The organism is Streptomyces cinerochromogenes (genome assembly GCF_014648635.1).
Taxonomy (GTDB): Bacteria; Actinomycetota; Actinomycetes; order Streptomycetales; family Streptomycetaceae; genus Streptomyces; species Streptomyces cinerochromogenes.
In genome coordinates, this window is the sequence record NZ_BMRM01000004.1 from 54,899 (window position 1) to 111,567 (window position 56,669).

Sequence of the window (56,669 nt, forward strand, 5' to 3'; positions counted from 1 at the left end):
GGCTCGATGTCGACCTCGATCGCGGTCTGCTCCGACATGACCGAGGGCATCATCAACCGCTTCCGGACCATGAACATCACCCGGTCGTCGTTCATGACGGGGCATGTCATCGGCAGCGTCGTCCAGACGATGGTGTGCATGGTCCCGGTCGTGGGCGTCGCGCTCGCCGTCGGCTTCCGCTCCGGGGCGACCCCGCTGGAGTGGCTGGCCGCGGCAGGCCTCCTCGCGGCCATCGCCTTCGCGGTGACCTGGCTGTCGGTGGCGCTCGGCCTGATCTCCAAGACCGTCGAGTCCGCGAGCAACAAGCCGCTGCTGATCCAGTTCCTGCCGTTCCTCGGCTCGGCGTTCGTCCCGGCCGGCTCCATGTCCCCGGGCCTGCGCTGGTTCGCCGAGAACCAGCCCTTCACGCCGATGACCGAGACACTGCGCGGCCTGCTCTCCGGCTCGGCGATCGGGAACAACGGCTGGATCTCCCTGGCCTGGTGCGCCGGCATCACCGTGGTCGGCTACGTCTGGTCGCGCTCGCTGTTCAACAGCACCACCAAGCGCTGAGCATCCCTTCCGCCCGCCGGGGCGCCGGGTGAACTCCTGGCGCCGCCGGCCGGGTGATCGTAGGCTCGCCCCGTGACCCAGCGCCCCGGACGCAGGCTCGGCACCTGGTGTGCCGGGCTGCTGCTCGCCGGGGTGAGCGTGGTCGTCGGCTGCCGGGTCGCCGACACCGACGGCATCACCCCCGTGCCCCAGCTCCTCGCCTTCCTCCCCTGGCTGCTCGCGCCGGCCGGCCTCGCCCTGCTGTGCGCGCTGCTCACCCGCTGGTGGACGGGCCTGGTCTGGGGCGTCGCCGTGCTCGGGCTGCTCGCCTGGTACGTGGAGCCGTACGGCACGATCCGCGAGCCCGACGGCCCGCAGCTCGCCCGGCTCCGCGTCCTGACCGCCAACGTCGAGTCCGGACGCGGCACCCCCGCCCTGGTCCCGGTCATCCGCGACCGGCACCCCGACGTGGTCTTCGTGCAGGAGTGCGGCTCCCGCTGCCGGGCCGTCCTGGAAGGCGACTTCGCGACCGACTACCCGCACCGCCGGGCCGTCGAGGAGAACGGCTCCAAGGGCTCGCTCATCCTCAGCCGCCACCCCCTCGCCCCGGCCCCGGGCGTCCCCGGCACGATGGGCATGCCCGGCGCCGTCGCCGACGTCGGGGGCACCTCCCGCGCGAGTTCGTCGGAGCCTGGGGGAGGCCACGCCGTACGCCTCCAGCTCGCCCACCCCATGCCCCCGCTGCCGGGCCAGGTGGCCCTCTGGCGCCGCGAACTCGCACGCCTGCGGGCCTTCGCCGCCACCCGTGCCCGGACCCCCACGATCCTCGCCGGCGACTTCAACGCCTCCCAGGACCACGCCGCCTTCCGGCACATCCTCGACACCGGCCTGACCGACGCGGCCCGCCTCGCCGGCCACGACCGCACCCCGAGCTGGCCGTCGCGCACCGCCTCCGTCATCGGCGCCCAGATCGACCACGTGCTGGTCTCCGGGGACTTCACCGCGACCGGCGCCCGCTTCCTGCGCGTGGCCGGCAGCGACCACCGGGCCCTGATCGTGGACCTCACCCTGCACGGACGGACCTGACCGGCACACGGACGGACCTGACCGGCACACGGGCGGACCTGAACAGTGCACCGGCGGACGCACACCGTGCACCGACGGCCATGACCCGAATTCATCCGAACAATCCATAATGGCCGCATGCCACGAGAGTTCCCCATCGGCCTCACCCCTCCCGACTGGCTGGTCCGGAACCTCAAACCCCAGCAGGCGCCCGTCAACTGGGCCGCCGTCACCCGCGCCGCCCTCGCCATGGCCCTCCCCCTGGCGCTCGGTCTCGCCGCCGGGCGCCCGGCCTACGGCGCCGTCGCCTCCATGGGCGCCCTGTCCGGCGTCATCGGCGACACCGCCGACGCCTACCGCATGCGCATCCTCAACATCGCCGTACCGCAGCTCTTCGGCGCGGTCGGCGTGACCCTGGGCACGCTGGCGTACGGCCACGGCTGGTACGCCGTCGCCGCCGTCACCGGCGTCGCCCTGCTCTCCGGGATGATCTCGACGATCGGCGCGGTCGCCTCTGTCTCCGGCCTGCTGCTCCTGCTGAACTGCGTGGTGGGCGCGGGCCTCCCGCTCCCCTCCCCCTGGTGGCTGGCCCCCGCCCTGATGACCGGCGGCGGCCTCCTGGTGCTGCTGCTGGCCCTGCTGTCCTGGCCGCTGCGCGCCGGCGTCCCCGAACGGACGGCGGTCGCCGCGACCTACCGCACGGTCGCCGCCCTCCTCGCCGTCGCCGGCACCGACCGCACCGAGCAGTACGAGGAGGCCCGCCGCGCCGTCACCCAGTCCCTCAACGAGTCCTACGACCTGATCCTGGCCCGGCGCGCCCGCCACCACGGCCGCAGCCGCGAACTCACCCGCCTGCTGGCCCAGTTGAACGCGATCACCCCGGTGATCGAGGCGGCCCCCGCGGCCCACCTGGCGGCCCGGCCGCTCCCCGCGCGCGTCCCGGAGGCCGTCCGCCTGCTGGCGAGGTCGGTGGAGGGGAACGGAACCCCGCTCCCGCCCCTGCGCCTCCCCCTCCCCACCACGGAGACGGGTCGGGCGGTGGACCACGCCCTGCGGCACACGGCCGAGGTCGTCACCGCCCCCGACGTGGACCCCCGGGGCATCGACGACCGGCTGGGCCGGCCGGCCGCGCTCGGCATCCGCACGGCCCGCGCCGCCCGCAACGTCGTCCTGTCCGCCAACTCCTGGCGCTACGGCGTCCGCCTGGCGGTCTGCATCGGCATCGCCCAGGCCCTGGTCTCGCTGATCCCCGTCCCGCGTTCCTACTGGGTCGCCCTGACCATCACCTTCGTCCTCAAGCCCGACTTCGGTTCCGTCTTCTCCCGCGCCCTGCTGCGCGCGCTCGGCACGGTGGCCGGACTGGTGGTCGCGGCGGTGGTCCTGGCCGAGGTCCCCCCGGGCTGGTGGGACGTTGCGGCCCTCTTCCTCCTGGCCCCCCTGATCCCGGCGCTGACCCCCCGCGGCTACGGCTACCAGACGATGGCGATCACCCCGGTGATCCTCCTCCTCTCCGACATCCTCAACCACCAGGGCACGGCACTCCTGCTCCCCCGGCTGACCGACTCCCTGCTGGGCTGCGCGATCGCCCTGATCGCCGGCTACCTCCTGTGGCCGGAGAGCTGGCACACCCGGGTCGGCGACCGCCTGGCCGACGCGGTCGCCGACACCGCGGCCTACGTGGAGGCGGCCTTCGGCCCCGCCACGGAACCGGCGGCCCGGGCCCGCATGCGCCGCCGCCTCTACCGCGACCTGTCCGTCATCCGCACGGAGTTCCAGCGGGCCCTGACCGAACCACCCCCGACCGGCCGGCGCGCCGCGGCCTGGTGGCCGCTGGTCGTCGCCGTGGAACGCATCGTGGACGCCACGACGGCGGCCCGCGTCCGCGTCCGCCACGGGGCGGCGCCGCCGTCCGCGGGCGAGGTCTCCCAAGTGGCGCTGCAACTGCGCGAGCTGTCCGAGGGCGTACGACGGGCGGAGTCGCTCACGGCCGTCCGTACCGACCTCACGGGCCCCTCCGGCAGCGTCCTGGAACCCCTCCGCCAGGAGGTCGCCGCCGCCCGGGCCCTCACATCCCCGCACTGACGCGGCCCGGCGACGCGGGGCCGCTAACCTTACGTGTCCGTCCTGGCCAGCGATTGACGGGTTACAACCTCATGCGAAGGGTTGCGCACATGGGCATTCTCACTCTCCTGCGAAACGCATTCGGCCGCTCACGCAAACCCCGAGCCACCGAGCCGGAGGGTGCGCCCCAGACCCCCGAACCGCCGACCCCCACCACCCCGGTACCCGAACCCCGCCAGTCCTCCGCCTCCTCCGAACACGAACTGGTGACGGCGGCTTTCGCCAACATCCAGATCCCCGACCCCAACCCGGACGACACCGCTCCGGCCAAGGCCCGGGGTGAGGGTGAGACGGGCAAGACGGCCGAGGGGACAACCGCGGCCGAGACCGAGCCCGAGGAGATCACCGCGGCCAAGGCCGAGGACGAAGGTACGGCCGAGCCGGAGGAGAAGACCGAGGACCCCGCCGCGGTGACGGCCGAGCCGGAGCCGAAGGCCGAGGAACCCGCCGCGGTGACGGCCGAGCCGAAGACGGAGGAGGAGCCCGAGCCGTCGTCCCACGAGGCGGGGGAGGCCACGAAGACAACGATTCCGTCCGAGACCGAGGAAGCGGAGCCCCCGGCCCAGACCGGCGAGCAGCCCGCAACAGAACCGACGACGGACACGGAGCCGACCGGGGCGACCAGCACGGAGCCGACCGAGACGACCGGGGCGACCGACGCGGAACCGGCCGAGGCCGCGACGGCTCCCGAGCCGGTGAACGCGGAGGCGGCCGAGCCGGTGAACGCGGAGGCGGCCGCGGCCGTGGCGCCGGAACCGGTCGGTACCGAGGCAGCCGGACCGGCCGTGGAAGCGCAGGAGCCGGCGACCGAGCCTGCCCCGCCGACAGAAACGGCCTCGAAGCCCACCGAGCCGACGGCAGTCACCGAGGAGCCCGCTCCAGCCGCCGCCGAGCAGCCCGCACCCACCGATCAGCCCGCCGCCCCCACCGCCGAACCCACGGCCCCGCAGGCCGCCGACGGCGAGGACGCCCCACAGGTGGCACCCGCACCCGACGACGCAACCCGCACGGGTGGTGCGGGTGGGAACACGGACGCCGACGGCGAAGCCGAGGCGGCCGAGGCCACCGCCACCGACGCCGACGCCGACGCCGTCAAGGCCAAGCCCGCGACCACCCTCGCCAAGGTCAAGGCCCGCACCCCCGCCCTCACCACCGCCTACAAGGCCGCCGCGGCCACGCTGAAGAAGACGAACCTCACCGGCACCCGAGCGAAGCTCTACCTCGTCCTGGACCGCTCCGCGAGCATGCGCCCGTACTACAAGGACGGCTCCGCCCAGGCCCTCGCCGACCAGACCCTCGCCCTCGCCGCCCACCTCGACCCCGAGGCCACGGTCCACGTCGTCTTCTTCTCCACGGAGGTCGACGGCACCACCGACCTCACCCTCACCGCGGACCACGAGACCAAGATCGACGACGTGCACGCCGGCCTCGGCCGCATGGGCCGTACCAGCTACCACGCCGCCGTGGAGGCCGTACTCGCCCACCACCGGAAGACGGCCGACCCCGGCACCCCCGCCCTCGTCGTCTTCCAGACCGACGGCGCCCCGGACGCGAAGACCCCCGCCACCCAGGCCCTGACCGAGGCCGCGGAGAACCACCCGTCCGTGTTCTTCTCCTTCGTCGCCTTCGGTGAGCACGACAACAAGGCCTTCGACTACCTCCGCAAGCTGAAGACCGGCAACACGTCCTTCTTCCACGCGGGCCCCACCCCGCGCGAGCTGACGGACACCGAGCTGTACGACGGCGTTCTGGCGACCTGGCGCCCGTGATCCCGCGCCGCCCGCTTCTCACCCCGTAAAACGGGAAGCGGGCGGCATACACACGTCGGCTACGATTTCAAGGTTCGTACACGTAGCGACCTGGGAGCAGCCCCCGATGGCTCGACACCTCATCACCAGCGCCCTTCCCTACATCAACGGGATCAAGCACCTGGGCAACATGGTGGGGTCCATGCTCCCGGCGGACGTGTACTCCCGGTACCTCCGCCAGCGCGGCCACGACGTGCTGTACATCTGCGCGACCGACGAGCACGGCACCCCCGCCGAGCTGGCCGCCAAGGAGCAGGGCCTCCCGGTCGCCGAGTTCTGCGCGCAGGCGCACGACGCCCAGAAGGCGGTCTACGACGGCTTCGCGCTGGCCTTCGACTACTTCGGCCGCAGCTCCAGCCCGGAGAACCGCGAGATCACCCAGCACTTCGCCCGCAAGCTGAACGAGAACGGCTTCATCGAAGAGCGCGCGATCCGCCAGGTCTACTCGCCCGCCGACGGCCGCTTCCTGCCGGACCGCTACGTCGAGGGCACCTGCCCCCACTGCGGCTACGACAAGGCCCGCGGCGACCAGTGCGAGAACTGCACCCGCGTCCTGGACCCGACCGACCTGATCAACCCGCGCTCGGCGATCTCCGGCTCCACCGACCTGGAGGTCCGCGAGACCAAGCACCTCTTCCTGCTCCAGTCCAAGCTGCAGCACGAGGTCGAGGCCTGGGTCGCCCGGCACGAGGCGGACTGGCCGCAGCTGGCCTCCTCCATCGCCCGCAAGTGGCTGAACGAGGGCCTGCACGACCGGGCGATCACCCGTGACCTGGACTGGGGCGTCCCGGTCCCGGCGGACACCTGGCCGGAGCTGGCGGCCGAGGGCAAGGTCTTCTACGTCTGGTTCGACGCCCCGATCGAGTACATCGGCGCGACGAAGGAGTGGGCGGACCAGGACCCGGAGAACCGCGACTGGAAGTCGTGGTGGTACGACGCGGACACCGAGGTCCGGTACACGGAGTTCATGGCCAAGGACAACGTCCCCTTCCACACGGTGATGTTCCCGGCCACCGAGCTGGGCGTGCGCGAGCCGTGGAAGAAGGTCGACTACGTCAAGGCGTTCAACTGGCTGACGTACTACGGCGGCAAGTTCTCCACCTCGCAGAAGCGGGGCGTCTTCACCGACCAGGCGCTGGACATCCTGCCCGCCGACTACTGGCGCTACTTCCTGATCGCCAACGCCCCCGAGTCGGACGACTCGTCCTTCACCTGGGAGCACTTCACCGCGACGGTCAACAAGGACCTGGCCGACACCCTCGGCAACTTCGTCAACCGCGTGCTGTCCTTCTCCAAGAAGCGCTTCGGCGAGGAGGTCCCCGCGGGCGGCGAGCCGGGTGAGGCGGAGGCGCGGCTCGGCGAGCAGATCGCCGAACTCCTCGCGGAGTACGAGTCGCAGATGGAGGCCCTCCAGTTCCGCAAGGCCGCCGCGGCCCTGCGCGCCCTGTGGTCGGCCGGCAACTCCTACCTGGAGGAGAAGGCCCCCTGGCTGGAGATCAAGACCGACAAGGAGGGCGCGGCCCTCACCCTGCGTACGGCGATGAACCTGATCCACCTGTACGCGGTGGTCTCCGAGCCCTTCATCCCGGCGACGGCGAAGACGATGCGCGAGGCGTTCTCCCTCGCCGGCGACACCGCCGCCTGGGTGAGCCGGGACGAGGCGAAGGCCCTGGCGTCCGTGCCGGCCGGCACCCCGTTCACGGTCCCGCCGGTGCTGTTCGCCAAGCTGACGGACGAGGACCTGGAGACGTACAAGGAGCGCTTCGGCGGCGAGGAAGGCTGACCGGGGCCCGACGGGCCTGATCCGCGCCGAAGGGCGCCGAGCCGGATGGCTCGGCGCCCTCTCGCATGCGGCCCGGGCTACTTGAGCACGCCCGCGCCGGTCGTGTCCGCCAGCTCCGCCGGCAGGTTCTTCGCCGACGTCTCCAGGCCCGCGGTGAGCGTCGGCGTCCAGTTCACGGTCGTCTGGATCTTCTTCGAGCTCGCGGCGTTGTACGCGGCGACCAGGTCGGTGACCGTGCCGTTGACCAGGTTGCCGCTGCCCGCGACGGAGCCGGTGCCGTCACCGCTGAGCAGCTTGGCTACCTTGCCGCCGGAGGGCACCGTCCAGTAGTTGGCCTGCGCGACGACCTGGGCCTTGGCGCGGGAGTTGATGCTGTACTGGGGCGCGTAGCCGTCGAGGGGCGTCGTGTCGTACAGGTTGTTGTAGAGATGCACCTGGCCGATGCGGGTCAGCGGGGCCCGCTGGACGATGCCCTTCCACACGTTGTGGTGGAGGGAGACCCGGAGCTTGCCGGTGCTGTCGGTGTCGCTGGAGCCGATCAGCATCGTCTTGTCGTGGTCGGTGAACCGGTTCCGCTCGACGGTCACCAGGTCGGAGCCCTTGGTGATGTCCAGGGCGCCGTCGTGGATCTGGTACTCGCGGCCGAAGTACTTCGGGTTCGCCTTGTCGAAGTGGGGCGCGTCGGTGAACGTGTTGTGGTCCGCCCAGACGTGGGTCGCACCGCGCAGGGTGACCGAGTCGTAGTCCGAGTTCCAGTTGCCGTCGTCGCCGTCGGTGGGGTCCCACTGCGGGAAGCAGTCCTCGGTGGCGGAGAAGGCCAGGTTGCGGACGATGACGTTGTCCACGTTCTGGATCTGGAGCATGCCGCCGGTGATCCCCGCGTTGGTGCCGGGCACGCCCACGATCGAGGTGTTGGCCGGCACCTTGAAGACGATGTTCTTCGCCTGCCTGGCCTGGGCGGCGGCGCGGGCCTTCTCCTGGGTGCCGGAGGGCAGCTTGGAGCGGCCGTAGGTGGCGGGGTCGTAGGCCTTGAGGTAGGCCGACAGCGAGTAGCCGGTGCCGGAGGCGTAGTCGGCGCAGGTCAGCTTCTTGCCGCTGTCGTCGGTGTTGGCGTCGATGGTGCCCTTGACCTTGATGATCCGGGGCGTGGTGTCGGACGCCGAGCCCAGCGCCTTCACCAGCTGGGCCCGGGTGGAGACGGTGAAGGTGTGCGCGGAGTCGGCCTTCGCCCCGCCGGTGGTCCCCGTGCCGGAGGCGGCCCAGCCGTCCTTGGCGGCGAGGGTCTGGTGGTAGAGGTCGACGGCGTCGGCGTTGGCGTTCATCACGAACACCCCGGCGCCGACACCCGCGGCCACGACGGCGGCGGACACGGCGAGGGTGCGCCGCTTGCGGAGGGACCGGCGGTGGGAGGGAGCTGCCACGGAGGAGTCCTTAGGAGTCTGTCGAACATGCCTTACGACTCCTCAGTGGCCGCCGCCCGCAAGGACGTTGCCGCCGCCGCGGGAAATTTCCCGTCCGGCCCGGTCAGGCGGCGCGCATGCGGGGCGGGAAGCCGGAAAAATCCTCCCGTGGACATCCCCGAACCCCATCACCGGCTCCTCGCGGACGTCGTCCCGGCGGGCGGCCCGTACGGTCTGGTACTGGCCGGCGGCTACGCCCTCGAAGCGCACGGACTGCTCCGCCGGCCGCACGCCGACCTGGACCTCGCCACCGAGAGCGGCGAGCCGATGGAGCACATCGCCGGTGGCGTCGCCGCGGCCCTGGAGGCGCGAGGGCGGCGGGTGCGGACCGGTGCGGTGACCGCGCTCACCGCACAGCTGACGGTCACGGACCCGCCGAGCGGCGAGGAGTGCGCGCTGGCGCTGCACAAGGAGGCGTTCTGGCAGCCCCCGGAGCTCACCGCGTACGGCCCGGCGCTCTCCCTGGCGGACGCCGTCGGTACGAAGATCCGGGCCCTGTACGACCGGGGCGCGGCCGTCGACCTCATCGACGCGCAGGCCTGCGCGGCCCGGTTCTCCCTGCCCGACCTGGAGGAACTGGGCCGCCGGCACGCCCACGACCCGTTCGACCTGCCCACCCTCCAGTCCCGCCTGACCGGCACGGACTTCTACGCCGACCGGGACTTCCTGCGCCACGGACTGGACGAGGCCGCCGTCGCCGCCCTACGCGCCTGGGCCCAGCACTGGTCCGACGACATCGCCGAACGCCTCCTGGAGGAGGGCGCCTCCCCGGACACCGAGCCGGATGAACAGGAGGAGCAGGGCGGGCAGGGCGGCTGATCGGGGTCAGCGGCCGTCGTGCGTCTCGTCCGGGGCCACGCCCAGGGTGAGGTGCGCCCGGACGCCGCGCGCGATGTGCCTGCGGTCGTACGTCAGGTACAGCAGACCGCCCGCGTGCCCGTTGCCCGGGTAGAGGGTGTCCTCGTCGAGCGTGGTGCGGGTGGTGGTGTTGGTGGAGTACGGCGCGACGTCCTCCGTCAGCAGCACGGCCTGCTCGGCGAAGAACAGCTGCCCGGTGTGGCAGGTGTGTCCGCCCTCGTACCCGGCGTCCGTCCAGGTGCCGTCGACGTGCACCTTGACGTGGATGTGCACGCAGCGGCCCTGGTACCAGCCGGGGAAGACGGTCCGGAAGGTGACGTACCCGTGTGTGTCGGTGCGCCAGGTGCCGCGCAGGTAGCGGCTGTCGTCGGTGGGCTCCTGGTGACCGCCGCCACCGCCGCCGGGACCGCCGGAGGGCGGCGCGCCGGTGGGCGTACCGGTCGGGGCTCCGGTGGGGGCGTCCGTCGGGGCGGGGCCGCCTCCGCCGCCCCCGCCGCTGCCCGAAGCCTCGTACCCGGAGTAGACGCCCACCGCGTTGCAGTGCCAGATGTCGACGGCCGCGTCCTTCAGCGGCTTGCAGGTCTCCGCGTCGATCACCTTCAGGGTGAGCGTCAGCGGGATGCCGTCCTGGTCCTCGGTGACGTCCCGCCGGATCTTGTCGGCGTCGATGTAGTAGGGGCCCTCCACGGTCTCGGAGGTCAGCGTGTAGCAGAGGTCCGCGGCTGTGTCGTCGTCGGCGGACGCGTCGACGGCCAGGGCGCCGCCCAGGCCCACGGCCACGGCGGTGGCACCGCCCGCCATGAGCACCGTACGACGGGACAGCTCGCGGTCTCTGCGACCGGATTCGGGGGTCTCGTTCATGAGCCGGGACCGTAGGGACGCAACCTGTCACCGAGCCCGGAGACGGCTGTGCGCGCCGATCGTCAAGAGCCAGTCAGGACAGATCGGCGCGCACAGGCGGTGCTCGTCGCGGTGCCGTGTTACTTCGGCTGCGGCTTCCTGATGCTCAGGTGCAGCTCGCGCAGGCGGGACTCGTCCAGCTCGGTCGGGGCGCCCATCATCAGGTCCTGGGCGTTGCCGTTGAGCGGGAAGGCGATCGTCTCGCGGATGTTGGGCTCGTCCGCGAGGAGCATGACGATGCGGTCCACGCCCGGGGCGATGCCGCCGTGCGGCGGGGCGCCGAAGCGGAACGCGCGGAGCATGCCCGCGAACTTCTCCTCGACGGTCTCCCGGTCGTAGCCCGCGATCTCGAAGGCCTTGAGCATGATCTCCGGGTCGTGGTTCCGGATCGCGCCGGAGGACAGCTCGACGCCGTTGCAGACGATGTCGTACTGCCAGCCCAGGATGTCCAGCGGGTCCTGGGTCTCAAGGGCCTCCAGGCCACCCTGCGGCATCGAGAAGGGGTTGTGGGAGAAGTCGATCCCGCCGGTCTCCTCGTCCTTCTCGTACATCGGGAAGTCGACGATCCAGCAGAAGCGGAAGACGCCCTCCTCGAAGTGGCCGGCGCGCTTGGCCGCCTCCACGCGGACCGCGCCCATGATCTTCGAGACCTCGTCGTACTCGCCCGCGCCGAAGAAGACGGCGTGGCCGGGGGCCAGGGAGAGGCGCTTGGTCAGCTCCGCGACGTTCGCCTCGGTGAGGAACTTCGCGATCGGGCCGGACAGCGAGCCGTCCTCGCCGACGCGCACCCAGGCCAGGCCCTTGGCGCCCTGCTCGACGGCGTACTCACCGAGCTGGTCGAAGAACTTGCGGGGCTGCCCGGAGACGTCCGGCACCGGCAGCGCGCGCACGTGCTTGCCCGCGAAGGCCTTGAACTCCGAGCCCTCGAAGACGTCGGTGATGTCCACCAGCTCCAGCTTGGCGCGCAGGTCCGGCTTGTCGGAGCCGTACTTCGCCATCGCCTCGCGGAACGGGATGCGCGGGAAGGGGGAGGTGACGTGGCGGCCGCCGCCGAACTCCTCGAACAGCTCGGTCATGAGCTTCTCGATCGGCTGGAAGACGTCCTCCTGCTCGACGAAGCTCATCTCGACGTCGAGCTGGTAGAACTCGCCCGGCGAGCGGTCGGCGCGGGCGTCCTCGTCGCGGAAGCAGGGCGCGATCTGGAAGTAGCGGTCGAAGCCGGAGATCATCAGCAGCTGCTTGAACTGCTGCGGGGCCTGCGGCAGGGCGTAGAACTTGCCGGGGTGCACCCGGGAGGGCACCACGTAGTCGCGCGCGCCCTCGGGGGAGGTGGCGGACAGGATCGGCGTCGCCATCTCGTTGAAGCCCATCGCCGCCATCTTCTGGCGCATCGCGGAGATCACGGCCGTGCGCAGCATGATGTTGCGGTGCATGCGCTCGCGGCGCAGGTCCAGGAAGCGGTACTCCAGGCGCCGCTCCTCGTTGACCCCGTCCTCGGTGTTGATGGTGAAGGGCAGGGGCTGGGCCGCGCCGAGCAGCTCGACCTCGGCGACCTCGACCTCGACCTCGCCGGTGGGCAGGTCGGGGTTCACGTTCTCGGTTCCACGTGAAACGACCTGGCCGTCGACGCGGACCGTGGACTCCTTGGAGAGCTTGTCCAGGGCCTCGTACGCGGGCGTGCCGGGACGGGCGACCAGCTGCGTGATGCCGTAGTGGTCGCGCAGATCGATGAAGAGGATGCCGCCCAGGTCGCGCCGATTGTGCAGCCAGCCACTCAGCCGGACGTCGGTGCCGACGTCAGAGGCGCGGAGCTGGCCGCAGGTGTGGGACCTGTACCGATGCATCGTCGTTCATCGTCCTTCGTGGTGGGGTTTCTCCTGCCGGCTCTGCGGACCGGCGGGAACGGGCACGGGGCCCGGACCCATCAAGGGTACCGGGCACCCCCAGCTCGGCTCCCCACCATTACCGCGTGCCCGCCTACGGTGGCAGGCACCAGCCATATCTTCCTAAAGTGGGGCAATGCGCACCAGCGAGCCCCTTCCGTCCACCGAGGACGTCCTCGCCGCCCTCGCGACCGGGCTCTGGCACTGGGACACGGCCACCGGACTGGTGACCGTGGACGCGGAGGCGGCGCGGCTGCTCGGCCTGCCCGCGGAGCCGGCCACCCTCACCGAGGCCCAGACCCGGGCCCGGTTCCACCCGGTCGACTGGAACGAGATCACCGGTGTGGTGCGGCTGGCGGTCGCCGAGGGCACCCTCGCCGAGGTGCGCATCCGGATCATGAACGCCGACGGCGAGATCCTGCGGGTGGTCCGCAGCCGCTCCAAGCCGTCGTTCGACCCCGAGCGGCACGCGTACGAACTGATCGGCACCCTCCAGGAGGTGACCGAGCCGACCCCGGGCACGGCGGCCGCCCGCAGCGCGGTCACCGGCGACTGGCGGCGCTCCCGGGAGGCGTTCCTGCTGGACGCCGGCCGGGCGCTGGCGGAGGCCCGGTCCACGGCCGAGGTGCTGCGGGTGGCCGGCGGCCTGTCGATGCCGGGGTTCTCCCCGGACGGGCTCGTGGTCTTCGGCGTCCAGGGCGACCGGCTGACCATCACCGGCCAGCACGGGCACCAGCCCGGCGACATGAACCCCTTCTCCGACATGCCGCTGGACACCGACTACCCGGCCGCCGAGGTCGTCCGCACCGGACGGGCCGTGTACCTGTCCTCCCCGGAGGAGTACAAGGAGCGCTACCCGGTGACCTGGCCGCTGGCCCGGGTCTTCGGCCGCCACTCGTGGGCCTTCCTGCCGCTGACGGCGGCCGGACGCACGATGGGCGCCTGGATGGCCGCCTTCACCTACCCGGTGGCCTTCACCCCGGACGAGCGGGCGGTGCTGACCACGGTCGCCCGGATGCTCGCCCAGGCGCTGTCCCGGGCCGGGGTCGCCGAGTCCGAGCGGGAGCTGACGGAAGGCCTGCAACGCTCCATGCTGCCCTCGCTGGGCCCGGAGATCCCGGGGATGCGGGTCACCGCCCGGTACATCCCGACCGGCGGCGGCCTCCAGGTCGGCGGCGACTGGTACGACCTGATCCCGCTGCCCTCCGGGCGGTTCGCGCTGGTCATCGGGGACGTCCAGGGGCACGACGTGCGCGCGGCCGGCCTCATGGGCCAGCTGCGGATCGCGCTGCGCGCCTACGCCGCCGAGGGGCACCGCCCGGACGCCGTCCTCTCCCGCGCCTCCCGTTTCCTGCACGGCATCACGCAGGCCTCCGGTGACGACCCGCACCCCGACCCGCGCTTCGCGACCTGCCTGTACGCGGAGGCCGACCCGCCGACCGGCCGGCTGGAGATCGCCCGCGCCGGGCACCCGCACCCGGTGATCCGGATGGCGGACGGCACAGTGATGATGCGGCCGACGGTGGGCGGGCTGCCGCTGGGCATCGACCCGGACGCCGACTACCCGACGACCCGGTTCACCCTGGAACCCGGCGAGACGCTGATGCTGTGCACCGACGGCCTGATCGAGACCGGCGGGCACGACATGGAGAGCGGCTGGCGCAGGCTCCGCCAGACCCTGGAGGACCACCGGGGCGACCTGGAGTCCCTGGCGGACACGCTGGTGCAGGCCGTGCACGGGCCGTCCTCGCACCACACCACCGGCCCGCTGGCCGACCGCCGCGAGGACGACATCGCGTTGCTGCTGCTGTGCCGGCCGGGGGAGGGCTGCGGCTGCGGCGACACCGTCGCGGTACGGCCGCGGGTGCGGAGGACGCTGCTGTCGGTGGCGCAGGACGAGCCGGACCGGATCGCCGAGGCCCGCCAGCACCTGCGCGAGCTGCTGCACGACTGGGCGTCGGCCGACCAGCTGGACTCGGCGGTGCTGCTGGTCTCCGAGATGATCACCAACGTGCTGGTGCACACGGACGCCGACGCGCTGCTGCTCGCCGAGGTCATCGGCGAGGGGGCCGGCCGGCGGCTGCGGGTGGAGGTCTTCGACAGCGGCGACGACCTGCCGCACCGGCGCCGCCCCGGCGAGCTGGCCTCCTCCGGCCGCGGCCTGATGCTGATCGAACTCCTCGCGGACGCGTGGGGGGTGGACCCGCGGGGCGAGGGCAAGAGCATCTGGTTCGAGCTCTACGAGCCCGGGGGCCCGTCGGCCGGGGCGTCGGACGAGGTGGCGGAGGAGGTGGCGTAGCGCTCCCTCAGCTCCTCGACGACCCCGAAGGCCGCCGCGGTCAGCGGGACCGCGAGGAGCATGCCGAGGATGCCCGCGACGGAGGCGCCCGCGGTGATCGCCAGCATCACCACGGCCGGATGCATCTGCACGGTCCGGCTCTGGATCACCGGCTGCAGCACGTGCCCCTCCAGCACCTGCACCGCGAGCACCACCCCGAGCGCCCACAGCGCGATCACGAAACCCCGGTCGGCGAGGGCGACCAGCACGGCCACCGTGCCGGAGATGAACGCGCCGAGATAGGGGATGTAGGCGCCGACGAAGACGAGCGCGCCGAGGCCGACCGCGCCGGGCACCCGCAGGACCAGCAGGCCGACGGTGATGCACAGGGCGTCGATCAGGGCGATGAGGGTCGTCCCGCGCATGAACCCCTCCACCGCGGCGAAGGCCCGCCGGGCGATGGCCTCCAGGGTGTCGGCGGTGTCGCCGGGCGCGACCGAGCGCAGGGCGCCCACGGCCCGTTGGGAGTCGCGCAGGAAGAAGAAGACGAGCAGCAGCGCGAGCACGGCCATGGCGAGGGACTCGGCGACGACGCTGACCCCGCTGATGACGTTGGACACGGCCGTCCCGCCGAACTTGCGCAGCAGATCGCGCGCGTTGCCGGCCAGGTCGTCGAGGCTGGTCCCGGCGGCCCCGAAGTGCCGCGCGACCCCCTTGGCGGCCTCCCGCAGCGAGGAGACGATCTGGTCGCCGGTGTCGATGAGCGCGGCGACGACGACGTACACGGCGCCGCCCACCACGGTGAGGACGGCGACACAGGTGATCCCCGCCGCCACCGACGCCTGCACCCCCGCGCGCACCATCCGCCGGTACAACGGCCCGAGCAGCGCGGTCCCGAGCAGCGCGAGTAGCACCGGCGTGACGGCCGTGCGCAGCTCCCCGCACAGCCGTACCGCCACCCACCCCACGCCCGCGGCGAGCAGCAGCACGACACACCATGCGGCGAACCGCCGTACGGGAACCGGAAGGAACTGCACGCCACCAGCGCACCACGACCGCCCCCGGCTGTCCCGCGGCACGGGCCGGGCGGGTGAGGGCGGGGTCCGCCGGTGCGCTGTCTTGCGGGGCGACGGGGCCGCGGCGCACGCTGGAAGGACCCGATGGTCCGGCCACCGGCCAGAAGGCGAGGTTCACGATGAGCAGGCTGGAAGAGCACATCGACATCAACGCCCCCGCGCAGAAGGTCTGGGACCGGCTGCACGACGTCAAGGCGTACCCGGCGTTCATCGACGGTGTCCAGCGCGCCCGTCCGCAGGGCGCCGGCCGCGCCCGTCTCGACGTCCGCGCCGGCAGTGTGCAGCGGGAGTTCGCGGCCGTCCTCGACGACCGCGCGAGCGACCAGGTCATCTCCTGGCAGACGGAGGGCAGCCCGGAGCTGAAGGGAACCCTGTCGGTACGGCCGCTGGACCGCGACCACAGCCAGGTACAGATCCGTCTGGAGTACGAGCCGGGGGCCGTCCAGGACGCCTTCGGCGGCCCGAAGGGAATGGCCCAGGTCCACCGCGTCGAGAACACGGTCCGCGGGGACCTGCAGCAGCTGAAGAGTCTGCTGGAGGGATAGGCGCCCACACGGGCGAAGCCCCGCCCTCGATACGGACGGGGCTTCGCCGTGCGGGCGGCCGGCGAGGGCCTACAGCCCGCCCTCGGTCATCCCGTGCACCGCCGGGACCGTTCCGAGGCGGCCCTTCTGGAAGTCCTCGAAGGCCTGCATCAGCTCGGCCTTGGTGTTCATGACGAACGGGCCGTAGTGGGCCATCGGCTCCCGGATCGGCTGCCCGCCGAGGAGGACGACCTCCAGGTCCGGGGTGTGCGCGTCCTGCTTCTCGTCCGCGCGGACGGTCAGCGAGGAGCCGGCGCCGAAGACGGCCGTCTGGCCCTGGTGGACCGGGCGGCGCTGCGTCCCCACGCTGCCGCGGCCCGCGAGGACGTACGCCAGACCGTTGAAGTCCTCCCGCCACGGCAGGGTGATCTCCGCGCCCGGGGCGAGGGTCGCGTGGATCATCGTGATCGGCGTGTGCGTGATGCCCGGGCCCTGGTGGCCGTCCAGCTCACCGGCGATGACACGCAGCAGCGCGCCGCCGTCGGGGGAGGTGAGCAGCTGGACGTTGCCGCCGCGGATGTCCTGGTAGCGCGGGGCCATCATCTTGTCCTTGGCGGGGAGGTTCACCCACAGCTGGAGCCCGTGGAAGAGGCCGCCGGACATGACGAGCGACTCCGGCGGGGCCTCGATGTGCAGCAGGCCGGAGCCCGCCGTCATCCACTGGGTGTCGCCGTTGGTGATGGTCCCCCCACCGCCCTGGCTGTCCTGGTGGTCGAAGACGCCGTCGATTGCAGGCATGGTGGGTACCTCCTTGGTACGCCCACTTTAGTTGAGCGTTGAACTTCTTGCCAGCCAGAACAGAGAAAGCCCGGAGGACATTCCCTCCGGGCCCGGTCGTGCGAGATGTGCTGCGGGGTGTGCTGTGGAGTGCGTCGTCGGGCACGCCGCGAGCCGAGCGGCTCAGCCGCCGTACATACGGCGCATCGCGAAGTCGACCATCTGCTCGACCGCCTTCGCGTCGAACACCATCCGGTGCTCGCCCTCCATGTCCAGGACGAAGCCGTAGCCGGTCGGCAGCAGGTCGATCACCTCGGCACCGGTGATCACGAAGTACTTGGACTCCTTGCCCGCGTACCGGCGCAGCTCCTTCAGCGAGGTGAACATCGGGATCACCGGCTGCTGGGTGTTGTGCAGAGCGAGGAAGCCGGGGGTGTCGCCGCGCGGGCAGTACACCTTCGACGTGGCGAAGATCTGCTGGAAGTCCTCGGCGGACATCTGGCCGGTGGTGAAGGCGCGCACCGCGTCCGCGAGCGAGGGCGGGGACGGCTCGGGGTACAGCGGCGGCTGCTGCCCGTATCCGCCGGCCATCGGCTGCTGCGGCGGGGCGTACTGCTGCTGGGCAGCGCCCCCGTCCATGGACTGGCCGTATCCGTACATGAACGCAAGCGTACCGAGCCGCCCCGCCGCCCGAGCGGCCTACGGGGCCGGAACCTCACGGACCAGCCGGGAGGTCCAGGGGCACCAGACGTACCCGGGCAGGAAGGCGCCGCCCGCCTCGTCCAGGTGGTCCTCGACGTAGGGGAGCGTGGCGTCGCAGACCTCGATGGCGACGTCGAAGAAATCGACGGTGTCCGGGTGGTAGTGGAAGGACCACCTGGGGTTGTAGGGGGCCGTGCGCGGAACGATCCGCCCCAGGAGGTGCGGCCGGTCGGTGGTCACGCCGTTGACCAGGTCCCGGGCGTGCTGGATCTTGGCCGGGTCGTCGATCCGGACGATCGCCCGCTCGTGGGTGATGTCGGTGAACTCGAAGTAGGCGTGGTCCGCCGCCTGGGAGGGATGGGCCAGCCCGACGGTGAGCATCGCCGCCGCCGCCATTCCGCCCAGCCTGGTCAGGAGTCGTCGCATGAGTGCCTCCGCGCACGAGAGGGGATCGGGCAATCACCGAACGTAGCGACCGGATTACGCGACGTGCCCTAAACGGAGGCATGGATTCACTCGGACGGCGGAGGCGCACGGGGTCGCCGGAGGCGCACTTGAGACGCGTCACAGATGACCGGATCGGGGTTGCGTCTTATTACCGACGGGTAGCATCATCGTAGCTACTTGTTGGTACGTGAACTAGGTGCGAGGAGTCAGTGCCTCGCCGATCCCTCTACGGAGCCGTCGCCATGGGGCACTACAAGTCGAATCTCCGCGACATCGAGTTCAACCTCTTCGAAGTACTGGGGCGCGACAAGGTGTACGGCACCGGCCCGTTCGAGGAGATGGACGTCGAGACCGCCAAGAGCGTCCTGGAGGAGCTGACCCGCCTCTCCGAGAACGAGCTGGCCGAGTCCTTCGCCGACGCCGACCGCAACCCGCCGGTCTTCGACCCGGAGACCAACACCGCACCCGTCCCGGCGTCCTTCAAGAAGAGCTACCAGGCCTTCATGGACTCCGAGTACTGGCGCCTCGGCCTGCCCGAGGAGATCGGCGGCACCACCTCGCCGCGCTCCCTGATCTGGGCCTACGCCGAGCTGATCCTGGGCGCCAACCCGGCCGTGTGGATGTACTCCTCCGGCCCCGCGTTCGCCGGCATCCTCTTCGAGGAGGGCAACGACGTCCAGAAGCACATCGCCAAGATCGCGACCGAGAAGCAGTGGGGCTCCACCATGGTGCTCACCGAGCCGGACGCCGGCTCGGACGTGGGCGCCGGCCGCACCAAGGCGGTCCAGCAGGAGGACGGCTCCTGGCACATCGAGGGCGTGAAGCGCTTCATCACCTCCGGTGAGCACGACATGTCGGAGAACATCCTCCACTACGTGCTCGCGCGTCCCGAGGGCGCCGGCCCCGGCACCAAGGGCCTGTCCCTCTTCCTCGTCCCGAAGTACCTCTTCGACTTCGAGACCGGCGAGCTGGGCGAGCGCAACGGCGTCTACGCCACCAACGTCGAGCACAAGATGGGCCTGAAGGCCTCCAACACGTGCGAGATGACCTTCGGCGACAAGCACCCCGCCAAGGGCTGGCTGATCGGCGACAAGCACGACGGCATCCGCCAGATGTTCCGCATCATCGAGTTCGCCCGCATGATGGTCGGCACGAAGGCGATCTCCACGCTCTCCACCGGCTACCTGAACGCGCTGGAGTACGCCAAGGAGCGCGTCCAGGGCCCGGACCTGGCGAACTTCATGGACAAGACCGCGCCCAAGGTCACCATCACCCACCACCCCGACGTGCGCCGCTCGCTCATGACGCAGAAGGCGTACGCGGAGGGCATGCGCGCCCTCGTGCTGTACACCGCCTCCCTCCAGGACACCATCCAGATCAAGGAGGCGAACGGCGAGGACGCCTCCGCCGAGGAAGCCCTCAACGACCTGCTCCTGCCGATCGTCAAGGGCTACGGCTCCGAGAAGGGCTACGAGCAGCTCGCCCAGTCGCTGCAGACCTTCGGCGGCTCCGGCTTCCTGCAGGAGTACCCGATCGAGCAGTACATCCGGGACTCCAAGATCGACACCCTGTACGAGGGCACCACGGCGATCCAGGGCCAGGACTTCTTCTTCCGGAAGATCGTCCGCAACCAGGGTGCCGCGCTGAACTCCCTCGCCGAGGACATCAAGAAGTTCCTGGCCCTCGGCACCGGCGGCGAGGAGCTGGCCGGCGCCCGCGAGCACCTGGCCAAGGCGGCCGTGGAGCTGGAGGCGATCGTCGGCCTGATGCTGACCGACCTCGCCGCCACCGAGCAGGACACCAAGAACATCTACAAGGTCGGCCTGAACACCACCCGCCTGCTCATGGCCTCCGGTGACGTGGTCGTCGGCTACCTGCTCCTCAAGGGCGCCGCGGTCGCCGCCGAGAAGCTGGCCACCGCCTCGGCGAAGGACAAGGCGTTCTACACCGGCAAGATCGCCGCGGCGAAGTTCTTCGCGGCGAACGTCCTGCCGGGCGTCACCCTCGCCCGCAAGGTCGCCGGCAACGTCGAGCTGGACCTGATGGAGCTGGACGAGGCCGCGTTCTAGCCGACCCGTCCGGACGTTCTGGACGTCCCCGTCGATTCCTCGCACGGGCCCGCTCTCTTTACCGGGAGCGGGCCCGTGCACGTCGTTAAGGTGAATCCCATGAGCGCTTCCGCCCGCTTCGACCGCGGCCACACCGACGACCTGATGTCCTTCCTGGCGGCGAGCCCGTCGCCGTACCACGCCGTGGCGAACACCGCCGAGCGGCTGGAGAAGGCGGGCTTCCGGCAGGTCGCGGAGACGGACGCCTGGGACGGCACCAGCGGTGGCAGGTACGTGCTGCGCGGCGGCGCGATCGTGGCCTGGTACGTGCCCGAGGGCGCCGAGCCGCACACCCCCTTCCACATCATCGGCGCGCACACCGACTCACCGAGCCTGAGGGTCAAGCCGCGCCCGGACACCGGGGCGCACGGCTGGCGCCAGGTCGCCGTGGAGATCTACGGCGGCCCGCTGCTCAACTCCTGGCTCGACCGGGACCTGGGCCTGGCCGGCCGGCTGACGCTGCGCGACGGTTCCTCGGTCCTGGTCAGTGTGGACCGGCCGCTGCTGCGGGTGCCGCAGCTCGCCATCCACCTGGACCGTTCGGTCAGCTCCGAGGGGCTCAAGCTCGACAAGCAGCGGCATCTGCAGCCGGTGTGGGGACTCGGCAACGACGTGTCGGACGGCGACCTGATCGCCTTCCTGGAGCAGGAGGCCGGGCTGGCGGCGGGCTCCGTGGCCGGCTGGGACCTGATGACGCACCCGGTGGAGCCGCCGGCCTACCTCGGCCGGGACCGGGAACTGGTCGCCGGTCCCCGCATGGACAACCTGCTGTCCGTGCACGCCGGTGCCGCCGCCCTCGCCGCCGTCGCGACCTCCGGCGCCCCGCTCACCCGCATCCCGGTGCTGGCCGCCTTCGACCACGAGGAGAACGGCTCCCAGTCGGACACCGGCGCCGACGGCCCGCTGCTCGGATCGGTCCTGGAGCGCTCGGTGTTCGCGCGGGGCGGCTCGTTCGAGGACCGGGCCCGGGCTTTCGCCGGCACGGTCTGCCTGTCCTCCGACACGGGCCACGCGGTCCACCCCAACTACGCGGAACGGCACGACCCCACGCACCACCCGCGGGTCAACGGCGGGCCCATCCTCAAGGTCAACGTCAACAACCGCTACGCCACGGACGGTTCCGGGCGCGCGGTGTTCGCCGCGGCCTGCGAGAAGGCGAACGTCCCCTTCCAGAGCTTCGTCTCCAACAACTCCATGCCGTGCGGCACCACCATCGGCCCGATCACCGCGGCCCGGCACGGCATCCGCACGGTCGACATCGGCGTGGCGATCCTCTCCATGCACAGCGTCCGTGAACTGTGCGGCGCCGACGACCCGTTCCTGCTCGCGAACGCCCTGACGGCCTTCCTGCAGGGCTAGTCGGGACCTCGCCGGGTACCCGGAGGGCACCGGAGATTCCGGAACCGGAAGGGGAGGCGAGGTCTCATGGGTCTCGGCGGATGCATCATCCTCATCGCCATAGGGGCCATTCTGACGTTCGCGACCGACTGGCACATGCAGGGTGTCAACCTCACCGTCGTCGGCCTGATCCTGATGGCCGTGGGCCTGATCGGGGTGGCCACCTTCAGCGGCATCGCACGACGCCGCCGGGTGGTGGTCCCGCCGACGACGCCGGTGGTGGAGGGCGAACCGCACCACCACCGCGCCGACGGCTACAGCGACGGTTACGGCGTCTGAGCCGCCGCCTCCTGCTCGTCCGTGCCGGCGTCCATGCCCGCCAGGACGAGCGGCAGGCGGTCGGCCCCGCCCGCTGTGAGGCGGAGCGGGACGCCCCAGTCCTGCTGGTGGACATGGCAGGCGGGGTACGCGTCGGCCCCCGCGGCGGAGCCGCTGCCGGACGCGTCGTCGCAGCTCGCGGCCATCGCCGAGACGTGCAGGACGCCCTCGGTGACGGCCGGGTTCAGCTCCAGTTCCCGGGACAGGTCCGTGTCCGCTCCCCCGCCCTCGAGCAGCAGCTCGGGCGGGGTCGAGGAGACCAGCAGACGGGTCGAGGGGCCGTACCTGGTGTCGAGCTTCTGGCCCGCGGGGGCCTGGAAGACCACCTCCAGGCGCAGCCGGCCGGGGGCGACCTCGGTGGCGGCGCGCCGGGTGCGGTGGGCGACCGACTTCACCCGGACCGCCTCCTCCGGCAGGCGCAGGCGGGTCAGCCGGTGCCGGGCCGACTCCACCACCACGATGTCCTCGCCGACGAGGACCGCGTCGCTGGGCTCGCGCAGATCGGTGGCGAGCGTGGTGACCTCGCCGGTCGCGGGGTCGTAGCGGCGCAGGGCGTGGTTGTAGGTGTCGGCGACCGCGACCGAGCCGTCCGGCAGGGCGGTGACGCCCAGCGGGTGCTGCAGGAGCGCCTGGCCGGCGGCGCCGTCGCGGTGGCCGAAGTCGAACAGGCCGGTGCCGACGGCGGTGTGGACGTGCCCCTCCGTGTCCACCCAGCGCAGGGCGCTCGTCTCGGAGTCGGCGAGCCACAGCCGGCCGGCGGTGGCCGCGAGCCCGGAGGGCTGGGCGAACCAGGCCTCGGCGCCGGGCCCGTCCACCAGGCCCTCGTTGGTGGTGCCCGCCGCCACGGCGACCGTGCGGGTGGCCGGGTCGTACGTCCACAGCTGGTGGACGCCGGCCATCGCGATCCACACCCTGCCGCCGAAGACCGCGACGTCCCATGGGGAGGAGAGGTCCACCTCGCGGGCCGGGCCGGAGGTCGCCGAGCCCTGCCACCACTGCTTGCCGGTGCCCGCCAGGGTCGTCACCTCGCCGGTGGCGAGGTCCAGGCGGCGCAGGGCGTGGTTGACGGTGTCGGCGACCACCACCGAACCGTCGTCCAGCAGTGCCAGGCCCTGCGGCTCGTTGAAGGACGCCTCCTGAGGTCCGCCGTCCGCGAAGGCGCGCGCGCCGGAGCCGAGCCGCCGTACGACGGTCTCCGCGTCCTCGGCCAGCTCCACCAGCTGGTGCCGGGTGGTGTCGCTGACCAGGAAGTTCCCCGAGGGAAGCAGCAGCGCCTTGCCGGGGAAGCGCAGCGTCGTCGGCTCGGGCTCCGGCGGCACATAGGGGCCGTCGCCGCGGCGCAGGGTGCCCTTCGCCGCGTGCTCCGCCTCCAGCTCCGTCACCAGGCGCTCGATGGCGTGCACATGCCCCTCACCGGCGTGCTGGGCGACGACGTACCCCTCCGGGTCGATCACCACCAGCGTGGGCCAGGCGCGCACCGCGTACTGCTTCCAGGTGGCCAGCTCCGGGTCGTCCAGGACGGGGTGCGCCACGCCGTAGCGCTCCACGGCGTCCACGACGGCCTGGTGCTCGGCCTCGTGCACGAACTTCGGCGAGTGCACCCCGATCACCACGAGCGTGTCCCGGTGCTTCTCCTCCAGCTCGCGCAGCTCGTCCAGGACGTGCAGGCAGTTGATGCAGCAGAAGGTCCAGAAGTCCAGGACGACTATGCGTCCGCGCAGGTCGGCGAGGGTGTACTGCTGGTCTCCCGTGTTCAGCCAGCCACCCTTGCCGATCAGCTCGGGGGCGCGTACCCGGACACGTCGGGGTGCGGAGTCGGTCATGGCTCCCAGGGTGCCATCCGGCGGCGACAACCGTTCGAGCCTGTGGACAACCGGCCGACAGCCGTTCGTGCCCTGTGGACAACCTGCCGACCGCCGCCCGGCCTGTGGACGACCCGTCCGGCCCGGCAACCGGTCGTCAGTCCTGGCGGACCACATCCGTGCCGGGGCCGCCCGAGAGGGTGTCCCGGCCGGCACCGCCGTACAGCCTGTCGTTCCCGCTGTTGCCGTACAGCCTGTCGTCGCCGCCGTTGCCGTACAGGACGTCGTTGCCCCTGCCGCCGTACAGGGTGTCGGCGCCCGCGCCGCCGGTGATCGTGTCCCTGCCGTCGTCGCCGGACAGGTACTGGGCTCCTGAGCCGCCGTGCAGCGTGTCGTCGCCCTTGCCGCCCTGCACGATGTTGTCGCCGCCGCTCGCGGTGATCGTGTCGTTGCCGTCGCCGCCCCAGGCCAGGCCCTCCTTGCCGACGGTCAGGGTGTCGTTGCCCGCGCCGCCCGAGACGTACGCCCCGTCGAGGCGGCCGGAGTCGGTCGCCCTGTCGTTGCCGGCGCCCAGCGAGATCTCGGCGTAGGAGTAGATCTGGTCGGTGGCGTTGCGGTACGCGACCGAGTCGTTGCGGTCGCCCAGGTCCATCACCAGCGCGGCGTACGGGTCCTGGCTGTCGACGCTGGTGACCGTGCAGGAGACCTTCGTGCGGTCCGCGCCGTCGGGGTGGCGGCAGTCGTGGCCGGCGCGGATCGGGACGGCGTCGTCGATGACGTAGGTGATGCCCGTGCGGTCCGCGGTGAGTGACGCGGTGACGGTGGCCTTGTTGGTCTGGCCGGGGGCGGCCCTGTAGGTGAGCTGCCAGTCGTACGCGTTGACCTCGGCCGTGGCCGGCGCCACGGCGGCGCCGGCGGGTCCGGCCAGGGCGAGCGGTACGGCCAGGGCCGCACCGAGGACCAGGGCCGCCGCCGGAACGGCGCGGGTCACCCGGCGGCGGGCGGGACGAGAGGACATGGCGGAACCTCCGAGAGGGAGCGTGCGGTCTGCTGTTCCTTGCACCACGTCCGACTCGGGGCCCTCCGGTTTGGTTGGGCAACTTCCCCGTGCGCGCGGGAAGTTCACCCCTGGGACACCCCTCGGCCCGCTGGATTCGGGCGCCCCGTCATCCGGGCGCCCCGTCAGGTGAGCGGGTGGCCCGTGGTCGCGTCCACGTGGTCGGGGACCTCCTCGTGCCGGTCGCCGACGGTCAGCGTCCCGGTGGGCTCGAAGACCAGGATCTCGGTGGGCACGGGCGCGTACGGCTTGTGTTCGATGCCGCGCGGCACGGTGAACACCGAGCCCCTGGGCAGGACCACCGTGCGCTCGCCGGCCGGTTCGCGCAGACCGATGTGCAGTTCGCCCGCGAGGACCAGGAAGAACTCGTCGGTGTGCGCGTGCGCGTGCCAGAGGTGCTCGCCCTCGACCTTCGCCACGCGCACGTCGTAGTCGTTGACGGCCGTGACGATGCGGGGGCTCCACTGCTCGGTGAAGGAGGCGAGGGCCGCCTCCAGGGAGATCGGTTCCATGGGTTCATCGTCGCCGGGTGCCGACGGCCCGGCGAGTGCTAGAAATCGCACATGCCGCAACGATCCTCTCACCGTGTCGTGCTGGTGGTCGACGACAACTCCAACCCCTTCGAGATGAGCTGCGCCATCGAGGTCTTCGGGCTCGCACGGCCCGAACTCGGACGCGAGCTGTACGACTTCCGGCTGTGCGCGGCCGAACCGGAGACCCGCATGCGGGACGGCTTCTTCACCCTCACCGGGGTCGCCGGGCTGGAGGCCGCCGAGTCCGCCGACACGCTGATCGTGCCGAACCGGCCCGACACCGAGGCCCCGCGCGCGGAACGCGTCCTGGACGTCATCCGGCGGGCACACGCGCGTGGCGCCCGGCTCGTCGGCTTCTGCTCGGGCGCGTTCACCCTCGCCGAGGCCGGGCTGCTGGACGGACGCCGGGCGGCCTGCCACTGGATGTGGGCGGACGCCTTCCGGGCCCGCTTCCCGCGGGTGCGCCTGGAGGCGGACGTGCTCTTCGTGGACGACGGCGACATCCTCACCGCCTCCGGCAGCGCCTCCGCGCTCGACCTCGGTCTGCACCTCGTGCGCCGCGACCACGGCGTGGAGATCGCCAACCACGTCTCCCGGCGGCTCGTCTTCGCCGCGCACCGGGACGGCGGGCAACGCCAGTTCGTGGAGCGGCCGGTGCCCGCGGTGCCCGACGAGTCGCTCGGCCCGCTGCTGGCCTGGGCGCAGGAACGGCTGGGCGAACCGCTGACCGTCGCGGACCTCGCCGCGCGCGCGGCCGTCTCCCCCGCCACCCTGCACCGCCGCTTCCGCAGCCAGCTGGGGACGACTCCGCTGGCCTGGCTCACCGGGGAACGCGTGGCGCTGGCGTGCCGGCTGATCGAACGGGGCGAGGAGCGGCTGGACGTCGTGGCGGCGCGCAGCGGCCTGGGCACGGCGGCCAACCTGCGGGCCCGGCTGCGGCGCGAGACGGGGCTGAGCCCGTCGGCGTACCGCCGCCGGTTCGGCGCGGGACTCGCGGGACTCCTCTGACGGCTCCGTGACGATCCCCCGGTGCCGGGGAAGCGTCACCGTATGAGATTCCTCGTACGCGACCGGATCCTCGGCATCGGTGACGACTGGTGGATCGAGGACGAACACGGCCGGAAGGTGTTCCTCGTCGACGGCAAGGCGATGCGGCTGCGCGACACCTTCGAGCTGAAGGACACCCAGGGACGGGTCCTCATCGACATCCACCAGAAGATGCTCGCCCTGCGCGACACCATGGTGATCGAACGGGACGGCGAGGCCCTGGCCCGGATCCGCCGCAAACGGCTGTCCCTGCTGCGCAACCACTACCGGGTCTCGCTGGTGGACGGCACCGAACTGGACGTCAGCGGCAAGATCCTGGACCGGGAGTTCGCCGTCGAGTACGACGGCGAACTCCTCGCGGTGATCTCCCGCCGCTGGCTGAGCGTCCGCGACACCTACGGCGTCGACGTCGTACGGGAGGACGCCGACCCGGCGCTGCTGATCGCCGTGGCGGTGTGCGTGATCCACCTCGCCGAGAAGGAGGGGGAGGAGGACTGACCGCGCCGGGAGGAAGGAGGGAGAGGGCCGACCCCGCGGGACTGACCCCGCAGGGGGAGAGGGCCGACCCCGCTACCGCGGCCGGTCCAGGCCGAGGACCCGGTCCTTCAGCGCGGGGAACTGCTCGCGGGTCGCGGCCACCTTCGCCGGGTCGAGGTCGACCGTGAGGACCTCTTCTCCGGGGCCGGCCTCGGCGAGCACCTCGCCCCACGGATCCACCACGATCGAGTGACCCGCCTGCGGAACCCCGGCGTGGGTCCCGGCCGTTCCACAGGCGAGCACGAACGCCTGGTTCTCCACCGCCCGCGCCTGAGCCAGCAGCGTCCAGTGCGCGCGTCGCCGCTCGGGCCAGCCCGCCGGGATCACCAGCGTCTCGGCGCCGGCGTCGACCAGTCCACGGAAGAGCTCGGGGAAACGGAGGTCGTAGCAGGTGGCCACGCCGAGCGTGGTCCCGGGCAGCCGGACCGTCACCAGGTCCCGGCCCGCGCCCATCAGCACGGCCTCGCCCTTGTCGAAGCCGAAGCGGTGGATCTTGCGGTAGACCGCGGCCAGTTCACCGGAGGGGGAGAAGACGAGGGACGTGTTGTAGAGGGTGCCGTCGCCCGCGGCGGAGCCGCTGCCGGATGCAGCGCGTTCGGGGATGGAGCCGGCGTGCAGCCACACGCCCGCGTCGCTCGCCGCCTTGGCCATCGTCTCGTACGTCGGCCCTTCGAGCGGCTCGGCCTCCCGGCCGAACTCCTCGTAGGCGAAGGCGCCGGTGGTCCACAGTTCGGGCAGGACGACGAGGTCGGCCCCGCTCTGTTCCCGCACCAGCGCGGCCACCCGCCGCCGCCGGGAGTCGACCGGTTCGCCCTCGTCCACGGCGATCTGGATCAGCGAAGCGCGCACACTACCACCGTCCTGGCATTCGAGTCGTCCACACAGGCCTACGATCGTCACACGAAAGCACTGCCGGGGTGCCTTTCAGCAGCGTAACTTAGCTCCCCAAGACACCCGCGAAGTGCAACCGCCCGCTGGCACCGCCGCCGCAACCTGCCCGTGTACCGACCGCCGAGGGGTCCCGTTCCGTGAGTCTGCATCCCACCCTCCAGCCCTACGCCGACGCCTGGACGCACTCCATCGAAGCGATATCCGAGATGGTGCAGTCGCTCGTCGAGGGCGAGTGGAACCGGCGGACCCCCTGCCCCGGCTGGTCGGTGCGGGACGTCGTGTCCCACGTCATCGGCCTGGACTGCGAGATGCTCGGCGATCCGCGCCCCATCCACTCCCTGCCGCGCGACCTCTTCCACGTCACCACCGAGCACCAGCGCTACATGGAGATGCAGGTCGACGTCCGCCGCCACCACACGGCGCCGGAGATGACGGCCGAGCTGGAGTACACGGTCATCCGCCGCAACCGCCAGCTGCGCGGCGAGTCCCGTGACCCGGGCACCCTGGTGCGCGGCCCCCTGGGCACCGAGATCACCCTGGAACAGGCCTACCGCGCCCGGGCCTTCGACGTGTGGGTGCACGAGCAGGACCTGCGCACGGCCCTGGGCCGCCCCGGCAACCTGGACTCGCCGGGCGCGTACGTCACGCGGGACGTGCTGCTGGAGGCGCTGCCCAAGGTCGTGGCGCACGACGCGAACGCCCCGCGCAGCTCGGCGATCGTGTTCGACGTGCACGGCCCGGTGGAGTTCCTGCGCACGGTCCGCGTCGACATCCAGGGCCGCGGCACCGTGGAGACCGCCCCCGCCCTCGGCCCCGCCGCCACCCTCACCCTCGACTGGGAGACCTACGTCCGCCTGGCCTGCGGCCGCGTCACCCCGGAGGCGGTGACGGACCGGGTGAAGACGGAGGGCGACCAGGACCTGGCGACGGAGATCCTGCGCCACTTCGCGGTGACGCCGTAAGACGCGGCTGCGGGCGGCCGCGCCTCCCCCGGCTCCGCGAGCGGGGGTACCCCCAAGCGGCACGGGCGGGCGCGGCGGCACCCTGCCGGCGCCGGTAGGCGCCCCCCCCCCGCCCGGCACAGGGCACCTATGCGGGGACGTGCACCGTCTCCACCCGGCTGGCCACCAACCGCTCCCGCTCCCGCCGGGCCGCCCGCCCCCGCAGCCGCAGGATCTGGCTGACCCCGAGCGCCTGCAGCACGAACACGGCGCTGAACGCCACGGTGTAGTCGTCCCCGGTCGCGTCCAGCAGCACGCCGATCGCGAACAGCGTCGTCATGGAGGCGATGAAACCGCCCATGTTGGTGATGCCGGACGCGGTCCCCTGCCGCTCCGGCGGGTTGGCCGGCCGGGCGAAGTCGAAGCCGATCATCGAGGCCGGTCCGCACGCGCCGAGCACCGTGCACAGCACCAGCAGGAGCCACGTCGGCGCATGGTCACCGGGGTAGGCGAGGGTGGCCGCCCACAGCAGCGCGGTGGCGCTCACCGTGCCCAGCGCCAGCGGCAGCCGCGCCGCGTGGTGCCGGGCGACGATCTGGCCGTAGACCAGGCCGACCACCATGTTGGACAGGACGACGAGGGTGAGCAGCTCACCGGCCGCGGCGCGGCTGAGGCCCTGCGCCTCGACGAGGAACGGCAGGCCCCACAGCAGCAGGAACACCATCGCCGGGAACTGGGTGGTGAAGTGCACCCACAGGCCCAGCCGGGTGCCCGGCTCCCGCCAGGCAGCGGCGATCTGCCGGCGGACGTAGGCCGCGCCCTGGTGCGGGGACGGCTCCGGTTCCTGGCCCTCGGGGTGGTCCTTCAGGAACAGCAGGGTCAGGACCAGGACGACCGCGCCCGCCAGCGCGCTGCCCGCGAACGCCGGGGTCCAGCCGATGCCGTGCAGCAGCCGGGACAGGACCAGGGTGGAGACCAGGTTGCCCGCCATGCCGACCAGTCCCGCGAGCTGCGCGACCATCGGGCCGCGCCGGGCCGGGAACCAGCGGGTGCCGAGCCGCAGCACGCTGATGAAGGTCATCGCGTCGCCGCAGCCCAGCAGGGCGCGGGAGGCGAGCGCGGTGCCGTACGAGGGGGAGAAGGCGAAGCCCAGCTGCCCCGCGGTGAACAGGACCGCTCCGATGCTCAGCACCCTCTTGGTGCCGAGGCGGTCGACCAGCAGGCCGACGGGTATCTGCATGCCCGCGTAGACCAGCAGCTGGAGTATGGAGAAGGTGGACAGGGCGGAGGCGCCCACGTGGAAGCGGTCGGCCGCGTCGAGGCCGGCCACGCCCAGGGACGTACGGAAGATGACGGCGACGAAGTAGACGGCCACGCCTATGGACCACACGGCGACGGCCCGGCGGCCGCCCGGTGGATCACCCGGAAGAGTGGCGTTGCGCATCGCGCCGCTCATCGGACCTCACCCCGGGCGAGGTGCGAGAACCAGCTCACGTGCCGGTGCACGACGGCGACGGCCGCCTCCGCGTCCCCGGCGCGCAGCGCGTTCAGGATCTCCTCGTGCTCGGCGAGCGTCTTGGCGATCCGGTCGGGGTGGGAGTGCATGACGGCCACACCCATCCGCAGCTGGCGGTCGCGCAGCTGGTCGTAGAGCCGGGAGAGGATCTCGTTGCCCCCGCTGCGCACGATCTCGGCGTGGAAGCAGCGGTCGGTGACCGCGGCGGCGGCCAGATCACCGGCGGCGGCCTGCGCCTTCTGCTGCTCCAGCAGCTCGGTCAGCCGCTCCAGCAGGCCGGGTGGGGCGGGCACGGCCTTGCGGGCCGCGTGCTCCTCCACCAGCAGCCGGGTCTCCACCACGTCGGCGATCTCCTGCGCGGAGACCGGCAGGACGAGGGCGCCCTTCTTCGGGTAGAGCCGGATGAGCCCCTCGGCCTCCAGTCGCAGCAGCGCCTCCCGGACGGGGGTGCGCGAGACACCGACGGCCTCGGCCAGCTCACCCTCGGTGAGCAGGGTGCCGCCCTCGTAGCGGCGGTCGAGTACGCCCTGCTTGACGTGGGTGTACACGCGGTCGGCGGCGGGTGGCTGCTTGAGGGACTGCGGGGCGGGCTGCTCGACGGCCGTGTTCATGCCCACAGCATAGATACAACGCGTACACAAGGGCGGCACCGTCCATGATGCGGACGGGAGGACCCCCTCCCGCAGCAGCCGTACAACCTTCTGTGCTACTTACGTGTCACACATGCGCGGCCCCCCTCCCCCATGCCACCTCAACTCGGCCGCGCTTCAGGGGCATTCAAGACATTAGAGGTACATCACTTTGATTACCGGCATTAAGGGCATCCGCTTCCGCAGCGTCGCCGTCGTCGCCGTCACCTCCGGCGCGCTGCTCACCACCGGTGCCCTCACCGCAGCGCCCGCCCAGGCCGTCACCGCGCCCTCGATCGTGGCCAAGGGCGGGTACGTGATGAACAACTCGAACGCCAAGACGCTGTACACGAAGGCAGCGGACACCAGGCGTTCCACCGGATCCACCACCAAGATCATGACCGCCAAGGTCGTGCTCGCCCAGTCGAACCTCAACCTCGACGCCAAGGTCACGATCCAGAAGGCGTACAGCGACTACATCGTCGACAACGACTACGCCTCGAACGCCGGGCTGATCGTCGGCGACAAGGTCACCGTCCGTCAGCTGCTGTACGGGCTGATGCTGCCCTCCGGCTGCGACGCGGCGTACGCGCTCGCCGACAAGTTCGGCTCGGGCTCGACCCGGGCGGCGCGCGTGAAGTCGTTCATCGGCAAGATGAACACCACGGCGAAGAACCTGGGCCTGAAGAACACGCACTTCGACTCGTTCGACGGCATCGGCCACGGCGCCAACTACTCGACCCCGCGCGACCTGACGAAACTCGCCAGCAGCGCGATGAAGAACTCCACGTTCCGCACGATCGTCAAGACCAAGGCGTACACCGCGAAGACGATCACCAAGTCGGGCAGCCCCCGCACGATGAAGACGTGGAAGAACACCAACGGGCTCCTCAGCAGCTACAGCGGCACCATCGGCGTGAAGACCGGCTCCGGCCCGGAAGCCAAGTACTGCCTGGTCTTCGCCGCGACCCGGAACGGCAAGACGGTCATCGGCACCGTCCTCGCCTCCACGTCCATCGCCCAGCGTGAGACGGACGCGAAGAAGCTCCTCAACTACGGCTTCGCCAAGCTCGGCTGACACCACGCCGCACACCAGGGCCCGTCGCGTACAGCGGCGGGCCCTTCGTGCAGCGCGCACGCGGCCGGGCTGGGGCCGATGTGCGCCCAGGGGAGGACGACAGCTGCGCGTCACCGCGTACGGCGGGCGCACCCAGCACACAACGGATGTGCCGTGCGAGGGAATTGGCGCACTTCCCCCGCAATCGTGAACACCAATCCTTTCCGCTGGCATATTCCCTTTCCTCCGCTCTACGTTCCGCGGCGGAGGTGGTTCACATGAACGAACCCAGGAAACGGTCCGAGCCCGCCGGACAGCACAACGCGATCGACGTCAGCGACTTCGTGTACGCGGCCACCGGAGCCCGCGTCCGCCGGCTGACCATGCCGGACGGGAGCCATTGGTTCCCGGCGGTGGATGTGTGCAAGGAACTCGGGCACAGCAACTCTCGTCAGGCTCTCGCCGATCACGTTCCCGAAGAGCACCGAGAGATTCTCGAGACCGTAACCGGAGCTTACGGTCTCAGCATTCCCGCAGGTAGGGAGTGGCGTCGAGACCTGAACGTCATCTCTCTGCAGGGTCTCATCCTGCTCGTCAACGCCTGCACGAAGCCCGCCTGCGTCCCGTTCAGACTCTGGGTCGCCGAAGTCATCGAGACCGTGCAGCGGGAGGGTTCCTACACTCTCGAAGAGGCCGAGGTGCAGCCGGCCGAACCGGGCGCGCCCATCGCGTACGCCATGCCCGAACAGGTCGCGGAAGCCATCGTGCGGCTTGAGTCGCACAACCTTCAGATGGACGAACAGCTGGCGAGCGGGCAGCGTGAACTGATCGAGCTGCAGAGGGCCACCCTCGCGGTGCAACAGGCCATGGTACGGGCCGTGGAACGCATCGCGGACCGGTTCGACGCCCTCCTCCTCGCGCCTCCGGTGCCTGGACGTCAGCCGGCGGCGCCGCCCACCACGGAGTCCGTTATCGCCGACTGGCGGCAGCGGTTGTCCGTGACCGAGGACGTGTGGACCGTGGCCGTGGTCATCGCCCCGATCCTCGTCGAGCAGGGTGAGCTGCGCGACCCGCTGGAGGTCATCGCGGCCCGTACCGGGCTGTCGGTGCACCGTGTGAATGAATGCCTCCGCCTGCTGCGCAAGCACGCCTGCATCCGCTCGCAGGGCGGGGCGAAGGACGGGGCTCCGGTGTACGTACTCAACTGCAAGTAGAAGAGAAAAGAGAGGGGGCGGTCGCAAGCGGAAGTTGCGGCCGCCCCCTTCGGTCTCAGACGTTACCCGCCGAGACGGGCACTCACGCCCAGGTGATCAACCTCTTCGGCTGTTCCAGGATCGCCGCGATATCCGCGAGGACCTTCGAGCCCAGTTCGCCGTCGACCAGGCGGTGGTCGAAGCTCAGGGCGAGGGTGGTGACCTGGCGCGGCTTCACCTTGCCCTTGTGGACCCACGGCTGGAGCTTGATCGCGCCGACCGCGAGGATCGCCGACTCGCCGGGGTTGAGGATCGGGGTGCCCGTGTCGACGCCGAAGACGCCGACGTTGGTGATGGTCACCGTGCCGCCCTGCATCGCCGCGGGCGAGGTCTTGCCCTCGCGGGCCGTCGACACCAGCTCGCCCAGCGCCTCCGCCAGCTGCGGGAGCGTCTTGTCCTGCGCGTCCTTGATGTTCGGGACGATCAGGCCGCGCGGGGTGGCCGCCGCGATGCCCAGGTTGACGTAGTGCTTGAGCACGATCTCCTGGTTGGCCTCGTCCCAGGACGCGTTGATCTCCGGGTTGCGCTTGATGGCGACCAGCAGGGCCTTGGCGATCAGCAGGAGCGGGTTGACCCGCAGGCCCTGCATCTCCTTGTCCTGCTTCAGCTCCTCGACCAGCTTCATCGTGCGGGTCACGTCCACCGTCACGAACTCCGTGACGTGCGGGGCCGTGAACGCCGAGCCGACCATGGCCGCCGCCGTGGCCTTGCGGACGCCCTTGACCGGGATCCGGGTCTCGCGGCCGGTGTCGTACGACGCCGCGGGAGCCGGGGCCGCGGGGGCGGCCGGGGCCGTCGCGACCGGGGCCGCCGGTTCGGCCGTCCGCGGTGTGGCCGCCGCGTGGACGTCCTCGCGGGTGATGACGCCGTCCGGGCCGGACGGGGTGATCGCGGCCAGGTCGACGCCCAGGTCCTTGGCCAGCTTGCGCACCGGGGGCTTGGCCAGCGGCCGCGGCTTCTCGGCGACCGCGCCGGCGTGGCCGTTCAGCTCCGCCTGGATCGCCTGCGCCGGTGCCGGGACGGTCACCTCGGGGCCCTTGCGCGGGCGGCGCTTGGTGGAGGACGTCGCCACGCCGTAGCCGACGAGGACCGGCTTCCGGCCCTCCGGCTGGGGCTCGGGCTCGGGCTCCTCGGCCGCCGGCTCGGTCCGCTCGGCGGGGGCCTCCGGCGCGGCACCGCCGGCCACGGCCACCGCGATGATGGGCGTGCCCACGTCGACCGTGGTGCCCTCGGGGAAGTGCAGCTCGCGGACCACGCCGTCGTAGGGGATGGGCAGTTCGACGGCCGCCTTCGCCGTCTCCACCTCGCAGACCACCTGGCCGTCCGTCACCGTGTCGCCCGGCTGGACGTACCACTTGAGGATCTCGGCCTCGGTGAGTCCCTCGCCCACGTCGGGCATCTTGAACTCGCGCACGGACGCTTCCGTCATCGTCGTCACGGCCCTCTCCTCAGTACGCCAGCGAGCGGTCGACGGCGTCGAGCACGCGGTCCAGGTCCGGCAGGTACGACTCCTCCAGGCGCGCCGGCGGGTACGGGGCGTGGTAGCCGCCGACGCGCAGGACCGGCGCCTCCAGGTGGTAGAAGCAGCGCTCGGTGATCCGGGCGGCGATCTCCGCGCCGGAGCCGAAGAACACCGGCGCCTCGTGCACCACGACCAGACGGCGGGTCTTCTCCACCGAGGCCTGGACGGCGTCGAAGTCGAGGGGGCTGACCGAGCGCAGGTCCAGGACCTCCAGGGACTTGCCCTCCTCGGCCGCCGCGTCCGCGGCCTCCTGGCACAGCTTCACCATCGGGCCGTAGGCGGCCAGGGTGAGGTCCGTGCCCTCGCGGACCACGCGCGCCTTGTGCAGCGGGGCGGGGATCGCCTCGGGGTCGACCTCGGCCTTGTCCCAGTAGCGCCGCTTGGGCTCGAAGTAGATCACCGGGTCGTCGCTCTGGATGGCCTGCTGCATCATCCAGTACGCGTCCGACGCGTTCGACGGCGAGACGATCTTCAGGCCCGCCACATGGGCGAACAGCGCCTCCGGCGACTCCGAGTGGTGCTCGACCGCGCCGATGCCGCCGCCGTAGGGGATGCGGACGACGACCGGCAGCTTCACCTTGCCCAGCGAGCGGGCGTGCATCTTGGCCAGCTGGGTGACGATCTGGTCGTAGGCCGGGAAGACGAAGCCGTCGAACTGGATCTCCACCACCGGGCGGTAGCCCCGCAGGGCCAGGCCGATCGCGGTGCCGACGATGCCGGACTCGGCGAGCGGCGTGTCGATGACCCGGCTCTCGCCGAAGTCCTTCTGCAGGCCGTCCGTCACGCGGAAGACACCGCCGAGCTTGCCGACGTCCTCGCCCATGATCAGGACCTTGGGGTCCGAGTCGAGGGCACGGCGCAGCGACTCGTTGATGGCCTTGGCCATCGCCATCTTCTCGGCCATCTCAGTGACCCCCTTCATCGGCGAACGACGCCTGGTAGGCGGCGAACTGGGCGCGCTCCTCGTCGACGAGCGCGTGCCCGTCCGCGTACACGTTCTCGAAGATGGCGAAGTGGTCCGGGTCGGGCATGGCGCGGACCGCTTCGCGCACTCGCTTGCCCAACGCTTCGGACTCGGCCTCGAGTTCCGCGAAGAATCCTTCGTCCGCGTGGTGTGAAGCCTCCAGGTACCGGCGCAGGCGCAGGATCGGGTCCTTCGCCTCCCACGCCAGCCGCTCCTCGTCGCCCCGGTAGCGGGTGGGGTCGTCGGAGGTGGTGTGGGCGCCCATGCGGTAGGTGAACGCCTCGACGAGGGTCGGGCCCTCGCCGTTGCGGGCGCGCTCCAGCGCCCGCTTGGTGACCGCGAGGCAGGCGAGCACGTCGTTGCCGTCGACCCGGACGCCGGGGAAGCCGTAGCCCTGCGCGCGCTGGTAGAGCGGGACGCGGGTCTGGCGCTCGGTCGGCTCGGAGATCGCCCACTGGTTGTTCTGGCAGAAGAACACCACCGGGGCGTTGTAGACCGCGGCGAAGGTGAACGATTCGGCGACGTCGCCCTGGCTGGAGGCGCCGTCGCCGAAGTAGGCGACGACCGCCGAGTCCGCGCCGTCCTTGGCCACGCCCATCGCGTAGCCGGTGGCGTGCAGCGTCTGGGAGCCGATGACGATCGTGTACAGCTGGAAGTTGTTGCTGTTGGGGTCCCAGCCGCCGTTGTTCACGCCGCGGAACATGCCGAGCAGGTTGGTCGGGTCGACCCCGCGGCACCAGGCGACGCCGTGCTCGCGGTAGGTCGGGAAGACGTAGTCGTCCTCGCGGGTGGCCCGGCCGGAGCCGATCTGGGCGGCCTCCTGGCCCAGCAGGGAGGCCCACAGGCCCAGCTCGCCCTGGCGCTGCAGGGAGGTGGCCTCGGCGTCGAAGCGGCGGGTGAGCACCATGTCGCGGTACAGGCCGCGGAGTTCCTCGGGCGTGATGCCGGCGACGTAGGCGTCGTACTCGGCGTTCTTGACCCGCTTGCCCTCCGGGGTCAGGAGCTGCACGAGTTCCGGTTCGGTGCTCTTCCTGGCGGTGCTGCGGGTGGTGCGCTGGGTGCCGGTGGCTCCGGTCCTGCCGGCGGTCGTGCCGGCCTTGGTGCCGGTGGTGCCGGCCTTGCCTGCGGCGGTGCGTCGCGGCTTGCGCGCGGCACTGCTCTCCACGGTCACGTGTGCTCCTCCGTCGTTCCGGCCCCCGGGGTTGCCGGTAGGCCAGTGCGGCTCACCTGTTTCGACCACCGGGGCACGGGGTGGGTGCCACTCGGCCGGGAACAGGCGTGACAGGTGCCCCGGCGAGCGCCCTGCAACCATCACGTTACCCAGTGCCCCACATTTCTGTGAAACCCCGTTTGACCTGCGATTTTGCTTGGATTTCCAAGTAAATCCAGGTGGTGTGAAAGCACGCTGGTCACAGCCTTGCGCCTGTTCGGAGCAACCGCACGTTATCCCGCGCACCCAGGTCACGGGAAGACTTTCATGTGAGACTGACCTCGCACACGAAGGCGGAAATTCCGGGTATTTCTGTTCGACAACCCGCTCGATAACCCGCATGGCCGCAGCCGCCGTCCACAGGAAAGCGGAAAAGCCCGTCGCGTGACCGAAAGCGACCGTCGGCGACTGCCTGTGACAAGCCCCAGCTCACAGGGGCTGCGCTTGCCCTAACATCTGGCGCGTGCCGCGCTCATGTGTACCACCCCCCGTCCCCCATGCGCCCCCTCTTGGCGCCCTGCTCCGCCTGTACGCCGCCGGAACCGCCCTCACCTGTGAGCCGGTCGACCAGGGCCTCCTGAACCGCGGCTACCGGCTGTGCACCACCAGCGGCCGCTACTTCCTCAAGCACCACTTCGATCCGGACACCGCCGACCCGGCCGCCATCGAACGCCGGCACCGGGCCACCCAGCGCCTCGCCGACCTCGGCGTCCCGGTCCCGCTGCCCCTGGCACACCGCGAGGGGCGCACGGTCGCCGTCATCGGCGGCCACGCCTACGCCCTGCACCCCTGGATCGACGGCAGGCACCGCCACGGCGGCCAGCTCACCCGCGGGGAGAGCGCACGCCTCGGCGCTCTCCTGGGGGCCGTGCACGCCTGCCTGGAGCGCGTGATGCCGCCCAAGGGGCGCACGCGCCCGGCGACGAGCCCGCATCCGGTGGAGAGCGCCGACCCGGCCGACACCTTCGCCCTCATCGACGACCTGCTCGCCCATGTGCACCGGCACCGGCCCGCCGACGCCTTCGACGAACTCGCCCGGCACCGGCTGCTGGAGCGCCGCGCCCTCCTGGAACAGCACGCGGACCGGCGTCCGCCGCGCGGCGGCTCGGTGGGCTGGGTGCACGGCGACTTCCACCCGTTCAACCTGCTCTACCGGGACGACACCCCCGCGGCCATCGTGGACTGGGACCGGCTCGGTGTGCAGCCGCGCGCGGAGGAGGCCGTACGCGCCGCCGTGATCTTCTTCGTCCGGCCCGGCGGCACGCTGGACCTGCCGAAAGTGCGTGCCTACGCGCACGCGTACCGGCGTGCGGCCGGCGCCACGCCCTCGGAACTGGCGGCGGCCGTGCACCGGGTGTGGTGGGAGCGGCTGAACGACTTCTGGATGCTGCGCTGGCACTACGAGCGCGGTGACACGCGCGCGGACTGCCAGTTCCCGGCAGCGTCGGCGCTCGCCGTGTGGTGGACGCGCGAGTACGACGCGGTGTGCGACGCGTTCGTGGAGTGAGCCGGGCGAGCGGCCGGCGTCACCTCGGGTGAGGCCGGCCGCGCGGGCGGTCCGCCTCACCTCGGGGCGAGGCCGGCCGCGCGGGCGTTCTGTGGCGCCTCAGGGTGCGGCCGGCCCGGTCGCCGTGGGTGTCCTTCAACCGGTGGTGTCGCCGACCGTGCCCTCGGTCGTGGTGCCCGTGTCCGTACCGCCGACGTCGGCGCCCGCGTCCGTGCCCCCGGCGTCGGTGCCCGCGTCCGTGCCCCCGGCATCGGTGCCCGCGTCGGTCCCGCCGTCCGTCGTCGTGCCCGTGGTCTGCGACGGCGTGGTCTGCGGGGTCGACGGCTCGCTGCTCGGGGTCGAGGGGGTCGACTGCGGCTGGCTGTACGACGGCGTGGACGCCGGCGGCCAGCCGGAGCCGGTGCCCGTGCCCGAGCCGCCGGTCTCCGTGGACGGGTCCGAGGGCTCGCCGGTGTCGTCGTCGGTCGGGGTCGCGGAGGGCGACTTCTCCTTCGTGTCCTTGGAGTGCGTCGACGTCGGCTTGGTGTCGGTGCCGTTGCCGCCGGTGCCGCCCGTGTTCTTCAGCGCCAGGGCGACGCCCGCCGCGATCGCGATCACCGCGAGCACGGCGAGGATCCACAGCTTGCCGCGTCCGCTGCCCCTGTTGCCGTGGCCCTCGAAGCCGCCGTCGTCGCCGTTGCCGTAGCCCGTGGGCAGGATCGGCTGCGGGATCTGCGTGGTGCCGCCCGCGTCCACGGGGTGCGGCATGACGGTCGTCCCGGCGAAGCCGGCCGAGGGGGTGTGCCGGCCGTCGTGCGTCTCCACCGGGCCGGTGTTCCAGGTGCCGGTGTGGCCGCCCTGGTCGTACAGCATCTGCAGGCCGTACTGGACCAGGCCGCGCATCTCCTCGGCCGTCTGGAAGCGGTCGTCGGGGTCCTTGGCGAGGGAGCGCATGACCAGGCCGTCCAGCTCCGGCGGGCAGGTCCCGTCGGTGACCTGCGACGGCGGCACCGGCATGTCCTGGACGTGCTGGTAGACCACCGACAGCGGGGTCTCGCCGGTGAACGGGGGCCGCAGCGAGAGGAGTTCGTACAGCAGGCAGCCGGTGGCGTAGAGGTCGGAGCGGTGGTCGACGGCCTTGCCGAGCGCCTGCTCCGGGGAGAGGTACTGCGGGGTGCCCATGACCATGCCGGTCTGCGTCATCGTTGTCGAGGCGCCGTGCAGGGCGCGGGCGATGCCGAAGTCCATCACCTTGACCGCACCGCTGTCGGTGATGATGACGTTCGCCGGCTTGATGTCACGGTGGACGATGCCGTGCTGGTGCGAGTAGGCAAGTGCCTCCAGCACGCCGGAGACGATGATCAGGGCCTGCTCGGGTCCCGGCGCCTCGGCGTTCATCAGCAGGTCGCGGATGGTGCGGCCCTCGACCAGCTCCATGACGATGTACGGCACGGACTGGCCGCCCACGACGTCCTCGCCGGAGTCGTACACGGCGACGATCGCGTGGTGGTTGAGGCCGGCGACCGACTGTGCCTCGCGGGTGAACCGGGCCTTGGAGACGGGGTCCTCGGCCAGGTCGGCGCGGAGCAGCTTGACCGCCACCGTACGGCCCAGACGGACGTCCTCGGCCGCGAACACCTCGGCCATGCCGCCCCGGCCCAGCCGGTGCGTGAGCCGGTACCGGCCGTCGCCGACGAGCCCGCCGTTGCCCCACAGCTCCGGCGCGTCTGACATGCCGCCGCCAGTCGCCTCGGGGTCGGACGGGCCCTGAGAGCGCTGCGTCTGTGCCATCAGTCCTCGCCGTCGTTTCTGCCCGCGGTGCGCGCGGTGTTGTTACGGTCTCCGTCGGCCACGCTACAGCCTCCGCGGGCGCCACCGGTTCGGAACGGCAACCGGGACCGACCCGGGACGGACCGGTCATGAAACCTCTAGCACGCGCTGTCGTGCAAATTCTGTGTGCCGGTCGTACACCCCTGGTAACGCTTGCGCGACGCTTCTTGCGCGTACGGTCACGGAACGGGCACCGAGCTTGACGTGTCAGTGCCCTGGGGCAGACTTGGCCGGGAATGACACATTCGATCAAGGCCTGTTCGATGGATGACGGCGCCGGACGGCCAGTGGGGGACGCGGAGAGATGAGCCAGGACGGCGCACACGGCCGGTACGCGGGGCAGGCGCTGGCCGGAGGCCGCTACCAGCTGCGCGACTTGCTGGGCGAGGGCGGCATGGCCTCGGTGCACCTCGCGTACGACTCCGTGCTGGACCGCCAGGTCGCGATCAAGACGCTCCACACCGAACTCGGCAGGGAACAGGCCTTCCGCGAGCGCTTCCGCCGTGAGGCGCAGGCCGTGGCCAAGCTCACGCACACCAACATCGTCTCCGTCTTCGACACCGGCGAGGACGAGCTGACCGGCATGGCGACGCCGTACATCGTCATGGAGTACGTCGAGGGCCGGCCGCTGGGCTCCGTGCTGGAGGAGGACATCCGGCAGTACGGCGCGATGCCCGCCGACAAGGCGCTGAAGATTACCGCCGACGTGCTCGCCGCGCTGGAGATCAGCCATGAGAAGGGGCTGGTCCACCGGGACATCAAGCCGGGCAACGTGATGGTGACCAAGCGCGGCGTGATCAAGGTGATGGACTTCGGCATCGCCCGCGCCATGCAGTCCGGCGTCACCTCGATGACCCAGACCGGCATGGTCGTCGGCACCCCGCAGTACCTCTCGCCCGAGCAGGCCCTCGGTCGCGGCGTGGACGCCCGCTCCGACCTGTACTCGGTCGGCATCATGCTGTTCCAGCTGGTCACCGGGCGGCTTCCGTTCGACGCGGACTCGCCGCTGGCGATCGCCTACGCGCATGTGCAGGAGGAGCCGGTGGCGCCCTCCTCGGTCAACCGCGCGCTGCCGCCCGCCGTGGACGCGCTGGTCGCCCGCGCGCTGAAGAAGAACCCGAACGAGCGCTTCCCCACCGCCGAGTCCATGCGCGACGAGTGCCTGCGGATCGCCGCCTCCTTCCAGGCGGCCCCGCCGAGCATCGTGCCGGGCGCCGGGCCGACGCAGAGCGGCGCGGGCGTGGGCTCCGCGGTGTTCCCGCCGGTCGACCAGGCAGCCCCGGCACCGCACGGGCAGGTCCAGACGCCGTACCAGCCGGCCCCGGCCCCCACCCCGGCCCCGAACCCGTACGGCCACCCGACGCCCGCTCCCTCCTACGGCTACCCGCAGCAGGGCGGCTACCAGACGCCCCCGGCCGGGTACGGCCCGCAGGCCGCCGCCCAGACCCCGCCGCCGTACACGATCGCGCCGCAGACCGCCGGGCAGCCGGCCGGCCGGCCCGGTGGCCGCAAGAAGCGGCCGGTGGTCGTCGGCTCCATCGCGGTGGCGGCCGTCGTGGTCGTCGGCGTGGTCGTCGCGCTGACGCTGAAGAGCGCCGGCGAGGACATCAAGGGCAGCGGCGGATCGAGCCCCTCGGCGTCCGCGTCCCACCGCGCGGGCTACCGCGAGCCGGACCGCACCCGGACGATCGACAAGTCGAAGTGCACCGACCCGCAGGAGTCGTGGAAGGACCCGGACAAGGTCGAGCTGCCCGACTTCCGCTACAAGGACATCAACTCCGTGAAGGAGTGCCTGCAGGCCGCGGGCTGGAAGTGGAACGTCGACGACGAGGACGACAACACCTGGCCCGACGGGGCCGTCCTGCAGCAGTTCCCCGAACAGGGCACCGACGTCGACCCGGACAACGTCGAGATCCAGCTGAGCGTCTCCACGGGCAACCCGCCGCAGTGAGCGGCCCGGACCGGCGGTCCGGGGCATAGGTCGGGCCCGGCGGTCGTCCGCCGGGCCCTGCGTGTGCCGTGCCGGATGGGGTGGGTGGGCTGCTTACAGGTACGGGCCGCCCGAGCGGCCGCCCGGGTGGTGCTCGTCGCCGCCCTCGTGGCCGGACATGCCCGGCGGGAGGGCGCGGCGCATCTGCTCCAATTGGGCCCGCGCGGCCATCTGCTGGGCGAACAGCGTCGTCTGGATCCCGTGGAAGAGACCCTCCAGCCAGCCCACCAACTGCGCCTGCGCGATCCGCAGTTCCGCGTCGCTCGGCGTGGCGTCGTCGTTGAACGGCAGGGAGAGCCGCTCCAGCTCCTCGACCAGCTCGGGGGCCAGGCCGTCCTCCAGCTCCTTCACCGAGCTGGCGTGGATCTCCTTCAGCCGGACCCGGCTGGCCTCGTCGAGGGGAGCCGCGCGCACCTCCTCCAGCAGCTGCTTGATCATGCTGCCGATGCGCATGACCTTGGCCGGCTGCTCCACCTGTTCCGTCACCGGGGTCTCACGGGAGTCGTCGTCCCCGCCGCCGCCGAGCGCCATCCCGTCCTGACCCACGACGAGGATCTGGGGATTCTCCGGCGACCGTTCGTTCCTCGGCATCTCCATGCCGCCATTCTCTCGCACGCCACCACCTCATCACCGTGGTGCCCCCTCGTGGCGCTGATCCACCGTTTAGACCCGACGGCCCAATCCGGAATGCCCCCTGTGTCATTGGATGTGAGGCTTATTCCCGTTGGTTTTCCATAGGTCACGACACCTGGGCTCCGGGAGGTCACCGACGTGACTCCACGCCTGCGACACAGACTCCACTGCGTCCCGCTGCTGGTCGCCCTCACGACGGCGGCCCTGCCGGCGTACGGCACCGCCGTCGCGTACGGCGGCCCGCCCGCCCGTGTCACGGAGCCGGGCTCCGCCCGCCCGTCCGCCACGGGACACCGGGACCAGCGGCCCGACGAGGACACGGCCCGCGCGGAAGCGGCTCGGGAGGACACCGCTCCGAGCCGCGGACAGCCGGAACCGGAGGCGTCCGAGCAGAGCCCGCCGGGCCGGGACGGCCCGGACCAGGCGCATGCCACTCCGGCCGCCCCCGCGCACCAGGCCTCACCGGCCGCCGTGCCGATGCCGTCCGACTCCGCCTCGGCGTCGGTCCGCCCCTACCGTCCGCTCGCCTCGGTCGAACCGTCCCGGGCGGGCAGCCGGGCCGGCGAGGGGCGGATGCGGCCGGGCCGGCCCGACGGGCCCGCGGCCGAGGTGGAGGGCGACGACGACCCGCCTCCCGCCACCCCCGTCGCCCGGCCGGAGGAACCGGAGGAACCGGAGACCGCCGAGATACCCGGCGCCTCCTCGCCCTCCGGGGAGGCCCGCCTCGACCCGGACGGACGTCCGGCGGAACCCGCCGCCCAGCAGGCGGCCCAGCAGGGCGAGGCCCCCACGGAGCCGGTCCTGCGCATCCTCCCGCTGGGCAGCGGCCTGGTCCTCATCGGGCTCGGCCTGGGGCTCGCCCTGCTGGGCCTGAGACTGCGCAGGAGCTGACCGCCCGGCACCACCCGGTCCCGCCGCTACGGCACGACCAGCAGCACCTTGCCGACGTGCCCGCTCTCCTCCACCAGCCGGTGTGCCTCGGCCGCCTGCGGCATCGGCAGCTCGCGGTCCACGACCGGACGGACGTGCCCGGCGGCCAGCAGGGGCCACACGTGCTCGCGTACGGCGGCGACGATGGCCGCCTTCTCGTCCAGCGGACGGGCGCGCAGCGAGGTCGCGCTGATCGCCGCCCGCTTGCCGAGCAGCGCGCCGATGTTCAGCTCGCCCTTCGCGCCGCCCTGCATGCCGATGATCGCGAGGCGCCCGTTGACGGCGAGGGCCTGGACGTTGCGGTCCAGGTACTTGGCGCCCATGTTGTCGAGGATGACGTCGGCACCCGCGCCGCCGGTGGCCTGCCTGATCTCCTCGACGAAGTCCTGCTCGCGGTAGTTGATCAGCACGTCGGCGCCCAGCTCGGCGCAGCGGTCGAGCTTCTCCTTCGTGCCGGCGGTCACCGCCACCCTGGCGCCGACGGCCTTGGCCAGCTGGATCGCCATGGTCCCGATGCCGCTGGAGCCGCCGTGGACCAGCAGGGTCTCGCCCGGGCGCAGGTGGGCGACCATGAACACGTTGGACCAGACGGTGCAGACCACCTCCGGCAGCGCCGCCGCCCGGGTGAGGTCGACGCCCTCGGGCACGGGCAGCAGCTGCCCGGCCGGTACGGCGACCTTCTCCGCGTATCCGCCGCCCGCGAGCAGCGCGCAGACCGGGTCACCCACGGCCCAGCCGGAGACGCCGGTACCCAGTGCGGCGATCCGGCCGGAGCACTCCAGGCCGGGGTAGGGGGAGGCGCCGGGCGGCGGGTCGTAGAAGCCCTGGCGCTGCAGGACGTCGGCGCGGTTCACGGCGCTGGCCACCACCTCGACCAGCACCTCGCCCTCGCCGGGTACCGGATCGGGGACCTCGTCCCACACCAGCGCCTCGGGACCACCAGGTTCGGGAATCGTGATCGCATGCATGCCCGTGACGCTACTCCCCGGGGGGCCGGTCACTCGTCCGGCAGGGGGCGGGTGTCCGGGGTGACCTGGATTCCGGGGGTGGCGCGGACGATGGTGATGAGCCGGTCCGTCAGCTGGAGGGTGCCGACGGACGGGTCGTCGTAGCCGAGCACCCGGTGACCGCGTATGACGCTCACCACCAGGTCGTCCGTCTCGCGCGGCCTGACGCCCACCTCGGAGCGGACCACCGGCCGTTCGACGAGGTCCAGCCCGCTGCCCTGCTGGATGAGGTCCTCCATCACCATGCCGGCGGCGGGGCTGAGCACGGAGAGGCCGAGCAGGCGGCCGGCCGCACCGGAACTGGTGATGACGGCGTCGGCGCCGGACTGCTTGAGCAGCGGGGCGTTCTCCTCCTCGCGCACCGCGGCCACGATCTTGGCGCTGCGGTTGAGCTGGCGGGCCGTCAGCGTGACGAGGACGGAGGTGTCGTCGCGCTGCGGGGCGACGATGATCTGCCGGGCCCGGTGCACCTCGGCCCGGGTGAGCACGTCACTGCGGGTGGCGTCGCCTATGACCCCGGCGTAGCCCTCCGCGTTCGCCGCGTCGACCGCCTTGGAGCTGGGGTCGACCACGACCACCTGCTCCTTCTTCAAGCCGGTCGCGCAGACGGTCCGGATGGCCGACCGCCCCTTCGTGCCGAAACCGATGACGACGGTGTGATCGCGCAACGTGGACCTCCAGCGGTTCAGGCGCCACTCCTCACGGGTCCGTTCGGTGAGGACCTCCAGCGTGGTGCCGACCAGGATGATCAGGAACAGCACGCGCAGGGGCGTGATGACGAAGATGTTGGCGAGCCGGGCGCCGTCGCTGACCGGGGTGATGTCGCCGTATCCGGTGGTGGAGAGGGTGACGGTCGCGTAGTAGAACGCGTCGAGCAGGTCGACGGTGCCGTCGGCGTTGTCGTGGTAGCCGTCGCGGTCCGCCCAGACGACCATCGCGGTGGCGACGAGCACCACCAGGGCCATGATCAGCCGCTTGAGGACCTGGCGGATCGGGCGCTCCACCACTTTTCTCGGCAGGACCACCCGATGGGTCACCAGGTGTTCGCCCGCTTGGCGGGCTATGGCGTCGTGACCCGGAAGTTTCACGTGAAACACACCCCGATCCCGCCGGTCGCCCACGGCAGGTCCAGCAGCTCCGTCTCCTCGCCCTGCCGGGCCCCGCCCGGCGGTACGACGGCCAGCGCGTCGGCGGCGGCGATGCCCCGGAGCATGGCCGGGCCGTTGTAGTGCAGCGGCACGGCATGGTCGCCGCGCAGCACCACGGGGATGAGCCGGGTGTCGTGCGGATGCCCGTGCACGGCCTCTCGGAGCGGCAGCGTGTACGGCTCGGGGGCGGGGTGGGCGGCGAGGGTCCGCAGCAGCGGTTCGGCCAGGGTGAGCAGTCCGGAGACGGCCGCGAGGGGGTTGCCGGGCAGGCCGACGAGGTGCTGGTGGTCCTTGGTGCGGGCCAGCAGCATGGGGTGGCCGGGGCGGACCTTGACGCCGTCGACGAGGAGTTCGGCGCCGATGCGCTCCAGGACCGGATGGACGTGGTCGACGGGTCCGGAGGCGGTACCGCCCGTGGTGACGATCAGGTCGGCGTCGGAGCGGGTGACCGCCTTGTGCAGCGCCCGGGCGTCGTCGCCGATCCGGCGTACGGCGAGGACGTCGGCGCCGAGCGCACGCAGCCACGGCGGCAGCATGGGGCCGAGGGCGTCCCTGATCAGCCCGTCGTGCGGCAGCCCCTCGGTCAGCAACTCGTCGCCGAGGACGAGGACTTCGGCCCGGGGCCGGGGGACGACGGTGACCGTGTCGTAGCCGGCCGCCGCGGCGAGGCCCAGGACGGCGGGGGTGACCAGGGTGCCGACCGGCAGCAACTGGTCACCGCTGCGGCACTCCTGGCCGCGGGGGCGGATGTCCTGGCCGTGGAGCATCTCGCGGGTGGTGTGCAGGCGGCCCTGGGCGTCGATCCGGCCGTGCTCGCTGCGCAGGACGGCGGTGGTGTCGGCGGGAATGCGGGCGCCGGTGGCGATACGGACCGCCTCGCCGTCGGTGAGCGGCTCGGGCTGCGCGTGCCCGGCCAGCACGCCTTCCTCCCGTACGTGCCAGGGGCCGGGGCCGGCGACCGCCCAGCCGTCCATCGCGGAGGTGTCGAAGGAGGGCAGGTCGGTGAGCGCGTCGAGCGGGGCGGCCAGGGCCCGTCCGAGGGCGTCGTCGAGTGGTACGGAGACGGGGGCGCGGCGGGCGCGCGAGCGGGCGGCGCGGGCGGCGGCCTCCCGGGCCTGGGCCCAGGGGGTGGCCCGGTGGCGCTCGGCGGGCTGTTCGCCGGACGTCTGCGGGACGGGCGCGGACGCCCGGCCGGGGCCGTCGCCCGCGCCGTCGTTCCGGTGCTCCCGGTCGGGTTCCCTCACCAGGGCCAGGGCCTCCTCGACGTCGAGGTCGTCGGTGTCTTCGGCGGGCGCCTCGGCCCGGGTGCCGGGGGCGGTCATCCGGCGTCCGGGGCGCTCGGGCCCCCGCTGCTCGCGTCCCTGCCCGGGGCGTTCTCTTCCTCCCAGCGCAGGGCCAGCGCGGCGGCCTTGCGGGCGGCCTCGGCGACGGCCTCCGGGCCGCCCCCGGCCCGCGCCGCGGCGTAGCCCACGAGGAAGGTGGTCAGCGGGGCCGCGGGGCGGGCCACGCCGTGGGCTGCGTCACGGGCCAGGTCGAGCAGGACGCCGGTGTCGACGTCCAGGTCGATGCCCAGCTCGTCCTTGACTGCGGAGATCCATTCATCCAACACGTGCCCATGCTCCCTGATCCGTGTCCTGGCGTCGGCGAGGTCGTCCCAGGTGTCGCAGTCGAAGGACGCGAGCGGGTCGGGGACGCGGGTGAGCTCGAGGGCACCGGTGAGCCGGCGCAGGGGCAGCCCGGCGAGGCCGTCGTGCGCGGCGGCGAGGGCGGTCAGCTCGCGGCGCAGGGCGGCGGTGCGGTAGGCGGCCACGAGGGGCTGGTCGCGGCCGTCGGTGTCGGTGAGCAGCGCGCCGTCGGCGCCGGTTTCCTGAACGGCGGTCAGCAGGCGCTGGAGCGTGGCCGCTTGGAGGAAGGGCAGGTCGGCGGAGAGGACGACGGTGTGCGCGGCCGTGGTGAGCCGCAGACCGGCCTCCAGCGCGGCGACCGGCCCGCCGCCGGGCGGCTCCTCGCGCGCCCAGCGCACCGGGCGGGTGGTGGGCCGGGGCGCGGCCACGACGACGGTCGTCGCCGCGCCGGCGCAGGCCCCGAGCACCCGGTCGAGCAGCGCGCGCCCGCCGACCCTGAGGCCGGGCTTGTCGGCCCCGCCGAGCCGCCGGGCGGCACCGCCGGCCAGTACGACGGCGTCGTACGGAGCGGGGGTCCCGGGGGCGGCGGGCGCGGTGTCGGTCACCCTCCGAGTATGTCCTGTGGCTCCCTTCTTCCGGACCCGGCGTGGGTCACAGCGTGCGCAGCAGCACCGCCGGCTGTTCCACGCAGTCCGCCACATACCGCAGGAAGCCGCCCGCCGTGCCGCCGTCGCACACCCGGTGGTCGAAGGTGAGCGAGAGCTGGACGACCTGGCGGACGGCCAGCTCGCCCTCGTGCACCCACGGCTTGGGGACGATGCGGCCGACGCCCAGCATGGCCGCCTCGGGGTGGTTGATGATCGGGGTGGAGCCGTCGACGCCGAAGACTCCGTAGTTGTTCAACGTGAAGGTCCCGCCGGTGAGTTCCGCGGGGGTGAGCGTCCCGGCGCGGGCGGACTCGGTGAGCCGGGCGAACTCGGCGGTCAGGGACTCCGCGTCGCGCGCGTGGGCGTCCCGGACGACGGGCACGACCAGGCCGCGTTCGGTCTGGGCGGCGAACCCGAGGTGGACCTGGTCGAGCCGGACGATCTCGCGGGCCTCGGTGTCGACGAAGGAGTTCAGCTCGGGGAACCGGGCCAGGGCGGCCGTGCAGATCCGGGCGAGCAGCGCGAGCAGGGAGATCTTCGGTCCCCCGGCGGCGTTCATGGCGGTGCGCGCACGCATGAGTTCGGTCGCGTCGGCGTCGACCCAGCAGGTCGCGTCCGGGATCTCCCGGCGGCTGCGGGAGAGCTTGTCGGCGACGGCACCGCGCACGCCCTTGAGCGGGACCCGGGCTCCGTCCCCGGCCCGGGGGGCCGCCGCGGGAGCCCGCACGGCCGGTTCCCCGCCCGTCGGCGCCGCCGCGGAGGCCGGTACGACCGGTTCCCCGGCCGTGCGGGTCCTTCCCGCCCCGGCCCGCAGCGCGTCCTCGACGTCCGCGCGCAGGATGAGCCCGTCCGGCCCGGAGCCGGCCAGCCGGCGCAGGTCGACGCCGTTGTCCCGGGCCAGCCTGCGTACGAGGGGGGAGATCACGGGGACCGGCCCCTCGGCGGGCGGGGACGCCTGCGTCGCCGCCGGGGCCGGTGTCGGGTCGGAGGCGGGGGCCGGTGCAGGTGCGTGCACGCGCGCGTGGGGGGCCGCCGAGGCGGTCCCGGGCCGCCGCGCCTGCCCGTCGACGCCGGCCGTGCCCGCCCGGACCCTTCTGCGGCGGGCCGCCGGGGCCTGGGTGCCGTAGCCCACCAGGACGTTGCCGGAGCCCTCCGGCTCCGCCGCCGGTTCGCCGACGGCGACCGTCAGGAGCGGGGCGCCGACGGGCAGTTCGGTGCCCTCCTCGCCGAAGCGGGCGGTGACCACACCGCCGTAGGGGCAGGGCACCTCGACCATCGCCTTGGCCGTCTCGACCTCGACCACCGGCTGGTCGATGGCGACCACGTCGCCGACCTTGACCAGCCAGCGGACGATCTCCGCCTCGGTGAGCCCCTCACCGAGGTCGGGCAGCTTGAACTCCAGCACCTGAGCCATCAGCCCTCGGCCTCCCACTGCAGCCGGGCCACGGCGTCCAGGATGCGGTCGACGCCGGGCAGGTGGTGCCGCTCCAGCATGGGCGGCGGGTACGGGATGTCGAAGCCGGCCACGCGCAGCACCGGCGCCTCCAGGTGGTGGAAGCAGCGCTCGGTGATGCGGGCCGCGATCTCGCCGCCCGGTCCGCCGAAGCCGGTGGACTCGTGGACGACGACGGCACGGCCGGTGCGCCGGACGGCCGCGCAGACCGTCTCGTCGTCGAACGGCACCAGTGAGCGCAGGTCGACGACCTCCAGGTCCCAGCCCTCGGCCCGGGCGGCCTCGGCGGCCTCCAGGCAGACCGGCAGCGAGGGGCCGTAGGTGATGAGCGTGGCGCTGGTGCCGGGCCGCCGGACCACCGCGCGGCCGATCGGCTCGACGTCCGTCGGCTGCTCGGGGTTCCAGCTGTCCTTCGACCAGTACAGCCGCTTGGGTTCCAGGAAGACGACCGGGTCGTCGGAGGCGATGGCCTGGCGCAGCAGCCCGTAGGCGTCGGCGACGGTGGCCGGGGTGACGACGTGCAGGCCCGGGGTCGCGATGTAGTAGGCCTCGGAGGAGTCGCTGTGGTGCTCGACGCCGCCGATGCCGCCGCCGTAGGGGACGCGGACGGTGATCGGCAGGGGCATCCTTCCGCGCGTGCGGTTGCGCATACGGGAGACATGGCTGATCAGCTGCTCGAACGCCGGGTAGGCGAAGGCGTCGAACTGCATCTCCACCACCGGCCGGAGGCCGTACATGGCCATGCCGACGGCGGTGCCGAGGATGCCGGCCTCGGCGAGCGGGGTGTCGGTGCAGCGGTCCTCGCCGAACTCCTTGGCGAGGCCGTCGGTGACCCGGAAGACCCCGCCGAGGGTGCCGACGTCCTCGCCCATGACGTGCACGGTGGGGTCGGCGGCCATCGCGTCGCGCATCGCGCGCGTGAGGGCCTGCGCCATGGTGGCGGGCTTGACGGCGACGGTGGTCATCGGGCGCCGCCTTCCGGCGTGCCGGGCTCGCCGTGCTGCTCCTGCTCGGCCTCCAGCTCGGCCCGCAACACGGCCCGCTGTTCGCGCAGTTGCGAGGTGCTCTCGGCGTAGACGTGGTCGAAGAGGTCCATGGGGTCGAGGTCGGGGTCCTGGTTCATGCGGTCCCTCAGGGCGGCGGCCATCGTCTCGGCGTCCTGCCGGGCCGCCTCGATGCCGGCCTCGTCGAGCAGGCCGCGGGTGGTCAGTTCGCGTTCCAGCAGGCCGATCGGGTCGTGGGCGCGCCAGGCGTCGACCTCGGCGTCACCGCGGTACCGGGTGGCGTCGTCGGCGTTGGTGTGGGCGTCGATGCGGTACGTCACCGCCTCGACCAGGGTGGGGCCGCCGCCCGCGCGCGCGTGGCGTACGGCGTCGCGGAGGACCTCGTGCACGGCCGCGGCGTCGTTGCCGTCGACCAGCCGGCCCGGCATGCCGTACCCGACGGCCTTGTGGGCCAGGGAGGGGGCGGCGGTCTGCTTGGCGAGCGGGACGGAGATGGCGAAGCCGTTGTTCTGCACCAGGAAGACGACCGGTGCCTGCCAGACGGCGGCGAAGTTCAGCGCCTCGTGGAAGTCGCCCTCGCTGGTGCCGCCGTCGCCGACCATGGCGAGCGCGACCACGTCGTCACCCTTGATGCGGGCGGCGTGCGCGAGGCCGACGGCGTGCGGCAGCTGGGTGGCGAGCGGGGTACTGAGCGGGGCCACCCGGTGGGCGTAGGGGTCGTAGCCGCTGTGCCAGTCGCCGCGCAGCAGGGTGAGCGCCTCGGCGGGGTCCACGCCCCGGGCGACGACGGCGAGCGTGTCGCGGTAGCTGGGGAAGAGCCAGTCGCGCTCCTCCAGGGCCAGGGCGGCGGCGATCTCGCAGGCCTCCTGGCCGGTGCTGGACGGGTAGACGGCGAGCCGGCCCTGTTTGGTGAGCGCGGTGGCCTGCGTGTTGTAGCGGCGGCCGCGCACCAGCTGGGCGTAGAGCCGGAGCAGCAGGTCGGGGTCGGTCTTCCCGGCCGCCTCGGTGCCGAGGACGCGGTAGGGCTCGGCGTCGGGCAGCAGCGGCGCGGGGTCCATACGGGGCTGCCAGGCGGGCGGCGGCGATGGCCGGTACGCGCCCCGCTGCTCCAGAACCGTCATGACGGCACCTCCTCGTGGGAGCGGCTACGGGAGGCGTGTCGGCTGTGACCCGCCTCACCAACCGATTGTTCGGTCGCCGGCACATTTTGGCTACAGGCACCTCAAGGCTGTGGACAAACGGTTCTCCACAGCCTGCAATGAACGCAGGACGTCCACGGCGAGGAAGCGGGGGGACATGGGACCTGAACAAATGGCCGACGGGCCGCAGGACGGCGCCGTGCTGCCGCCCCGCCCACTGGACGCCATCGACCAGGACATCCTGCGGATCCTCCAGGCGGACGGCCGCGCCTCGATACGGTCCGTCGCCGAACGCGTCCATGTCTCGCGCGCCAACGCCTACGCGCGCATCAACCGGCTCGTCGAGGACGGGGTGATCCGGGGTTTCAGCGCGCGCGTGGACCACGAGCGAGCCGGCCACGGCACCTCGGCGTACATCACGCTGAAGATCGTCCAGAACAGCTGGCGCACGGTCCGCGAGCAGCTCAGACAGCTGCCCGGCGCCTCCCACATCGCCCTGGTGGGCGGCGACTTCGACGTACTGCTGCTGGTGCACACGCCCGACAACCGGGCGCTGCGCGAACTGGTGCTGACCCGGCTCCAGGCCATCCCCGAGGTGCTCAGCACCCGCACGCTCCTGGTGTTCGAGGAGGAGGACCTGGAGCCGGACAGCTGAGGTCAGTCCTGGCGCAGCCCCGAGAAGACCAGCCGGACCACGGCGTCGGCCACCTCCCGGTCGCTCGCGCCGCGCGTGTCCGGCCGGTACCACTCCACGATGGAGTTGATCATTCCGAAGACCAGCCGGGTGGCCAGCCGCACCTCCACGTCGGCGCGTACGTCCCCGTCGGCGGCCGCCGCCTTCAGCAGTTCCGCGACCCGGTGGTCGAAGTCGCGGCGCCGCTCCAGCGCCCACCGCTCGGTCTCGGTGTTGCCGCGCACGCGCAGCAGCAGCGTCACATAGGGCAACTCGGCTATGAGCACCTCGACCATGCGGCGCACCACGTGCTCCAGCCGGTCGGCGGACCGCCCCGCGCGCGCGTGCTCCTCCTCCAGGATGGCGAACAGCCCGTCCAGGGCGCGGCTGACGGCCCGGCGCAGCAGCTCCTCCTTGCCGCTGACGTGGTGGTAGATGGACGACTTGGAGATGCCGGCCGCCTTGGACAGGTGCTCCATGGACGTGCCGTCGTAGCCGCGCTCGTTGAAGACCCGCACGGCGACCGAGAGCAGCGTCTCGGGGGTGTACGTGTCCCGCTTGGCCGTGGTCATGGGGTGCCCTCCCGCTTGTCCTGGGCGTACGAGTGGCGGTAGAGCGCCAGGGAAGGCGCGTAGCGGCCGGAGGGGTCGCGCTCGTGCAGTTCGTCCAGCAGTTCGTGGGCCCAGGCCCGGGGGAGGCCGCGGCTCCACTCGAAGGGTCCGAGGGGGTAGTTGACGCCGAGGCGCATCGCGGTGTCGATGTCCTCCTCGGTGGCGACGCCCTTGGCGACGGCGTCGTGCGCGAGGTCGATGATCCGGGCGACCGTGCGGGCGACGATCATTCCGGGGACGTCGCCGATGACGCTGACCTTCTTGCCGAGCGCCTGGAAGAGGCCGGTGGCCTCGGCGAGGGTCTGCGGCAGGGTGTCCTGGGCGGTGGACAGGGCGATGCGGGTGGCCTTGCGGTAGTCCAGGGCGAGGTCGAAGTAGACGACGTCGCGGAACTCCACGGAGGTCTGGCCGTCGGCGAGGGCCAGCTGGCCGCCGCTGGGCAGCACCAGGCGGGTGCCGTTGTCCTCGTCCTCCTCGCGGACCGTGATGCCCGCCTCCCGGATCATCGCCAGCAGCTCGGCCGCCGGGCCGAGGTCGCCCTCGGCGATGACGTAGGCGGGCGGCTGCTCCGTGTCGGCGGTGTGCGGCTCGGGCCGCTCGGCGCCCTCGGCGTAGTCGTACCAGCCGTGCCCGCTCTTGCGGCCGAGCCGGCCGGACTCCACCAGCCGGCGCTGGGCCAGCGAGGGGGTGAAGCGCACGTCCTGGAAGAAGGACTGCCACACCGAGTGGGTGACGGACTCGTTGACGTCCTGGCCGATCAGGTCGGTCAGCTCGAAGGCGCCCATCCGGAAGCCGCCCGACTCGCGCAGGACCGCGTCGATGGTCGCGGGGTCGGCGGCCTGGGCCTCGTGGACGGCGAACGCCTCCGCGTAGAAGGGCCGGGCGATGCGGTTGACGATGAAGCCCGGGGTGTCCGCGCAGGCCACCGGGGTCTTGCCCCAGGCGCGGGCGGTCTCGTACGCGCGCGTGGCCGACGTGACGTCGGTGGCGAACCCGGAGACCACCTCGACCAGCGGCAGCAGCGGCGCCGGGTTGAAGAAGTGCAGGCCGACGAAGCGTCCGGGGTGGCGCAGGGCGCCGCCGATGGCCGTCACCGACAGCGAGGAGGTGTTGGTGGCGAGCAGGCAGTCCTCGGCGACGATGTCCTCCAGCTCGCCGAAGAGCCGCTGCTTGACGTCCAGCCGCTCCAGGACGGCCTCCACGACCAGCCCGCAGCCGGCCAGCTCCGCGAGGCTGTCCACGGGCTTCAGGCGGGCGCGGGCGGCGTCGCGGTCGGCTTCGGCGAGCCGGTCCTTGGCCACGAGCCGGTCGAGGCGGGCGCCGATCGCTTCCGCCGCGTCCCGGGCCCGGCCGGGGACGGTGTCGTACAGCTGTACGGGGTGGCCGGCGACCAGCGCGACCTGGGCGATTCCCTGGCCCATGGTGCCGGTCCCGACGACGGCCACGGGGCTGCTGAGGGCGAGAGCTGTCATGTGCGCGATCCTCCCGCACGGGGTTTTCCACAGATGCGGCGGACCCCCTTGTACCGACCGATCGTTCGGTTACTCTAGCTCTGACCGTTCCATCCCGCTGCTCTTTCTGCCAGGCCCGCACTCGAAGAAGAGTCCTCCAGACGAGGAGTTGGTCCCGCATGGCCGCCGAACTGACCGCGCCCGAGCTGATCGCGAAGCACCGGCCCACTCTCGATCAGGCCCTGGAAGCGATCCGCACCCGCGCGTACTGGTCCCCGCACCCCGAGCACCCGAAGGCCTACGGCGAGGACGGCAGCCTGGACGCGGCGGCGGGCAAGGCCGCCTTCGACGCCCTGCTCGGCAACCGCCTGGACCTCACCGACCAGCCCGGCGTCGACGACTGGGTGGGCGAGGAGGTCTCCCCGTACGGCATCGAGCTGGGCGTGACCTATCCGCACGCGGACCTCGACGTGCTGCTGCCCGCGATGCGGGCCGGCCAACGCGGCTGGCGGGACGCGGGCGCGGAGCTGCGGGCCATGGTGTGCCTGGAGATCCTGAAGCGGATCAGCGACCGCACGCACCAGTTCGCGCACGCCGTCATGCACACCTCCGGCCAGGCGTTCATGATGGCGTTCCAGGCGGGCGGCCCGCACGCCCAGGACCGCGGCCTCGAGGCGGTGGCGTACGCGTACGCGGAGCAGGTCCGCACCCCGGGCACGGCGGAGTGGACCAAGCCGCAGGGCAAGCGCGACCCGCTGGCGCTGGCCAAGACCTTCACGCCCGTCCCGCGCGGCATCGGCCTGGTCATCGGCTGCAACACCTTCCCGACCTGGAACGGCTACCCGGGCCTGTTCGCCTCCCTGGCCACCGGCAACGCGGTCCTGGTCAAGCCGCACCCGCGCGCGGTGCTGCCGCTCGCGCTGACCGTGCGGATCGCCCGGGACGTGCTCGCCGAGTCGGGCTTCGATGCGAACCTGGTCGCGCTGGCCGCCGAACGGCCCGGCGAGGGCATCGCCAAGACCCTCGCCCTGCGCCCCGAGATCAAGATCATCGACTACACGGGGTCGACGGCGTTCGGCGACTGGCTAGAGGCCAACGCCCGCCAGGCGCAGGTCTACACGGAGAAGGCCGGCGTCAACACCGTGATCGTGCACTCCACGGACGACTACCAGGGCATGCTGTCCAACCTGGCGTTCTCGCTCTCCCTGTACAGCGGCCAGATGTGCACCACCCCGCAGAACCTGCTCATCCCCCGCGACGGCATCAGCACCGACCAGGGCCCCAGGACCTTCGACGAGGTCACCGCCGACCTCGCCCGCGCGGTCGACGGCCTGCTCGGCGACGACGCGCGCGCGAACGCCCTGCTCGGCGCGATCGTCAACCCGGACGTCAAGGCCCGCCTCGAGGCCGCCGCCGGCCTCGGCGAGGTCGCCCTCGCCTCCCGTGAGGTCACCAACCCGGAGTTCCCGGACGCGGTGGTCCGCACCCCCGTCATCGTCAAGCTGGACGGCGCCAAGCCGGACGACGAGGCCGCCTACATGAGCGAGTGCTTCGGCCCGGTCTCCTTCGCCGTCGCGGTCGACTCGGTGACGGACGCGGCCGAGCTGTTGCGGCGCACGGTCCGCGAGAAGGGCGCGATGACGGTCGGCGCCTACACCACGGACGCCGGGGTCGAGGAGACGATCCAGGAGGTGTGCCTGGAGGAATCGGCCCAGCTGTCGCTCAACCTCACCGGCGGGGTGTACGTGAACCAGACCGCCGCCTTCTCCGACTTCCACGGCTCGGGCGGCAACCCGGCGGCCAACGCGGCCCTCACCGACGGCGCGTTCGTGGCCAACCGGTTCCGGGTGGTGGAGGTCCGCCGGGAGGCCTGAGCCGCTAGGCGCCCCCGGCGCTCCAGTGGTACAGCGTCATCGCCACGCTGGTGGCGAGGTTGTAGCTGGAGACCTGGGGGCGCATCGGCAGCCTCAGCAGGTGGTCGGCCCGGGCCCGCAGCTGCGGGGACAGGCCGGAGCGCTCCGAGCCGAAGGCCAGCACGGCGTCGTC

At 72.1% G+C, this 56,669-nt stretch carries 48 protein-coding genes and 1 pseudogene (2 of these 49 running past the window's edge); 21 read left to right on the forward strand and 28 right to left on the reverse strand.

Going from position 1 to position 56,669, the window contains the following annotated elements; all coding sequences use genetic code 11:
* The 5 genes from IEZ20_RS09305 to metG form a co-directional block, all read left to right on the forward strand.
* Positions 1–552, forward strand: the 3' portion of a protein-coding gene (locus IEZ20_RS09305; protein WP_189296381.1) for an ABC transporter permease. The gene continues 231 nt to the left of window position 1, outside the view; only the last 552 of its 783 coding nucleotides appear in the window; its start codon lies beyond the left edge, outside the window; it ends in the stop codon at positions 550–552.
* Between the two features lie 72 nt (positions 553–624).
* Positions 625–1,617 carry an endonuclease/exonuclease/phosphatase family protein gene (locus tag IEZ20_RS09310; protein WP_189296383.1) on the forward strand — a complete coding sequence of 331 codons (993 nt, stop codon included), beginning with the start codon at positions 625–627 and terminating at the stop codon, positions 1,615–1,617.
* A gap of 117 nt (positions 1,618–1,734) precedes the next feature.
* Positions 1,735–3,678 carry an FUSC family protein gene (locus IEZ20_RS09315; RefSeq protein ID WP_189296386.1) on the forward strand — a complete coding sequence of 648 codons (1,944 nt, stop codon included), beginning with the start codon at positions 1,735–1,737 and terminating at the stop codon, positions 3,676–3,678.
* Positions 3,679–3,767: 89 nt separating this feature from the next.
* Entirely contained in the window at positions 3,768–5,486 is a 1,719-nt protein-coding gene (locus IEZ20_RS09320; protein ID WP_189296388.1) for a VWA domain-containing protein, read from the forward strand.
* A gap of 106 nt (positions 5,487–5,592) precedes the next feature.
* Positions 5,593–7,308 carry a methionine--tRNA ligase gene (gene metG, locus IEZ20_RS09325; RefSeq protein ID WP_189296389.1) on the forward strand — a complete coding sequence of 572 codons (1,716 nt, stop codon included), beginning with the start codon at positions 5,593–5,595 and terminating at the stop codon, positions 7,306–7,308.
* A gap of 77 nt (positions 7,309–7,385) precedes the next feature.
* On the opposite strand, the gene IEZ20_RS09330 is transcribed toward metG, so the two are convergent.
* Positions 7,386–8,729, reverse strand: a complete 1,344-nt coding sequence (locus IEZ20_RS09330; RefSeq protein ID WP_308434652.1) for a pectate lyase family protein — start codon at positions 8,727–8,729, stop codon at positions 7,386–7,388.
* A gap of 147 nt (positions 8,730–8,876) precedes the next feature.
* On the opposite strand from IEZ20_RS09330, the gene IEZ20_RS09335 reads away from it, so the two are divergent.
* Entirely contained in the window at positions 8,877–9,587 is a 711-nt protein-coding gene (locus IEZ20_RS09335; protein ID WP_189296392.1) for a nucleotidyl transferase AbiEii/AbiGii toxin family protein, read from the forward strand.
* 6 nt (positions 9,588–9,593) lie between these two features.
* On the opposite strand, the gene IEZ20_RS09340 is transcribed toward IEZ20_RS09335, so the two are convergent.
* Both IEZ20_RS09340 and aspS read right to left on the reverse strand, forming a co-directional pair.
* Positions 9,594–10,487 (reverse strand): intradiol ring-cleavage dioxygenase, encoded by an 894-nt coding sequence (locus IEZ20_RS09340; protein ID WP_229895989.1) that lies wholly within the window; start codon positions 10,485–10,487, stop codon positions 9,594–9,596.
* Between the two features lie 119 nt (positions 10,488–10,606).
* Positions 10,607–12,370 carry an aspartate--tRNA ligase gene (gene aspS / locus IEZ20_RS09345; protein ID WP_189296394.1) on the reverse strand — a complete coding sequence of 588 codons (1,764 nt, stop codon included), beginning with the start codon at positions 12,368–12,370 and terminating at the stop codon, positions 10,607–10,609.
* A gap of 175 nt (positions 12,371–12,545) precedes the next feature.
* Between aspS and IEZ20_RS09350 the strand changes: the two genes are divergently transcribed.
* Complete coding sequence (locus IEZ20_RS09350) at positions 12,546–14,708, forward strand: SpoIIE family protein phosphatase (protein WP_189296396.1); 2,163 nt, start codon at positions 12,546–12,548, stop codon at positions 14,706–14,708.
* On the opposite strand, the gene IEZ20_RS09355 is transcribed toward IEZ20_RS09350, so the two are convergent.
* Positions 14,648–15,724, reverse strand: a complete 1,077-nt coding sequence (locus tag IEZ20_RS09355) for an AI-2E family transporter (protein WP_189296398.1) — start codon at positions 15,722–15,724, stop codon at positions 14,648–14,650. The genes IEZ20_RS09350 and IEZ20_RS09355 overlap by 61 nt on opposite strands.
* A gap of 158 nt (positions 15,725–15,882) precedes the next feature.
* Here IEZ20_RS09355 and IEZ20_RS09360 point away from each other — a divergent pair, with 158 nt between their 5' ends.
* Complete coding sequence (locus tag IEZ20_RS09360; protein ID WP_189296400.1) at positions 15,883–16,308, forward strand: SRPBCC family protein; 426 nt, start codon at positions 15,883–15,885, stop codon at positions 16,306–16,308.
* 69 nt (positions 16,309–16,377) lie between these two features.
* Here the strand turns inward: IEZ20_RS09360 and IEZ20_RS09365 are convergent.
* The 3 genes and pseudogenes from IEZ20_RS09365 to IEZ20_RS09375 form a co-directional block, all read right to left on the reverse strand.
* Positions 16,378–17,076, reverse strand: a pseudogene (locus IEZ20_RS09365) (pirin family protein); the annotation flags it as partial.
* 171 nt (positions 17,077–17,247) lie between these two features.
* Positions 17,248–17,724, reverse strand: coding sequence for an SseB family protein (locus IEZ20_RS09370; RefSeq protein ID WP_189296402.1), 477 nt, complete (start codon positions 17,722–17,724; stop codon positions 17,248–17,250).
* A gap of 39 nt (positions 17,725–17,763) precedes the next feature.
* Positions 17,764–18,192 (reverse strand): BP74-related protein, encoded by a 429-nt coding sequence (locus IEZ20_RS09375; RefSeq protein ID WP_189296404.1) that lies wholly within the window; start codon positions 18,190–18,192, stop codon positions 17,764–17,766.
* A 263-nt stretch (positions 18,193–18,455) separates the two neighbouring features.
* Between IEZ20_RS09375 and IEZ20_RS09380 the strand changes: the two genes are divergently transcribed.
* From IEZ20_RS09380 to IEZ20_RS09390, 3 genes are all read left to right on the forward strand, one after another.
* The gene (locus IEZ20_RS09380) at positions 18,456–20,282 is read left to right on the forward strand and encodes an acyl-CoA dehydrogenase (RefSeq protein ID WP_189297001.1); all 1,827 of its coding nucleotides are present in this window, start codon (positions 18,456–18,458) and stop codon (positions 20,280–20,282) included.
* Between the two features lie 99 nt (positions 20,283–20,381).
* The gene (locus IEZ20_RS09385; protein WP_189296406.1) at positions 20,382–21,680 is read left to right on the forward strand and encodes a M18 family aminopeptidase; all 1,299 of its coding nucleotides are present in this window, start codon (positions 20,382–20,384) and stop codon (positions 21,678–21,680) included.
* Positions 21,681–21,746: 66 nt separating this feature from the next.
* Complete coding sequence (locus tag IEZ20_RS09390) at positions 21,747–21,998, forward strand: DUF6458 family protein (protein ID WP_189296408.1); 252 nt, start codon at positions 21,747–21,749, stop codon at positions 21,996–21,998.
* Here IEZ20_RS09390 and IEZ20_RS09395 read toward each other — a convergent pair.
* From IEZ20_RS09395 to IEZ20_RS09405, 3 genes are all read right to left on the reverse strand, one after another.
* On the reverse strand, positions 21,986–23,860 hold the full coding sequence (locus tag IEZ20_RS09395; RefSeq protein WP_189296410.1) for a thioredoxin-like domain-containing protein: 1,875 nt from the start codon (positions 23,858–23,860) through the stop codon (positions 21,986–21,988). The genes IEZ20_RS09390 and IEZ20_RS09395 overlap by 13 nt on opposite strands.
* Positions 23,861–23,996: 136 nt before the next feature.
* Complete coding sequence (locus IEZ20_RS09400; protein ID WP_189296412.1) at positions 23,997–24,857, reverse strand: calcium-binding protein; 861 nt, start codon at positions 24,855–24,857, stop codon at positions 23,997–23,999.
* A 164-nt stretch (positions 24,858–25,021) separates the two neighbouring features.
* Positions 25,022–25,408, reverse strand: coding sequence for a cupin domain-containing protein (locus IEZ20_RS09405; protein WP_189296413.1), 387 nt, complete (start codon positions 25,406–25,408; stop codon positions 25,022–25,024).
* Positions 25,409–25,459: 51 nt separating this feature from the next.
* On the opposite strand from IEZ20_RS09405, the gene IEZ20_RS09410 reads away from it, so the two are divergent.
* Both IEZ20_RS09410 and IEZ20_RS09415 read left to right on the forward strand, forming a co-directional pair.
* A complete protein-coding gene (locus IEZ20_RS09410; RefSeq protein ID WP_189296416.1) occupies positions 25,460–26,437 on the forward strand; it encodes a GlxA family transcriptional regulator in 978 nt (325 codons plus the stop codon).
* A 42-nt stretch (positions 26,438–26,479) separates the two neighbouring features.
* Entirely contained in the window at positions 26,480–26,974 is a 495-nt protein-coding gene (locus IEZ20_RS09415) for an LURP-one-related/scramblase family protein (protein WP_189296418.1), read from the forward strand.
* Positions 26,975–27,046: 72 nt separating this feature from the next.
* Here the strand turns inward: IEZ20_RS09415 and IEZ20_RS09420 are convergent, their stop codons facing one another.
* A complete protein-coding gene (locus IEZ20_RS09420; RefSeq protein ID WP_189296420.1) occupies positions 27,047–27,862 on the reverse strand; it encodes a carbon-nitrogen family hydrolase in 816 nt (271 codons plus the stop codon).
* Between the two features lie 179 nt (positions 27,863–28,041).
* On the opposite strand from IEZ20_RS09420, the gene IEZ20_RS09425 reads away from it, so the two are divergent.
* Positions 28,042–28,866, forward strand: a complete 825-nt coding sequence (locus IEZ20_RS09425) for a maleylpyruvate isomerase family mycothiol-dependent enzyme (RefSeq protein WP_189296422.1) — start codon at positions 28,042–28,044, stop codon at positions 28,864–28,866.
* 127 nt (positions 28,867–28,993) lie between these two features.
* On the opposite strand, the gene IEZ20_RS09430 is transcribed toward IEZ20_RS09425, so the two are convergent.
* On the reverse strand, positions 28,994–30,301 hold the full coding sequence (locus IEZ20_RS09430) for an MFS transporter (protein WP_373303915.1): 1,308 nt from the start codon (positions 30,299–30,301) through the stop codon (positions 28,994–28,996).
* The gene (locus IEZ20_RS09435; RefSeq protein WP_189296424.1) at positions 30,298–30,972 is read right to left on the reverse strand and encodes a GntR family transcriptional regulator; all 675 of its coding nucleotides are present in this window, start codon (positions 30,970–30,972) and stop codon (positions 30,298–30,300) included. Before IEZ20_RS09435 ends, IEZ20_RS09430 begins: the two co-directional genes overlap by 4 nt.
* Before the next feature lie 190 nt (positions 30,973–31,162).
* On the opposite strand from IEZ20_RS09435, the gene IEZ20_RS09440 reads away from it, so the two are divergent.
* Positions 31,163–32,068, forward strand: coding sequence for a D-alanyl-D-alanine carboxypeptidase family protein (locus tag IEZ20_RS09440; protein ID WP_189296426.1), 906 nt, complete (start codon positions 31,163–31,165; stop codon positions 32,066–32,068).
* A 257-nt stretch (positions 32,069–32,325) separates the two neighbouring features.
* Positions 32,326–33,261 (forward strand): BRO-N domain-containing protein, encoded by a 936-nt coding sequence (locus IEZ20_RS09445; RefSeq protein WP_189296428.1) that lies wholly within the window; start codon positions 32,326–32,328, stop codon positions 33,259–33,261.
* An 82-nt stretch (positions 33,262–33,343) separates the two neighbouring features.
* On the opposite strand, the gene IEZ20_RS09450 is transcribed toward IEZ20_RS09445, so the two are convergent.
* From IEZ20_RS09450 to pdhA (IEZ20_RS09460), 3 genes are read right to left on the reverse strand one after another with little or no spacing between them, the layout of a single operon-like run.
* Complete coding sequence (locus tag IEZ20_RS09450) at positions 33,344–34,738, reverse strand: dihydrolipoamide acetyltransferase family protein (RefSeq protein ID WP_189296430.1); 1,395 nt, start codon at positions 34,736–34,738, stop codon at positions 33,344–33,346.
* A gap of 10 nt (positions 34,739–34,748) precedes the next feature.
* Complete coding sequence (locus IEZ20_RS09455; RefSeq protein ID WP_189296432.1) at positions 34,749–35,726, reverse strand: alpha-ketoacid dehydrogenase subunit beta; 978 nt, start codon at positions 35,724–35,726, stop codon at positions 34,749–34,751.
* Between the two features lies 1 nt (position 35,727).
* Positions 35,728–36,957, reverse strand: coding sequence for a pyruvate dehydrogenase (acetyl-transferring) E1 component subunit alpha (pdhA, locus tag IEZ20_RS09460; protein ID WP_189296433.1), 1,230 nt, complete (start codon positions 36,955–36,957; stop codon positions 35,728–35,730).
* Positions 36,958–37,459: 502 nt separating this feature from the next.
* On the opposite strand from pdhA (IEZ20_RS09460), the gene IEZ20_RS09465 reads away from it, so the two are divergent.
* On the forward strand, positions 37,460–38,503 hold the full coding sequence (locus IEZ20_RS09465) for a phosphotransferase (RefSeq protein WP_189296435.1): 1,044 nt from the start codon (positions 37,460–37,462) through the stop codon (positions 38,501–38,503).
* 135 nt (positions 38,504–38,638) lie between these two features.
* On the opposite strand, the gene IEZ20_RS09470 is transcribed toward IEZ20_RS09465, so the two are convergent.
* Positions 38,639–40,273: a protein kinase domain-containing protein gene (locus IEZ20_RS09470; protein ID WP_189296437.1), complete on the reverse strand. Its 1,635-nt coding sequence runs from the start codon at positions 40,271–40,273 to the stop codon at positions 38,639–38,641.
* A gap of 343 nt (positions 40,274–40,616) precedes the next feature.
* On the opposite strand from IEZ20_RS09470, the gene IEZ20_RS09475 reads away from it, so the two are divergent.
* On the forward strand, positions 40,617–42,263 hold the full coding sequence (locus tag IEZ20_RS09475; protein WP_189296439.1) for a protein kinase domain-containing protein: 1,647 nt from the start codon (positions 40,617–40,619) through the stop codon (positions 42,261–42,263).
* Between the two features lie 93 nt (positions 42,264–42,356).
* Here IEZ20_RS09475 and IEZ20_RS09480 read toward each other — a convergent pair whose 3' ends face one another.
* Positions 42,357–42,899: a bacterial proteasome activator family protein gene (locus tag IEZ20_RS09480; RefSeq protein WP_189296441.1), complete on the reverse strand. Its 543-nt coding sequence runs from the start codon at positions 42,897–42,899 to the stop codon at positions 42,357–42,359.
* Positions 42,900–43,073: 174 nt separating this feature from the next.
* Between IEZ20_RS09480 and IEZ20_RS09485 the strand changes: the two genes are divergently transcribed.
* Positions 43,074–43,826 carry a hypothetical protein gene (locus tag IEZ20_RS09485; RefSeq protein WP_189296443.1) on the forward strand — a complete coding sequence of 251 codons (753 nt, stop codon included), beginning with the start codon at positions 43,074–43,076 and terminating at the stop codon, positions 43,824–43,826.
* Positions 43,827–43,852: 26 nt separating this feature from the next.
* On the opposite strand, the gene IEZ20_RS09490 is transcribed toward IEZ20_RS09485, so the two are convergent.
* Genes IEZ20_RS09490 through pdhA (IEZ20_RS09520) form a run of 7 tightly spaced genes read right to left on the reverse strand, consistent with a single transcriptional unit; the run spans position 43,853 to position 51,870 of the window.
* Entirely contained in the window at positions 43,853–44,833 is a 981-nt protein-coding gene (locus IEZ20_RS09490) for an NAD(P)H-quinone oxidoreductase (protein WP_189296444.1), read from the reverse strand.
* 29 nt (positions 44,834–44,862) lie between these two features.
* A complete protein-coding gene (locus IEZ20_RS09495) occupies positions 44,863–45,960 on the reverse strand; it encodes a potassium channel family protein (RefSeq protein ID WP_189296446.1) in 1,098 nt (365 codons plus the stop codon).
* A complete protein-coding gene (locus IEZ20_RS09500) occupies positions 45,957–47,342 on the reverse strand; it encodes a molybdopterin molybdotransferase MoeA (protein ID WP_189296448.1) in 1,386 nt (461 codons plus the stop codon). The genes IEZ20_RS09495 and IEZ20_RS09500 overlap by 4 nt, the downstream gene beginning before the upstream one ends.
* On the reverse strand, positions 47,339–48,250 hold the full coding sequence (locus IEZ20_RS09505; protein WP_229895990.1) for an NTP transferase domain-containing protein: 912 nt from the start codon (positions 48,248–48,250) through the stop codon (positions 47,339–47,341). The genes IEZ20_RS09500 and IEZ20_RS09505 overlap by 4 nt, the downstream gene beginning before the upstream one ends.
* Before the next feature lie 46 nt (positions 48,251–48,296).
* Positions 48,297–49,706, reverse strand: coding sequence for a dihydrolipoamide acetyltransferase family protein (locus IEZ20_RS09510; RefSeq protein ID WP_189296450.1), 1,410 nt, complete (start codon positions 49,704–49,706; stop codon positions 48,297–48,299).
* Positions 49,706–50,710, reverse strand: coding sequence for an alpha-ketoacid dehydrogenase subunit beta (locus tag IEZ20_RS09515; RefSeq protein WP_189296452.1), 1,005 nt, complete (start codon positions 50,708–50,710; stop codon positions 49,706–49,708). The genes IEZ20_RS09510 and IEZ20_RS09515 overlap by 1 nt, the downstream gene beginning before the upstream one ends.
* Positions 50,707–51,870 (reverse strand): pyruvate dehydrogenase (acetyl-transferring) E1 component subunit alpha, encoded by a 1,164-nt coding sequence (pdhA, locus tag IEZ20_RS09520; RefSeq protein ID WP_189296454.1) that lies wholly within the window; start codon positions 51,868–51,870, stop codon positions 50,707–50,709. The genes IEZ20_RS09515 and pdhA (IEZ20_RS09520) overlap by 4 nt, the downstream gene beginning before the upstream one ends.
* A gap of 175 nt (positions 51,871–52,045) precedes the next feature.
* On the opposite strand from pdhA (IEZ20_RS09520), the gene IEZ20_RS09525 reads away from it, so the two are divergent.
* Positions 52,046–52,543 (forward strand): Lrp/AsnC family transcriptional regulator, encoded by a 498-nt coding sequence (locus tag IEZ20_RS09525; protein WP_373303916.1) that lies wholly within the window; start codon positions 52,046–52,048, stop codon positions 52,541–52,543.
* 2 nt (positions 52,544–52,545) lie between these two features.
* Here IEZ20_RS09525 and IEZ20_RS09530 read toward each other — a convergent pair whose 3' ends face one another.
* Both IEZ20_RS09530 and IEZ20_RS09535 read right to left on the reverse strand, forming a co-directional pair.
* A complete protein-coding gene (locus IEZ20_RS09530; RefSeq protein WP_189296456.1) occupies positions 52,546–53,133 on the reverse strand; it encodes a TetR/AcrR family transcriptional regulator in 588 nt (195 codons plus the stop codon).
* Complete coding sequence (locus tag IEZ20_RS09535) at positions 53,130–54,644, reverse strand: 3-hydroxyacyl-CoA dehydrogenase (protein ID WP_189296458.1); 1,515 nt, start codon at positions 54,642–54,644, stop codon at positions 53,130–53,132. The genes IEZ20_RS09530 and IEZ20_RS09535 overlap by 4 nt, the downstream gene beginning before the upstream one ends.
* 158 nt (positions 54,645–54,802) lie before the next feature.
* Here IEZ20_RS09535 and paaN point away from each other — a divergent pair, with 158 nt between their 5' ends.
* On the forward strand, positions 54,803–56,497 hold the full coding sequence (gene paaN, locus IEZ20_RS09540) for a phenylacetic acid degradation protein PaaN (RefSeq protein WP_189296460.1): 1,695 nt from the start codon (positions 54,803–54,805) through the stop codon (positions 56,495–56,497).
* A gap of 4 nt (positions 56,498–56,501) precedes the next feature.
* On the opposite strand, the gene IEZ20_RS09545 is transcribed toward paaN, so the two are convergent.
* On the reverse strand, positions 56,502–56,669 hold the 3' portion of the coding sequence (locus IEZ20_RS09545; RefSeq protein ID WP_189296462.1) for a TrmH family RNA methyltransferase. It continues 573 nt past the right edge of the window; only the last 168 of its 741 coding nucleotides appear in the window; its start codon lies beyond the right edge, outside the window; its stop codon occupies positions 56,502–56,504.

Coding starts and splice junctions, on each gene's coding strand:
- IEZ20_RS09375 (WP_189296404.1), bottom strand. CDS start 18,192: ATGCGACGACTCCTGACCAGGCTGGGCGGAATGGCGGCGGCGGCGATG.
- pdhA (WP_189296454.1), bottom strand. CDS start 51,870: ATGACGGTTCTGGAGCAGCGGGGCGCGTACCGGCCATCGCCGCCGCCC.
- IEZ20_RS09535 (WP_189296458.1), bottom strand. CDS start 54,644: ATGACAGCTCTCGCCCTCAGCAGCCCCGTGGCCGTCGTCGGGACCGGC.
- IEZ20_RS09435 (WP_189296424.1), bottom strand. CDS start 30,972: ATGAACACGGCCGTCGAGCAGCCCGCCCCGCAGTCCCTCAAGCAGCCA.
- IEZ20_RS09510 (WP_189296450.1), bottom strand. CDS start 49,706: ATGGCTCAGGTGCTGGAGTTCAAGCTGCCCGACCTCGGTGAGGGGCTC.
- IEZ20_RS09315 (WP_189296386.1), top strand. CDS start 1,735: ATGCCACGAGAGTTCCCCATCGGCCTCACCCCTCCCGACTGGCTGGTC.
- IEZ20_RS09475 (WP_189296439.1), top strand. CDS start 40,617: ATGAGCCAGGACGGCGCACACGGCCGGTACGCGGGGCAGGCGCTGGCC.
- IEZ20_RS09405 (WP_189296413.1), bottom strand. CDS start 25,408: ATGGAACCGATCTCCCTGGAGGCGGCCCTCGCCTCCTTCACCGAGCAG.
- paaN (WP_189296460.1), top strand. CDS start 54,803: ATGGCCGCCGAACTGACCGCGCCCGAGCTGATCGCGAAGCACCGGCCC.
- IEZ20_RS09490 (WP_189296444.1), bottom strand. CDS start 44,833: ATGCATGCGATCACGATTCCCGAACCTGGTGGTCCCGAGGCGCTGGTG.
- IEZ20_RS09395 (WP_189296410.1), bottom strand. CDS start 23,860: ATGACCGACTCCGCACCCCGACGTGTCCGGGTACGCGCCCCCGAGCTG.
- aspS (WP_189296394.1), bottom strand. CDS start 12,370: ATGCATCGGTACAGGTCCCACACCTGCGGCCAGCTCCGCGCCTCTGAC.
- IEZ20_RS09525 (WP_373303916.1), top strand. CDS start 52,046: ATGGGACCTGAACAAATGGCCGACGGGCCGCAGGACGGCGCCGTGCTG.
- IEZ20_RS09415 (WP_189296418.1), top strand. CDS start 26,480: ATGAGATTCCTCGTACGCGACCGGATCCTCGGCATCGGTGACGACTGG.
- IEZ20_RS09410 (WP_189296416.1), top strand. CDS start 25,460: ATGCCGCAACGATCCTCTCACCGTGTCGTGCTGGTGGTCGACGACAAC.
- IEZ20_RS09515 (WP_189296452.1), bottom strand. CDS start 50,710: ATGACCACCGTCGCCGTCAAGCCCGCCACCATGGCGCAGGCCCTCACG.
- IEZ20_RS09470 (WP_189296437.1), bottom strand. CDS start 40,273: ATGGCACAGACGCAGCGCTCTCAGGGCCCGTCCGACCCCGAGGCGACT.
- IEZ20_RS09350 (WP_189296396.1), top strand. CDS start 12,546: ATGCGCACCAGCGAGCCCCTTCCGTCCACCGAGGACGTCCTCGCCGCC.
- IEZ20_RS09390 (WP_189296408.1), top strand. CDS start 21,747: ATGGGTCTCGGCGGATGCATCATCCTCATCGCCATAGGGGCCATTCTG.
- metG (WP_189296389.1), top strand. CDS start 5,593: ATGGCTCGACACCTCATCACCAGCGCCCTTCCCTACATCAACGGGATC.
- IEZ20_RS09500 (WP_189296448.1), bottom strand. CDS start 47,342: ATGACCGCCCCCGGCACCCGGGCCGAGGCGCCCGCCGAAGACACCGAC.
- IEZ20_RS09340 (WP_229895989.1), bottom strand. CDS start 10,487: ATGAACGAGACCCCCGAATCCGGTCGCAGAGACCGCGAGCTGTCCCGT.
- IEZ20_RS09530 (WP_189296456.1), bottom strand. CDS start 53,133: ATGACCACGGCCAAGCGGGACACGTACACCCCCGAGACGCTGCTCTCG.
- IEZ20_RS09455 (WP_189296432.1), bottom strand. CDS start 35,726: ATGGCCGAGAAGATGGCGATGGCCAAGGCCATCAACGAGTCGCTGCGC.
- IEZ20_RS09370 (WP_189296402.1), bottom strand. CDS start 17,724: ATGTACGGATACGGCCAGTCCATGGACGGGGGCGCTGCCCAGCAGCAG.
- IEZ20_RS09385 (WP_189296406.1), top strand. CDS start 20,382: ATGAGCGCTTCCGCCCGCTTCGACCGCGGCCACACCGACGACCTGATG.
- IEZ20_RS09445 (WP_189296428.1), top strand. CDS start 32,326: ATGAACGAACCCAGGAAACGGTCCGAGCCCGCCGGACAGCACAACGCG.
- IEZ20_RS09360 (WP_189296400.1), top strand. CDS start 15,883: ATGAGCAGGCTGGAAGAGCACATCGACATCAACGCCCCCGCGCAGAAG.
- IEZ20_RS09480 (WP_189296441.1), bottom strand. CDS start 42,899: ATGGAGATGCCGAGGAACGAACGGTCGCCGGAGAATCCCCAGATCCTC.
- IEZ20_RS09380 (WP_189297001.1), top strand. CDS start 18,456: ATGGGGCACTACAAGTCGAATCTCCGCGACATCGAGTTCAACCTCTTC.
- IEZ20_RS09430 (WP_373303915.1), bottom strand. CDS start 30,301: ATGAGCGGCGCGATGCGCAACGCCACTCTTCCGGGTGATCCACCGGGC.
- IEZ20_RS09400 (WP_189296412.1), bottom strand. CDS start 24,857: ATGTCCTCTCGTCCCGCCCGCCGCCGGGTGACCCGCGCCGTTCCGGCG.
- IEZ20_RS09320 (WP_189296388.1), top strand. CDS start 3,768: ATGGGCATTCTCACTCTCCTGCGAAACGCATTCGGCCGCTCACGCAAA.